Origin of the sequence: Brevirhabdus pacifica, assembly GCF_002797755.1 — a bacterium.
Lineage (GTDB): Bacteria > Pseudomonadota > Alphaproteobacteria > Rhodobacterales > Rhodobacteraceae > Brevirhabdus > Brevirhabdus pacifica.
Window position 1 is genome coordinate 114,446 of record NZ_PGFI01000012.1, and the last position, 56,052, is coordinate 170,497.

Consider the following 56,052-nt stretch of genomic DNA (forward strand, 5'->3'; position numbering starts at 1 on the left):
CCCTCGGACTGGGCGCCGGTGCGGGCCGCGGCCCTGGCCCAGGGGCCGGTGCTGATCATGAGCCACCTTGCCTGCTCGGACGAGCCGCACCTGGGCCAGAACCGCGCCCAGCTCGACACGTTCCGCCAGATGACCGAGGGCTGCAACGTGCCCCGCTCGCTTTCGGCGACGGGGGGCATCCTGCTGGGGCCCGAGTATCATTTCGACGTCACCCGTCCCGGCGTCGGCCTTTACGGCGGTGCGCCCTTCACCCGCGCCGAGCCCGTGGTGCGGCTGAGCCTGCCGGTGATCCAGGTGCGCAACCTGACCCCGGGCGAGACTGTGGGCTACGGCGGAAGCTGGACCGCGCGGCAGCCGACGCGGATCGCGACGCTGAGCGGCGGCTATGCCGACGGCATCACGCGGCACCTGTCGAACATCGGGCAGGTCTTTGCGGGCGACACGCCCTGTCCGCTGGCCGGGCGCGTCTCGATGGATCTGCTGACGGTGGATGTCTCGGCCCTGCCCGAGGTTCCCGAGACGCTGGACCTGATCTGCCCCGCCCAGGGCGTGGACCGGATCGCGGATCTTGCCGGGACCATCGGCTACGAGGTGCTGACCCAGCTTGGCCACCGCTACGAGCGGCGCTACCTGGGCGAGGCCGGGGCCGACATCGCCTCCCCCGACGCGGCAGGGCAGCCCGCGCCGGTGACGACGCCATGACAGGACCGGGCGCAGCCGGGGCCGCCCCCAAGGGCACCGAGGACGGGCGCCCCGGTCCCGCGCGCCGCCTGCTGGCCTGGCTGATGGCTGCCCTTGCATCGGTCGGACGCTCCTCCCTGCATCTTCTGGCTTCGGTCGGCCAGGTCGCGATCTACGCCGGCCTGACCGTGACCCACATGGTTCGCCCGCCCTTCTACGGGCGCGAATTCCTGAATGCCTTGCTGACTATCGGCTATTTCAGCCTGCCGGTCGTCGGGCTGACCGCCCTGTTCACCGGCGGCGCGCTGGCGCTTCAGATCTATGCCGGCGGCGCGCGGTTCTCGGCCGAGGCGGTGGTCCCCTCCATCGTCGCCATCGGCATGGTGCGCGAACTGGGCCCGGTGCTGGGCGGGCTGATGGTGGCGGGCCGGGTCGCGGCCTCCATCGCGGCCGAGATCGGCACCATGAAGGTGACCGAGCAGATCGACGCCCTCGTCACCCTGTCGACCGACCCGATGAAATACCTGACCGTGCCGCGGGTGCTGGCCGCGACGCTGGCGCTGCCGGTCCTGGTGGGTGTGGGCGACGCGATCGGCATCCTCGGCGGATACCTCGTCGGCATCACGACGCTGGACTTCAACGCCGCCGCCTACCTGAAGAACACGGTCGACTTCCTCGAGACGTGGGACGTGGTATCGGGCCTGATCAAGGGCGCGGCCTTCGGGTTCATCGTGGCGCTGATGGGTTGTTTCCACGGCATGCGCTCGGGCCGGGGGGCGCGGGGCGTGGGACGGGCGACCATCGACGCCGTGGTCTCGGCCTCGATCCTGATCTTGGCGGCCAACTTCCTTTTGACCAACCTGTTCTTCGCCGCATGATCGAGCTGCGCGATATCCACAAGAGCTTCGGCTCCAAGCACGTCCTGCGGGGCGTGGACCTGCACGTGGAAAAGGGCACCTCGATGGTGGTGATCGGCGGCTCGGGCACCGGCAAGTCGGTGACGATCCGCACGGTCCTGGGCCTCGTGCGCCCGGACCGGGGCCAGATCCTGGTCGATGGTCAGGACGTGACCCTGGCTGACCGCGACAGTTTCCTGGCGCGGTTCGGCATGCTCTTCCAGGCCGGTGCGCTGTTCGATTCGATGCCCGTCTGGCAGAACGTCGCCTTCCGGCTGCTGCGCGGATCCCTTCGCCGCCCCCGCGAGGAGGCCCGCGCAATCGCGATCGAGAAGCTGCGCCGCGTCGGCCTGAAACCCGATGTCGCCGAGCTTTACCCAGCCGAGCTGTCGGGCGGCATGCAAAAGCGCGTGGCACTGGCCCGCGCCATCGCCGCCGAGCCCGAGATCATCTTCTTCGACGAGCCGACCGCCGGGCTGGACCCGATCATGTCCGGCGTCATCAACGATCTGATCCGCGAAATCGTCACCGACATGGGTGCCACCACCATCACCATCACCCACGACATGACCTCGGTGCGCACCATCGCCGACAACGTCGCGATGCTGCATGACGGGATCATCCAGTGGACGGGGCCAGTGTCGCGGCTGGACCACTCGGGCAACCCCTACCTCGACCAGTTCGTGCACGGCCGTGCCGACGGCCCGATCGAGGCGATAAGGTGACACTTACCCAAAAGTGATCGCTATTCCCCGTCCTGCGCGGGAACCAATCCATCCCCCCCCGCGTATGTCCTGCGAAAGCGAACCGGAGGGAAATAACATGCAGGAACGTCGGAAATCAGCGACCGGGTGGGTCAAATCGGCCATCCAGGGCTTGTCGATCATGGTCATCGCCGTATTGGCCATCGCCGCATCGGCGGCGACAATCGCGGCCATCGCGGGCGTTCTGCCCTGGCTGAACCTGCCGGTCACCTTCGGCGAGACCACCTATGCCTGGGGCGGCGTTGTCGTCCAGTCGGTGGTTACCCTGATCCTCGTCGCCCTGTGCTTCTTCATCCCTTCCAGCCTGCGCGTCCTGCAGCTTGAGCGCAGCCACCGCGACTTTGCCATCACCATGAGCGACGTGGCCGAGGCCTATGCCCTGTGCCACCGTGCCGACCGTGAGGGCGTGTTCCAGATGTCGGCCGAGTTCGACAGCATCAAGGAGCGCATCCGCTTCCTGGCCAACCACCCCGAGCTGCCCGAGCTGGAGCATTCGGTGATCGAGGCCGCCGCCGAGATGAGCCACACGAGCCGCGAGCTGGCCGAGATCTACTCGGACGAGAAGGTGGCCCGTGCCCGCAACTTCCTGACCCAGCGCCAGGAAGAGATCGAGCGCACCCAGAAATCCATCTCCGAGGCCCATGCGACCACCGCGCAGCTCAAGCGCTGGTATGACTCGGTCGATGTCGAGGAGGCCACCGTCCGCTCGCAGATCCAGCAACTGGAAGAGCGCCTGGCCGAGCTTCTGCCCGACCTCGGCTTCGAACGCCCCCGCAAGGAGGGCAAGCCCAAGGTCTACGCGGTCGCCGCCGAGTAACCACGCCTCACCAAATTTCCCCGCTTTCCGATCGCGCTCCGCCCCCAAGGCGGGGCGCGATTCGTTTGCACAGACCCCCTTTGTGCTTTTCCCCCGCCCCATGCGTCATTATCGGCATTGGGGATTTCTTGTCTCAAATCGGGAAATGGTTCATTCTTGAGGGACGTGATCGTTTCCGACATGGCAACCCGAACCCGATAACGCTTCCATTTGAAGGGGTTTTGAGGTGTGATCATGAAATCCTTGGGGGAGGATTTGAGATGTCATTTTTCAACGTGCGCAGCTGGGCGCTTTTCCGAAACCTGTTCCAGATAATCGCGCTTTGCGCCGTGGTGGCATTGGCCGCCGCGTCCGTCACCACCACCGTTTTCTCGGCGCTCGGCGTGCTGCCCTGGCTTGAGGTCACGGCAGGCCTTGGCAACCTGGCCATTCCGGGCGCGGGCATGATGCTGCAAATCGGCTTCAGCGTGCTGTGCGTCGCGCTGCTGTTCTTCGTGCCGGCCTCGGGGCGTATCCTGACGCTGGAGAAGGCCCATCGCAATTTCAAGATCTCGATGGACGACGTGGCCCGGGCCTATCAGATCTCGCACAGCGCCGACCGCTCTGGCGAATTCACCCTGTCGTCGGAGTTCGACAGCGTCCGCGACCGCATGGAATACCTGCGAGAGCATCCCGACCTGGCCGAGCTTGAGCCCGGCCTGATCGAGGTTGCAGGCCAGATGAGCCATGTCACCCGCGACCTGGCCTTGACCTATTCCGACGAGAAGGTCGCCCGCGCCCGCACCTTCCTGCGCCAGCGCCAAGAGGAGGTGCAGGACCTGCGCGACCGCATCCGCGCCGCAACCGCCACCTGCGACGAGCTGCGCCGCTGGATCCAGGACGTGAAGGCCGACGAGCGGCTGGCGGTGAAGCAGATCTCGCGGCTGGAGCGGGACTTGGCCGATCTTCTGCCCGAGATCGGGCTTGAGATCGTCAGCATCTCGACCGGCAACGAGGGTAGCGATGCCAATGTCGTGCCGCTGGCCGGCAAGCCCGGCGACGGGGCCGAGGCCACGCTGGCCGCCCGCACCGCGCCCGGCGCACGCTCGCTCAAGGCCGCGACCAAGGCGGCCCGGATCGCGGCCCAAAGCGCCACGATCGCCGGCGAGTACCACGACAGCCTCAGCGGGCCGGTGATCCCGTCCAGCTCCTTCGCCGCGCATGTGGTGACGCCCAAGCCGGCGAACTGAGCTTGCGGACCCCTCCCCCGCGCTGGCCCCTTGCCGCGGCCCCCGCTTCGTGCGGGGCAACCGCCCTTGCGACATGCCGCGCGCCCGACCGGACAGAAGGGCGATCCGCCCGATGATCCCCGTCCTTGCCGGCATCGCACTGGCGGCGAGCCTTTTCGCCGCGCTGATCTTCTCGGTCGGACGGGCCGCCGGCAGCACCGGGCGGCTGCGCGTGCTGCACCTGCTGGTGGCGGGGCTGATCGTCGCCGGCATGCTGGCCGTCAGCCTTGCGGCACCCGGACCCGCACGACTGGTGGCGCTGCTCCTGGCGCCCGCCGCCGCGCTGCTGGTCGGGTTTGAGCGCGGTTTCAACCGCGTCCTGCCACTGGCCCCCCTCTTCTTTGCCGTGGCGCTGTTCACGGGCTTGCCGTTTGTCGGCGGGTGACCGAAAAGAAGCCATGGCAAAATCCTCCTCCAGCTTCGTCTGCGCCAATTGCGGCGCGCGTCACAAGAAATGGGCGGGCAATTGCGACGCCTGCGGGGAATGGAACACCATCTCCGAGGATGTTCCCCTGTCCAGCGGCCCCACGCGCGGCACCCTGGGCGGTGTCCGTGGCCGGCAGATCCCGCTTAGCGATCTGGCCACCAACGAAACCCCGCCGCCGCGCACCCGCTCGCGCATGGAGGAACTGGATCGCGTGCTGGGCGGCGGTCTGGTGCCCGCATCGGCGGTGCTGGTCGGCGGCGATCCGGGCATCGGCAAGTCGACCCTGCTGCTTCAGGCCGCCGCCAGCTTTGCCAATTCGGGCATGAGCTGTGTCTATGTCTCGGGCGAGGAGGCGACGGCCCAGGTCCGCATGCGGGCGCAGCGCCTGGGTCTGGCCGACGCGCCGGTGCGCCTGGCGTCCGAGACCAACCTGCGCGACATCCTCACCACCCTCGACGCCGAGCGCCCGGACCTTGCCATCATCGATTCGATCCAGACCATGTGGTCGGACACGGTCGACAGTGCCCCGGGATCGGTTTCCCAGGTGCGCGCGGCCTCGCACGAATTGACGCAGTTCGCAAAGCAGCGGAACACCGCCGTCATCCTGGTCGGCCACGTCACCAAGGAGGGGCAGATCGCCGGTCCCCGGGTGGTCGAGCACATGGTCGACACGGTGCTCTATTTCGAGGGCGAGCGCGGGCATCAGTTCCGCATCCTGCGCGCCGTCAAGAACCGCTTCGGCCCGGCCGACGAGATCGGCGTCTTCGAGATGACCGGCGAGGGGCTGGCCGAGGTCGCCAACCCCTCCGCTCTTTTCCTGTCGGACCGCGACCGCCCGGCGCCGGGATCGGTGGTTTTCGCCGGAATAGAGGGCACCCGGCCTGTCCTGGTCGAGTTTCAGGCCCTTGTCGCGCCCTCCTCGCTCAGCCAGCCGCGCCGCTCGGTCGTGGGCTGGGACAGCGGCCGATTGTCGATGGTGCTGGCCGTGCTCGAGGCCCGTTGCGGCATCTCGTTCGCGGGGCTCGACGTCTACCTGAACGTGGCGGGCGGAATGCGCATCTCGGAACCCGCCGCCGACCTTGCCGTCGCGGCCGCACTTCTGTCTGCGCGGGAAGATGCCGCCTTGCCCGCCGATTGCGTGGTTTTCGGCGAACTCAGCCTGTCGGGGGCGCTGCGCCCGGTAGGCCAGACCGAAAATAGGTTGAAAGAGGCGCAAAAACTTGGTTTCACAGCGGCCATCGCCCCGGACGGATCCAAGATCAGCGGCGACAGCGGGCTGTCGGTCCGGAAAATCGCCGATCTGACAGGCTTTGTCGGTGAGGTTTTCGGCGCCGGTTGATAAGCGCGAACAAGATCAGAATGCCAGGAGGCAGAGCATGGATGGATTTACGGTCGTCGACGCAGTCGTGGGCTTCGTCATCGTCGTGTCGGCACTGCTGGCCTATTCGCGCGGTTTCGTGCGCGAGGTCATGTCGATCCTGGGCTGGATCGCGGCGGCCATCCTGGCCTTCCTCTTCGCCGCCCAGGCCGAGCCGCTGGTCAAGGAACTGCCCTATGTCGGCGACTTCCTGACCGACAGCTGCGAACTTTCGACCATCGCCGCCTTCGCCGCCGTCTTCGCCCTGGCCCTTGTCGTGGTGTCGCTGTTCACGCCGCTCTTTTCCGGCGTCGTGCGCCGCTCGGCCCTGGGCGGGTTCGACCAGGGTCTGGGTTTCGTCTTCGGCGCCCTGCGCGGCATCGTCCTGGTCGCGGTGGCCTTCCTGGTCTACGACCGGGTGGTGGTGGATCAGTCGATCCCCGTGATCGACAATTCGCGCTCTGCCGGGGTCTTCAGCCGCGTCGAGGAGAATGTCGAGCGTCAGGTCCCCACCGACCTGCCCGGCTGGATCACCGCCCGCTACGAAGACCTGGTCGGTCAGTGCACCCCCACCGAAACCCGCTGATGCCGATGATCCCCTTTTCCGCAGGCCGGGACGCCAGCGCCCGGCCCGCTTCGCCTGTCCTGCCCGTTGCCGCCACGGCCGCCGCCGTGTCCCGCCTGCCTGCGACACTGGCGCACCCCGCCCTCTACAGGGGGAGCGGCGGTTGAAAACCGCGATCAAGGACGCTACGTCACTGCGTGGTGACAGACAGCCAATTCGCCATTATGTCGGTCGCAACTGCGATACGGAACCTGCCCGCGACAATCGGAGCACCTCTGCATGAGCCCGTTACCCCCCGCCCATCCTTTCGACGATGACAAGCTGCGCGAGGAATGCGGCGTTTTCGGTGTCGTCGGTGTCGCCGACGCGGCCAACTTCGTGGCCCTTGGCCTGCACGCGCTGCAACACCGGGGACAGGAGGCCGGCGGTATCGTCAGCCACGACGCCACCCTTGGTTTCAACTCGGCCCGCCGCTTCGGCTATGTGCGCGACAACTTCACCAAGGCCTCGCTGATGGAAACGCTGCCCGGGCCCATCGCCATCGGGCACGTGCGCTACTCGACCTCCGGGTCCAAGGGGCCGACGCAGATCCGTGACGTGCAGCCCTTCTTCGGCGAATTCTCGATGGGCGGCGCGGCCATCGCCCATAACGGCAACATCACCAACGCCAACGCCCTGCGGCGCGAGCTGATCGAGCGCGGCTCGATCTTCCAGTCGTCGTCGGACAGCGAATGCATCATCCACCTGATGGCCCGTTCGCTTCAGCAGAACATCCCCGAACGGATGAAGGATGCGCTGCGCCGGGTCGAGGGGGCCTTCTCGGTCGTTGCCATGACCCGCACCAAGCTGATCGGCGTGCGCGACCCGCTGGGCGTTCGCCCGCTGGTCCTGGGCCGGGTCGGCGAAGGCTGGGCGCTGTCATCGGAGACCTGCGCGCTGGACATCATCGGCGCCGAATTCGTGCGCGAGATCGAGCCGGGCGAGATGGTGGTCATCACCGAAAAGGGCGTCGAAAGCTACCAGCCCTTCGACCGCAAGCCCTCGCGCTTCTGCATTTTCGAGCATGTCTATTTCTCGCGCCCCGACTCGATCCTCGGCGGCCGCTCGGTCTACGAGACGCGCGAGGCCATCGGCCGCGGCCTGGCCCGCGAGTCGGCGGTCGATGCCGATCTTGTCTGCCCCGTGCCCGACAGCGGCACCCCCGCCGCCATCGGCTTTGCGCTGGAATCAGGCATTCCCTTCGGCATGGGTATCGTGCGCAACCAGTACATGGGCCGCACCTTCATCGAACCGACCGAACAGATCCGCAACATGGGCGTGCGCCTGAAGCTGAACGTCAACCGGGCGCTGATCCGCGGCAAGCGGGTGGTGCTGGTGGACGACTCGGTGGTGCGCGGCACGACCTCGCGCAAGATCAAGGACATGATCCTGGATGCCGGCGCAAAGGAGGTGCACTTCCGCATCGCCTCGCCGCCCACCGCATGGCCCTGCTTCTACGGCGTCGACACGCCCGAACGCGACAAGCTGCTGGCCGCCCAGATGACCGAGGACGAGATGTGCGCCCATCTCGGCGTCGACAGCCTGCGCTTCATCTCGCTCGACGGGCTTTACAAGGCCGTGGGCGAGGCCGGCGGCCGCGATCCCGCGGCCCCGCGCTATTGCGACGCCTGCTTCTCGGGCGAATACCCGGTCAAGCCCTCGGACATGATCGAACGCGGCTTCGCCCTGAAGGCCGCCGAGTAGCATCGCCTGCCCCGGCACGCCGCCCCTGTGGGCGGGCGCGCCGGACCAACGCCCGCGCTTGACCTTGGCCCGGCGCTTGGGCAAGAGACGCTCCATGAATACATCCCCTGATCCCAAGATCGCCCTGGTAACCGGGGCATCGCGCGGGCTGGGCGCGGCCCTGGCCGAGGCCCTTGCCCCCACCCATCACATCATCGCCCTGGCGCGCACCACCGGCGCGCTTGAAGAGCTGGACGACCGCATCCGCGCCGCCGGCGGCCAGGCCACCCTGGCCCCCATGGACCTGACGGTCGAAGCCGCGATGCAGCAACTCTGCCGTTCGATCTACGATCGCTGGGGCCGGCTGGACCTTTTCGTCCACGCCGCGATCCACGCCGCCCCGCTGGCGCCGGCGGCCCATGTGGACGGGCGCGACTGGGCCAAGTCGGTCGAGATCAACGCCACCGGCACCCAGCGCTTGATCACCATGGTCGACCCGCTGCTTCAGGCGACCCCCGACAGCGCGGCGGTCTTCTTCGAGGATGCTCAGGCCTCCGGCAAGTTCTACGGCGCCTACGGGGCCACCAAGGCCGCCCAGCTGTCGCTGGCACGAGCCTGGCAGGCCGAAAATGCACGCAGCGGTCTGCGCGTCAGCATCGTCACCCCCAACCCGATGCCCACCGCCACCCGCGCCCGGTTCCATCCCGGCGAGGATCGCGCCGCGCTGAGCGATCCGCGCGACGAGGCCGCGCGCCTTCTGCGCGAACTGGATCTCGCGGGCTGACCCCGTCGCCGCCCGCCCCGCGCGGGCGGCACCGCCACCTGCTGCCGCGGGCCCGCCTGCGGCCCTTGAGGAACAGCACGGCCCTGCCTCGCCCCACACGGCGCGGCACCGCTTTACGCGCCCCGCCCCCTCCACTATCACTCGCAGACAGAGCAGAAGGGGCCGCACCGCGCATGCGCATACTCATCACCAATGACGACGGCATCAACGCCCCCGGCCTCAAGGTCCTTGAAGATATCGCCTCCGAGATCGCCGGCCCCGGCGGAGAGGTCTGGACCGTTGCCCCCGCCTTCGAGCAATCGGGCGTCGGTCACGCCATCAGCTACACCCACCCGATGATGGTGGCCGAGCTGGGCCCCCGCCGCTTCGCGGCCGAAGGGTCCCCGGCCGATTGCGTGCTGGCGGCCGTCGGCGACATCATGTCCGACTGCCTGCCCGACCTGGTGCTGTCGGGGGTCAACCGGGGCAATAACGCCGCCGAGAACGCCCTTTATTCAGGCACCGTCGGCGGCGCGATCGAGGCCGCGCTTCAGGGCCTGCCCGCGGTGGCCCTGTCCCAGTATTTCGGCCCCCGCAACGCGCTGGCCGACGATCCCTTCGATGCGGCCGTGCAGCACGGGGCGGCCTGCGTCCGCTCGCTGATCGACGGCGCGATCTGGGACGGCGACGACTACCGTCTTTTCTACAACGTCAACTTTCCCCCCGTCCCCGGCGCCGAGGTTCTGGGTCAGAAGGTGGTGGCCCAAGGTTATCGCCGCGAGACCTTCTTCGGGGTCGAGCCGCATTTCTCCCCCTCGGGGCGCAAGTTCCTGTGGATCAAGGGCGGCCCGCAGGACGTGCCGACCGACGCCGGCACCGATGCCGAGGCCAACCTGGACGGCTATATCTCGATCACGCCCATGCGCGCCGACCTGACCGCCCACGACGCGCTGGCCCCCCTGCGGGAACGCCTGCAATGAGGGGCCGCCTGCCATGACCCTGGATGCCGAACGCAAGATGCAGTTCCTCTATGCCCTGCGCTCCAAGGGGGTGACGGACGCGCGGGTGCTGACGGCGATGGAGCGGATCGACCGGGGCGATTTCGTTCGCGGCCTCTTCACCAGCCGCACCTACGAGGACATGCCCCTGCCCATCGCCTGCGGCCAGACCATCAGCCAGCCCTCGATCGTGGGGCTGATGACCCAGGCGCTGGACGTGCAGCCCCGCCACAAGGTGCTGGAGGTCGGGACCGGCTCGGGCTACCAGGCGGCGATCCTCAGCCTGCTGGCGCGGCGGGTCTACACGGTCGACCGTCACCGGCGCCTGGCCCGCGACGCGCGCAAGGTGATCGAGCGGTTGGACCTGACCAATGTCACCGTCATCACCGCCGACGGATCGTTCGGTCTGGAGGAACAAGCGCCCTTCGACCGCATCCTGGTCACCGCCGCCGCCGAGGACCCCCCCGGCCCCCTCTTGGCGCAACTGCGCGTAGGCGGTATCATGGTGGTGCCGGTCGGACAGTCCGACACGGTTCAGAGCCTTATAAAGGTCACCCGCCACGAGGGCGGGTTCGACTACGAGGAATTGCGCCCGGTCCGTTTCGTCCCTCTGGTCGAGGGGCTGGCGCAGGAGTAGAAGGATCGGCAACCTCGGGCACACGGGGACCGGCAAGACGCGCAAGCGTGAAGAGGCGGAGCGCATGGTCCGGGACGACCAGCGCGCGAAGGCATAGAGGATGGGGCAGATGATCCTGACACGGGGACGCGTCCGGGCACGGACACCGCTGCTGCTGGCGGCGCTGATGGGTATTGCGGGTTGCGCGCAGGGGTTCGACCCCGACATGCGCAGTCTTGGCGGCGGGTTCGAGACCGCCAGCGCCGCGCGCCAGACGGCGCAGCGGCCCGACAGCGACGCGCGCGGCGTCATCTCCTACCCCAGTTACCAGGTGGCCCTGGCGCGCGGTGGCGAAAGCGTCGGCGACGTGGCCGCCCGGCTGGGCCTGAATGGCAAGGAACTGGCGCGTTACAACGGCCTGACGACCGACACCAACCTGCGCAACGGCGAGTTGCTGGCCCTGCCCAGCCGTGTCGCCGAAAGCGCCGGCACCGGTCAGTCGGCCACGACGGGCGGCCGGGGCGACATCACTGCCCTTGCCTCCAGCGCGATCGACCGTTCGACCGATGCGCCCCTGGGCGCGCCCGGCACCCAGTCGCGCAGCGCGGGCCAGGCCAGCGCCTCCGGCACCGCAACCTCGGCCCGCAGCGCCGAGGTGACGACCAGCCGGGTGGCCGACGACACGCCCGAACCCCGGCGCCACCGCGTCGCGCGTGGCGAGACGGCCTATTCCATCTCGCGGCTTTACGGGGTGTCTGTGCGCTCTCTGGCCGATTGGAACAACCTCGATCCGAACCTGACGGTGCGCGTGGACCAGGTCCTGCTGATCCCGCCCGGGGGCAGCGTGGGCCGCGCCGTGGCAGACAACGCGGCACCCGGTGCCGGATCGCGCACGCCGACGCCGCCCAGCGCCTCGCGGCCCCTGCCGGCCGAAAGTGTCGCCTCGGCGGCGGCCGCCGTTCCGGCCTCCCCCGACATGGCCAGTTCGCGCACGGTGTCGTCGGACCCGTCGAAAATGCTCTACCCGGTGACCGGCGCCATCATCCGCCCCTACTCCAAGGGACGGAACGAAGGGATCGACATCTCGGCCCCGGTCGGATCGACCGTGCGGGCAGCCACGGGCGGCGAGGTGGCCGCGATCACCCGCGACACCGACCAGGTCCCGATCCTGGTGCTGCGCCACCCCGACAACCTGCTGACCGTCTATGCCAACATCTCGGGCATCACGGTCAAGAAGGGCGATACGGTCAAGAAGGGCCAGACCCTGGCCAAGGTGCGGGATTCAAACCCCAGCTTCGTGCATTTCGAAGTGCGCAAAGGGTTCGAGTCGGTCGATCCGGAGCCCTACCTGCAATAAGCGGGCGCGGGGCCTCTGGGGCCCCGCCTGACCGCCCTCGGTCCCAATGCAGGCTTCCCATCCCCAGACGACAGTCAACGCCCCAGAGGGCGCATTCAGGCCGTCCATTGTCATATCAGGTGAAGGGTATGGGTCGGGAGCGGCGTGCCCCCTACCCGGCCGTTCCGGGCCGAAACGGGAGCGTTGCCGGCATTCAGCCCAGCTTGACGCCCCGGCGCCCAGCCAGATCGGTGAAATACTGCCACGCCACGCGGCCCGAGCGTGACCCGCGCGTCGCCTGCCACTCGATGGCCTCGGCGCGCAGGGTCTCGTCGTCGATCTCCAGACCATAGGCGTCGCAATAGCCCCGGATCATCGACAGATACTCGTCCTGGCTGCACGGGTGGAAGCCCAGCCACAGGCCGAAGCGGTCCGACAGCGAGACCTTCTCTTCGACCGCCTCACTCGGATTGATGCTCGAGGAACGCTCGTTCTCGATCATGTCCCGGGGCATCAGGTGGCGCCGGTTCGACGTGGCATAGAACAGCACGTTTTCGGGCCGCCCCTCGATCCCGCCGTCCAGCACGGCCTTGAGGCTTTTGTAATGCTGGTCGTCATGGCTGAAAGACAGGTCGTCGCAGAAGAGCACGAAGCGCGCCTCGGACTGGCGCAGCAGGTTCAGCAGCCGCGCGATCGATGGCAGATCCTCGCGCTGGACCTCGACGATCTTCAGCGCCGTGCCCTCCGACAGGATCTGGGCGTGCACCGCCTTTACCAGCGACGATTTTCCCATCCCCCGCGCGCCCCACAGAAGGGCGTTGTTGGCCGGAAAGCCCCGGGCGAACTGTCGGGTGTTCTCCAACAGCTCGTCCCGGGCCCGGTTGACGCCGATCAGCAGCGACAGGTCGACCCGATTGACCCGCGCAACCGGCTCCAGCCGGTCCGGCTCGACATGCCAGACAAAGGCGTCGGCGGCGTCGAAATCCGGGGCGTCGAGGGGCGGCGGGCTCATGCGCTCCAGCGCCTCGGCGATGCGGGTCAGGGTCTGGTCGTTCACGGCTCAGTCTTTCTTGTCGTCTGCGTCGGGCTTCGAGGTCCCGGGTTTGCGACCGGACGCGTCGTCGGGATCATCGCGGCCAGGCAGGCCTTCCAGATCCTCGGCGTCTTCCTCGTCCTCGTCGAACTCGGCGAAGATGGGGTCGTATTCTTCGTCCTCGTCCTGCATCGCGGCCTTGCGGCGCTCGGCGTCGGCGATCTCCTCGTCGGCCCAGCTGGCCTCGGGGGTGGTGCCGGCGGCAGCGTCCGTATCCTCGTCCTCTTCATCCTCGAACCACAGGCCCTGGGCGCGCAGGTCGGCCTCGCGCTTGCGCTCGACACGGCGGACAAGATGGATCGAGATCTCGTAAAGCCCGTAGACCACGACGAACAGGATCACCTGGGTGATGACATCGGGCGGGGTGACAACGGCGGCCAGCACAAGGATGGCCACGACTGCGTATTTGCGCACGTTGCCCAGCCCTTCCGAGCTGACAAGCCCGGCCTTGCCCATCAGCGTCAGCAGGACGGGAAGCTGGAAGCACAGGCCGAAGGCCACGATGAATTTCAGCGTCAGCGCCAGGTATTCGGCGACCGAGCCCTGGAAGGTGATGCCGGCGGTGCCAAGCGTGCCGTCGACGGCCGTTACCTCCCCGTCGACGGGGACAGGCGCCATGCCGACCTGCTGGAACCCCAGGAAGAAGTCGAAGGCCAGCGGGATCACCACATAGAAGGCAAAGGCCGCGCCCAGGAAGAACATGATCGGGCTGGCCAGCAGGAAGGGCAGAAAGGCGTTGCGCTCGTTCTTGTAGAGGCCGGGCGCCACGAACCGCCAAAGCTGGGTGCCGATGAAGGGAAAGGACAGGATGAAGCCACCGACAAGCGAGATCTGGATGGCGACGAAAAAACCTTCCTGCAGCTTGATGAGGATGAGGCCGCAATCCTGACCCCGCTCGGCCAGCTGGCCGCAGATCGGTTGCGTCAGGAAGTTGAAGATCGGGTTCCAGACGGTGAAACAGATCACCATGCCGACGATGAAGGCCAGGACCGACCGGATCAGACGGGTGCGCAGCTCGGCCAGGTGTTCGATCAGCGGCATTGCGCCGTCGTCAAGCTCGTCACTTTGGGTCATGTGTCAGCCTTCGGCGTCTTTGCAGAGGGTTTCGCGGCAGGTTTCGAGGCCGTCTTTGCCGCCGGCTTCTTCGCGGCGGGCTTCTTGGCGGCAGCGGGCTTCTTGGCGGCGGGTTTCGCCGCCGGCTTGGCGGCTGCCTTGGCGGGCGCGGCCTTGGCGGACGCCTCGGCGGCGGCCTCCTTGGCAAGGCGCTTCTCGGCCGCCTGGGCGGTGGCGCTGTGGATCTTGCGCGCGGCATCCGCACGCTCGCTGGCCAGCTTCGCCGATTCCGAGCCCATCACCTTCTGCGGCTTGGAGGGGTCCCAGTCCTTGAACTTGGTGGCGGCCTCGGTCACCGAATCCAGCCCCAGGTTCTTGGAGGAGGTGGTCTCGCGCAGGTCTTTGGCCACGTCCTTGACGCCGGCCTCGTCGGCGGCCTCGTCCATCGCCCGCTGGAAGTCCCGGGCCATGCCCTTGATGCGGGCCGTGAAACGGCCAAGCTGCCGGAACATGCCCGGCAGATCCTTGGGACCGACGACGATCAGCGCCACGATCCCGATCAGAAGCAGTTCTGTCCAACCAATGTCCAACATGACAAGTCCCCCGGCCCCGGCGCGCGGGGCATCGTCACTTCGCTAACCTCCGGCGGCCCTGCCGGCCGCGCGGCTTTGCTCGGATTCTGTCCCGGGTCGAAACCCGGTCCCGGTCTCAGGCCTTGTCGGTGGTGCCGGACTTGGGCGGAACGACGACGGTCTCGTCGGAAGTGGCGGGGGTAACGTCGCGGGGCGCGGCAGTCTGGTTCTCGACGGCGCGCGTCTCGGCGTCCTTTTCTTCCTCTTCCTTGCTGCCCTCGGCGACACCGCGCTTGAACGAGGTGATGCCTTTGCCGACCTCGCCCATCAGCGAGGAGATCTTGCCCCGGCCAAACAGCACCAGAACGACGACGGCGATAAGCAGAAGGCCGGGAAGGCCGATATTGTTGAGCATGTTCCTGTCTCCCATCTCGGGGCGGCGATCCTGGCACGCCCCCAATAAATCCACTTGGCTATCTATGCCCCCCTCGGATGGGTGAAAAGCGCAATTCGCCACGCGAAGGGGCGTTTTGGGGGTTTCAGGTGACAATTTGTGTCACTATTCTGTCAGTTGTCATCCTGATGACAGTTTACCCGGCGGAATGCTGCCCGGAAGGGCCACGAAACCGCCGGTCCCGATAAAGGAAATCCACCCGATGAGTCGATCCGACAGGCTGATGGAACTCGTGCGCCTGCTGCGCGACGGCCGCGTGCACCGGGCCGAGGACATGGCCCGCGAAACCGGTGTCTCGTTGCGCACGATCTACCGGGACCTGGACACGCTGGCGGCCTCGGGCGTGCCGGTGGAGGGGGCGCGCGGCCTGGGCTACCGGGCGACGGCGGATGTCACCCTGCCGCCCCTGAACCTGTCGTTGACCGAGCTTGAGGCGCTGCACGTGGGACTGGCCGTGGTCGGCGATGCTGGCGACGGAGAGCTGCGCGAAGCCGCGCGATCCCTCTCGGCCCGTATCGACGCCGTCCTGCCCGAGGACCGCAGCGCCCCGCCCGCGGGCTTCGGCTTTGCCGTCTATCCCTTCGCGGACGCCGCGGGCGGCTTTGCTCACATGCCGCGCCTCAGGGCCGCGATCCGGGCGCGCCAGAAACTGCGCGTCCTGCATGATGAGGGCGACGGCACCGAGGTCGCGCTGGTGATCCGGCCACTGGAGCTGGATTACTGGGGCCGCGTCTGGACCTGCACCAGCTGGTGCGAGACGGAGGGCGGCTTTCGCGCCTTCCGGCTGGACCGGATCCGGCGGATGGACGTGCTGCAAGGGCTTTTCGTGGACGAGCCGGGCAAGACCCTGGCCGATTACCGTGCCGGCACACCTGCGGCCCGCCCCGCTTCGCGCCCTGCCCCGACAAAAACAACCGAGTAGGATTCAACCCAGATCGGGCCCGGCCGCCTCAGCCCCGGGGTGCCGCCTGTTCGCCCCGGCGCACCGGGAAGACGAAACACTGGTCCCGGCGCACGGTCAGCCACAGGGGCGTGTCGGGGTTGGGCAGGAATACGCCCGGCACCACCGCGTGCAGGCGCGATCCGTCGGATTCCATCGTGAACTCCACCAGGCTTTCGCGGCCCATGAACCGCGCCCGGCGGACCAGCCCGCGCGCGGGCACGCCGTGGGTGGGCGTGGGGTTGGGGCCGCGCCCTGCCCGGTCGAAATCGATGCGCAGATGCTGCGGGCGGAAGACGATCTCGACCTCGGTGTTGTCGGGGTGGCCAGGGGTCAGAAACTCTCCGAACGGGGTTTCGGTCAGGGCGCCGTGGCTGGTGCCACGAATGACGTTGATGTCCGAGAAGAACCCCGCCGCCGCCCGGTCCACGGGGGCGTTGTAGATGTTGTAGGGCGCGCCGCGCTGCACGATCCGGCCGCCGCGCATCAGGGCGATCTCGTCGGCCATGCGCATGGCCTCGTCGGGCTCATGGGTGACCAGCAGGACCGAGGCCCCCTCCTCGCGCAGGATGTCGAGGGTGGCGTCGCGGACCTCGTCGCGCAGGCGGTTGTCGAGGCCCGAGAAGGGTTCGTCCATCAGCATGATGCGCGGGCGCGGCGCCAGGGCGCGGGCCAGGGCCACGCGCTGCTGCTCGCCGCCCGAAAGCTGGTGGGGATGCATCTCGTAAAAGCGGGTCATGTCGACCCGGCTCAGAAGCTCGTGCACCCGGTCGCGGTGGCGCCGCAGCGGACCGTCGAGACCGAAGGCCACGTTCTCGGCCACGGTCAGATGCGGGAACAGCGCAAAATCCTGGAACATCAACCCGATGGGGCGGCGTTCGGGCGGCTGATGGAACTGGTTATCGGCGATGATCTCGCCGTCGACACGGATCTCGCCCGCGTCCTGGCGGTCGACCCCGGCGATCAGGCGCAGGGTCGTGGACTTGCCGCAGCCCGAGGGACCAAGCAGGCAGGTGACCTGCCCGGCAGGCACCTGGAACGACACGTCGTCGACCACGCGGCGGCCGTCGAAGCTTCGTGTCAGCCCCTTCACTTCCAGCCTGGGTGCGGTTGCGCTCACGCCTGCCTCATGTCTCATTCCCGATCAAACTTATCGGAATTGCCGGGGGATTAGCAGGCGCGGCCCGCGCGGGCAAGGGTTCAGGCACCACCCTGCCCCGCCCGCCGCGGCCCCATTCCCAGAAACGCCGCGCTGAAGCCCGCCACCAGCACCGCCACGCAGATGACCAGAAGCTGCAGGTACTTGTGCCCCTCGGGCAGCAGGGCGGCGACCAGCGGCAGGTCCCGGAAAAGATAGGCCAGCGCCCCCAGCATCGCCGCCGCGAAGGCCGCAAGATAGGCGCCGCGCGACAGATCGCGTCCCGCCAGCAGCCCTATCGCCAGCACCGGCGCCAGGAACATCGAGGCGGTGCCGCTGACCGCCACCGCATCGAACAGCGTCTGGTTGCCCCAAAGCGACAACGCCGCCCCCAGCACAGTGAAGACCAGCATCGCGATGCGGCCGCCCGCCAGGCTGCGCGGCACGATCTTCAGCTCGTCCGCGCAAAGCCGGGCCGCCGAGGCCAGGGTGGAATCCAGCGTCGACAGGGCCGAGACCAGCAGCGACAGCAGCAAAAGCGCGAAGACCCAGGGCGGGAACATGCCCGCCCAGGCCCCGATCAGCCCCCCCTCGACCGAGGCGCCGACGATCCCCGCCTGAATGCCGAACATGCCGAAGGCGAAGATCGACAGCGACGAGATCCAGAAGGCGTGCAGAAAGCTGCGCCGCGTCACCTCGCGCCCGGCGATGAAGCCCCGGTCCATCATCACCGGGTCATGGGCCGGATAGGAAAAGACCTGCAATGCCGCCACTGCCAGAAGGATCCAGCCGTTGCCCGGCCCGCTGACCCCGCCCGATGTCAGCACCGCCCCCAGAGAGAACGTGGGTTGCAGCAAGAGCGCCACGAAGGCGAGACCGAAGACTGCGAGAAACAACAGCATCTGCACCACATCCGTGCGCAGCGCCGCCGACAGCCCGCCCCAGGCCGAGTAGGACAGCGCCAGCGCCGCCACCGCGATCAGCGCAATGGTCCCCGCCCCGGCAACCCCGGGCAGGACGGCGTCGAAGATCAGGCTGACGACCAGAAGGTTGGCGAAGACCTCGGACAGAAGGCGCAGACCGACCACCAGGTCGTAACAGGTTTGCCCGACCGCGCCGAAACGCTCCCTCAGCCAATCCTGCACCGACCGCGCCCCGCGCGCCCTCAGCCGGTCGACGATCAGCCCTCCGGTCAGGAACGAGGCGTAATAGGCCGTGTAAGCCAGCGTGCCGGGCATGCCGTAGTAATAGCCCAGGATCGCCGCGTTCATCAGCGACCGGGCGAAGATCCAGGTCGTCACCTGACTCAGCACCAGCGTCCAGAGGCCGGGCGCCCCGGCCTCCCCCAGCCCCGAGAAGAACCCCTCGACCGTGGCGCGGCGCGGCACCACCAGAAAGCTAAGCGCCATCAGCGCAAGAAAGGCGGCAAGGACGAGGAATGCGGTCATGGCGGATCCGTGGAAAAATGGGTTGCGCGGGCGTGTCTTGCACCCCGACGTTCAGGGGCCGAACCAAGCCCTAGCGCGGCCGCCCCCCGGCGACCAAGCCCCGCCGCGCGCCCTGACGCAGACGTGAGCGGCCGCCCCCACGGGGGACGGCCAAGATGCTGCCCTCAGAGGGTCGAGTTGGTGGCGCCGCCATCCAGCAGGATGTTCTGGCCCACCATGAACCCGGCATGGACCGAGCACATGAAGGCGCAGGTCGCGCCGAATTCCTGCGCCGTGCCGTAGCGGCCAGCGGGAATGGTGGCGCAGCGGTTTGCCTTGGCCTCTTCGATGCTGATGTTCTGGGCCCGCGACACGCCGCCGTCCAGCGAAATGGCCCGGTCCGTGGCATGGATGCCGGGCAGCAGGTTGTTGATCGTCACCCCCTTGCCGGCCACCTGGCGCGAGGTGCCCGCGACATAGCCCGTCAGGCCCGCCCGGGCAGAGTTCGACAGGCCCAGCACGCCGATCGGCGCCTTGACCGACTGGCTGGTGATGTTGACGACCCGCCCCCAGCCGCGATCCATCATCCCCGGCACCAGCGCCTTCATCAGGGCGATGGGCGTCAGCATGTTGGCCTTGAGGGCGGCCAGGAAATCGGCCTCGTCCCAGTCGGTCCACATGCCCGGGGGCGGGCCGCCGGCATTGGTGACAAGGATATCGACCGCGCCCGCGGCCTCCAGCACGCGCGCGCGCCCCTCGTCGGTGGTGATGTCGGCGGCGACCGGGATCACGTTGACGCCGTGCACCTCGGCGATGCTGCGGGCGGCTTCCTCCAGCGGCTCGGCGCTGCGGGCGTTGATGACCAGATCGACACCTGCGGCGGCCAGCGCCTCGGCGCAGCCCCGGCCAAGGCCCTTCGACGATGCGCAAACCAATGCGCGCTTTCCTGCGATACCCAGATCCATGATCGTTCCTTCCCTTGCTGGCCCCGTTTATCGCCGGCATGGTTTCGTGCCGGCCCCGGGACCTCATCCTATTCTCGTTGGGGCCGACATGATCGCATTTCACCACGATTCGCCACTGGCAACCGGCCCGGCCCCGGTGCGCCCACGGCCCGCCTGCCCCGAAATCAGCCCGTTTGACCCGTCATCAGGCCACATTCCAGGCGCATGATCGCCGGCAGACAACAGACGGAAAAGCCGCGCGGAATCGCCTGTGACCCCCTTGTCACGGGCGCGGAAACGGGCGCAGAACATGAGATGCCGGCGCGGCCCCGCCCCCGGCAGACCCACCGCAGGACCACGGCCGCCCCGGCCCCAGGCAGGAAGACAAAGATGACCACCCCATCGCCCACCGGATCCGACGCGCAAAGCTGTCAGGTCTACCGCGCGGCCGATTTCGCGGTCACGCTGGGCGCCAACATGGGTCATCCCGCCTGCGCCTTCGACGAGTTGAACCCCGGCGACATCTACCGGCTGGTGCCGGGCGCGGCGCCGCTGACACTGGTGCACGCAGGACCGGGTGCCGACGAGGCGTCAATCGAGGGGGCGGGTCAGACCATCGCGCCCGGCTCCGAGGTCGGCGCGCCGGGCGATGCTCTGCTCCTGTCCGGACGAATGACGCTGATGGGCGACAACGGCGCCCTGCTTGAGGTGCTGCTTCTGACCTGTGGCGGCGAAAGCTACGTGCGCCCGCTTTCCGCCCTGGGCCACAGCATGGAATACACCCTGATCGACGCCGATCAGCGGGGCGAGAACCTGGACCTGGCCGAGGTCGCCTGCGTCTCCTTCACCCGGGGCACCCGGATCACCATGCGCAACGGCGCCCAGCGCCCGGTCGAGGAACTGGCCGTGGGCGACGAGGTGCTGACCCGTGATCACGGGCCCCGCCCGGTGCGCTGGATCGGCGCGCAGACCGTGCGCGCCCATTCCCATTTCGCGCCCATCGTTATCACCAAGGGTGCGCTGAACAACGCCGAGGACCTGATCCTGTCGCCCGACCACCGGCTATTCATCTACCAGCGCCGGGACGAGATCGGGCTGGGTCAGACCGAGGTGCTGATCAAGGCCAAGTACTTGGTCAATGACGAAACCATCTATCAGCGCGAGGGCGGTTTCGTGGATTACTTCCACCTGCTCTTCGACGAGCACGAGATCATCTTCGCCGAGGGCATCGCCGCCGAGTCGCTGATGGTCAACCGCCATACCCTGGCCGCCCTGCCCGACGAGATGGCGGGCGACCTGCGCCAGAACCATTCCGACCGCGCCGCCCGGCAGCGGCGGGGGCTCGATGCCAGCGGCACCAATTTCGTCGGCGTCGATGCGGCGGAGGCTTTGCGCCGCGCCAGCGGCAGCTGATCGCCCCTCATCACGTCCTTTAATAGGTTGCTGCCACCGGGGATTACCCGGGGCATCGCACCTGTTTGCCCACAGCGTGCCCCCCACCCCGCACCCTTAACCGAGGGCGTCCGCGCGGGGGGTGTCCGCTTGCCGGGGCGCTTCGGTGCTAGCGGCCGCGCCGGACCTGCTCAGCACCTCGGCCACGGTTTCGACCAATGCCATGCGCCCGATCGGCTTGATCAGCACCGCATCCATCCCCGCCGCGCGGCAGCGGTTGTGGTCGCTGGTGAAGGCATGGGCCGTCAGCGCCACGATCGGGCAGAGCGAGCCACCCGCCCCCGCCTCCAGCGCGCGGATCTGGCGGGCGGCGTCAAAGCCGCTCATGACCGGCATGGAGATATCCAGGAGAACAAGGGACGGCGCATGGAGCCTGTAGGCCTCGACCGCCTCGGCACCGTCATGGGCCATGATCAGCCGCGCGCCCGTCCCCGACAGGTAGCGCGAGAAGATCAGGCGGTTGGTTCGGTTGTCCTCGGCCAGAAGAATCGTGGCGCCGGTGAGGTCGGGCATTGCCTCGTCGGTGCGCAGGCTGCGCATCGCGGTCTTCTTCTCGCGCCGGTCGGCGCCGCCGGCGATACAATAGTCCCCCCGGCGCCTGTCCCGGGCGTCCCTGGATTCTTCTCCGGTCGGCGCCGGATTTTCCGGGGCGGTCTCGGTGGCGCGCAGGGCGGAATTGCGCGCAGGTGGCGCGAAGGGAGAAACGCGCCTGCGGCCCGGGTCAAGCGGCATGGCTTGGCACTCGTCCCCCTCACGGGGGGCGCCGCCCCGGTCCCCCGCACCGTCGGGGGCGGCCAGTTTCAACGGCAGGCGCACCGTGAAGGTGCTGCCGCCGGCGGGGTTTGGCAACAGGGTCATCTCGCCCTGCATCAATTCGACCAGCTGGCGCGAGATCGCCAGCCCCAGCCCCGAGCCGTCGAAGCGACGGGTCAGATGCTCCTCCCCCTGTTCGAAGGGGGCGAAGATACGCTCGGCATCCTCGGCGGCGATGCCCGGGCCGGTGTCCTCGACCGCCATCTTCAGCAGCAGGCTGTCGCCCCGCGCCTCGTGCCCCAGGCGCAGGGTGACGCCGCCCGAGGAGGTGAATTTCACCGCGTTGCCGAGCAGGTTCATCAGCACCTGCCTGAGCCGCCCCGCGTCCCCGCGCAGCATGACCCGCGGCACGTCCCCCCGGGTCCGGAAGGTCAGCCCCCGGCGTTCGGCCAGCGGCGCGATTAGGGCCGTGACATCCTCGATCACTCCGCAGGGGCAGAAGGGTGCCGCCGTCAGGCGGAACTTGCCGGATTCCACCTGAGAGATGTCGAGGATGTCGTTGATGATCGACAGCAGCGACCGGCCCGAACGGCTGAGCGTCTCGATCAGCTCGGCCTGATCGCGGGTGGGCCCGGCGGACTCCAGAAGCTCGGCAATCCCCAGGATGCCGTTCAGTGGTGTGCGCAGCTCGTGGCTCATGTGGGCGAGGAAATCGGACTTGGCGCGGTTGGCCTTCTCGGCCTCGGCGGCCTTGCTGCGGGCCAGGCGGTTGCCCGCCTTCAACTCATCCTGGGAGGCGACGAGAGCGCGGTTCACGACCTCCGTCTCGCGGCGCGAGGCGATGAGCCGCCGCTCGAACTCGTGCCGGCGACGGTTTTGCAGGCGCAGCCGGATGAACAGACCGCTGAGCGTCGCCGCCAGCACCGCCGCGGCAAGGGAGAATTGCACCGCCTCGCGGGCAAAGCCCGACAGAAACAGCGTGCCCGCCACCAGCAGGGCCGCGACAGTCGCGAAAATCGCCTGCACGATCCGCAGCGACCGGACGTGCAGACCGCCCACCAGCTCGGCGTTGACGCTGGCCGAGACGAGAAAGGTCGTCGCCAGCATCCAGTAGCCCATGCCGCCGGTCGTCCAGATGATCGCGGCCCCGGTCGCCATGAAACACGCCCAGACGGCCGAGGAGGCCGCAATGGCGTGATCGACGCTTTCCAGGTTCTGCACGATGCGGCCCGGCGCCATGGCCCAGCGGTTGACCAGCAGGTCGACCAGTTCCCCGCAAAGCCAGATCCCCAGCAGCAGGATCCCCGCCTCCGCCCCCTGGAAGATGCCGAAGATGGTGGCGCCCGTGACCTCATAGGCCAGGCGCAGGGGAAGGACGCGCCAGCGGCCCAGGCAGAACCGCTGTAACCGGCCCGTCGGGCTGCGTTTGTCGGCAATGGTGTTGCCATCGCGCAGGTCCCGCGCGATCTGGCCGGTGGGACGCAGGCGCGCGCCACGCCTGTGCGGTGTCTGGTCGGGAACGGGCGCGGGCATCCCCCCCGCCGCAACGGTTTCACCACTCATATGCCTTGCCTCTTCCGGGTTCGGGATCCCCTCGGGGGGTGGCTAGAGCACGGAGATTAACAAAAGGTTCCGCAGGCCCCGATAATCCGGGAAACGCCGCGCCACAGGGCCCCGGTGCCATTGCTCAGCGCGCCACTTCCTGATCTAATGAAAGGCCAATCAAGAATGAGCAGAGCAGCACGCCGATGAACGACCTTCTGACCGGGTCCGCCCCCGAACAAACCTACGACGCCTCTTCGATCGAGGTGCTGGAGGGGCTGGAGCCTGTCCGCAAGCGTCCGGGCATGTATATCGGCGGCACCGACGAGAGGGCGATGCACCATCTGGTCGCCGAGGTGTTGGACAACTCGATGGACGAGGCCGTCGCCGGCCACGCCAGCCGCATCGAGGTCGAATTGATCTCCGACAATTCCGTCACCATCCGCGACAACGGCCGGGGCATCCCGGTCGATCCCCACCCCAAGTTCCCCGACAAATCCGCGCTGGAAGTGATCCTGTGCACCCTGCACGCGGGCGGCAAGTTCTCGGGCAAGGCCTATCAGACCTCGGGCGGTCTGCACGGGGTCGGCATCTCGGTCGTGAACGCGCTGTCGGACCAGCTTCGGGTCGAGGTCGCGCGCAACCGCGAGCTTTTCGCCCAGGAATTCTCGCGCGGGCATCCGCAGGGGCCCGTCGAGATGGTGGGCGCCGCCCCCAACCGGCGCGGCACCAGCGTCACCTTCCGCGCCGATTCCGAGATCTTCGGCAGCCACAAATTCAAGCCCGCCCGCCTGATGAAGATGGTGCGTTCCAAGGCCTATCTGTTCTCGGGGGTCGAAATCCGCTGGAAAAGCGCCATCGACGATGGCGAAACCCCGACCGAGGCGACCTTTCACTTCCCCGGCGGTCTGGCCGATTACCTCAAGGAATCGCTGGGCAACGCGGCGACCTACGCCGACGCGCCTTTCGCCGGCAAGGTCAGCTTTCAGGAAAAGTTCGGCAAGCCCGGCTCGGTCGAATGGGCGATCAACTGGACGCCTTCGCGCGACGGGTTCATCGGCAGCTACTGCAACACGGTTCCCACATCCGAGGGCGGCACCCACGAGGCCGGCTTCTGGGCCGCGATCCTGAAGGGCATTCGCGCCTACGGCGAACTGGTGGGCAACCGCAAGGCGGCCCAGATCAACCGCGATGACCTGATCGCGGGGGGCTGCGCGCTGGTCTCGTGCTTCATCACCGAGCCCGAGTTCGTGGGCCAGACCAAGGACCGTCTGGCGACGGTCGAGGCCGGCAAGCTGATCGAGGGCGCGGTGCGCGACCACTTCGACAACTGGCTGGCGTCGGACACCAAATCCGCCGGGGCGATTCTGGATTATCTGGTCCTGCGCGCCGAGGAACGCCTGCGCCGTCGGTCGGAAAAGGAAACCGCCCGCAAGACCGCCACCAAGAAACTGCGCCTGCCCGGCAAGCTGGTGGATTGTTCGGCCACCAACCGCGAGGGCACCGAGCTTTTCATCGTCGAGGGTGACAGCGCCGGCGGCAGCGCCAAGATGGCGCGGGACCGCAAGAACCAGGCGCTTCTGCCCCTGCGCGGCAAGATCCTGAACGTGCTGGGCGCGGCTTCGGCCAAGATGGGCCAGAACGCCGAGATCAACGACCTGTGCCAGGCGCTTGGCGTCGGCATGGGCACGCGATTCAACCTTGAGGATCTGCGCTACGACAAGATCATCATCATGACCGACGCCGATGTCGACGGGGCGCATATCGCCTCGTTGCTCATGACCTTTTTCTTCACCCAGATGCGCCCGATGATCGACGCGGGCCACCTCTACCTGGCCTGCCCGCCCCTCTTCCGCCTGACCCAGGGCGCGCGCCGGGTCTACTGTCTGGACGAGGCCGAGAAGGCCGCGATGCTGGAACGCGGGCTGGGCGGCAAGGGCAAGATTGACGTCAGCCGCTTCAAGGGCCTGGGCGAGATGGACGCCAAGGATCTGAAAGACACCACCATGAACCCCGAGACGCGCAAGCTGATCCGGGTCACCATCTCCGAGGACATGCCCGGCGAGACCGCCGATCTGGTCGAGCGGCTGATGGGCAAGAAGCCCGAGCTGCGGTTCCAGTATATCCAGCAGAACGCCCAGTTCGTCGAAGAACTGGACGTCTGAACCACTTGGCGGGGCGCATCCCCTGCCCGGCGCACCGCCACAAACCGAACGCAATTTCAACGATTTAGGCAGTTTGTGGCGGCGGGTCCGCAACATGGCGCTTTCGCGAAACCGCGCCCAATTCCCGCCATCCCGGCGAGTAAGAACGGGACGGGGTCCACGAAATTCTGTAAAGATTTAATATAATCAATAACTTATAAGACGCAAAGAAGGTGGCCCCCCCGCCTTCCCGCGCTGGATGAATCCACTTTTTTGGATTCAACTGACGTCACATGCGGCCGATGCTCCGTTGCACGATCATGGATAGCGGGTTTGCACGAAGCCCAAACACCCGGCCCCGATTGCGCCAGATTGGCCTGTCAGTCTGAAGGAAATCGGACCTCCGCCAGAGGCCGACAAAAGAAAGGACCGGCCGCATGTCACTGTTTTTCTTCCTCAAAGGGGCACTGATCGGATATCTCTTTGCCGTCGTGACCATATTGAATCTTGAGATCGGTGACCTGACGACCGTCATCGGCATCGCCGCCGGTTGCCTGGCCCTCTACTCGGCTTTCGCCTTCCTTCACGATTCCAAGCCGATCCGCAAACGCGCCCGCAAGGCCGAAGGCAGCCCGGCCGCGACCCCGGCAAGCACGGCACCGGCAAAGCCCGCCGTCAACGCCGTCAGCGCGCCCGCCATCGACGTGCTGCGCCCCACCCACAACACGCCGCAAAGCGCCATCGTGGCGGCCCGCAACAGGATCCGCTGCCGCAACACCCAGAGCCGGCTCATCGGCACCGCCTGACCGGACGCGCAAGACGCGCAAAAAACTTGAATTCATCGCGACGGGGCCCGGCCAGCATATCTGGCACGGGCCCTGTTTCATTGCGGCCGAAGGATCAGTCCGCCGCGCGGCCCGCGTCGACGCGTTCGACGCGTTCGACCAGGCGGCCATGCTCCAGCCGGACAACACGGTCCATCCGCGCCGCCAGCTCCAGGTTATGGGTGGCGATGACCGCCGACAGACCGGTCGAGCGGACAAGCCCCATCAGCGCCCCGAAAACCCGGTCCGACGTGTCGGGATCCAGGTTGCCCGTGGGCTCGTCGGCCAACAACACCCGCGGCGCGTTGGCCATGGCCCGGCAGAAGGCCACGCGCTGCTGCTCGCCCCCCGACATCTCGGCAGGCCGGTGGCCGCCCCGCTCGGTCAGCCCGACCGAAGCAAGAAGCTCCTCCGCACGCTCCCGCGCCGCGCCCCGGGCGACCCCGTTGGCCAGCTGCGGCAGCATGATGTTCTCGCGCGCGGTGAACTCGGGCAACAGATGGTGGAATTGGTAGATGAAACCGACGTCGTTGCGCCGCATCCGCGTGCGCGACCGGTCGCCCAGATCGCCGGTGGCGACCCCGCCGATCTCGACCATGCCGGCATCGGCCGTGTCCAGCAGGCCGGCGATATGCAGCAGGGTGGACTTGCCCGCCCCCGAGGGCGCGACCAGTGCCACCGCCTCGCCGCGCGCCACCTCCAGCGTGGCCCCCCGCAGCACCGAGATCTCGGCCGGCGTGCCCGGGTTGTAGGATTTCGAGATCCCCTCGAGCCGCAGCATCACGTCATTCATAGCGCAGGGCCTCCACCGGGTTCATCCGCGCCGCGCGCCGGGCCGGAAAGATCGTGACCACGAAGGACAGGCCCAGCGACAGCGAAACCGCCGACAGCACATCGGCCAGCCGCAGCTGCGCCGGCAACTGGTAGATCCCCCGGATCGAGGGATCCCACACCCCGCCCCCCGCCACCGCGTTGACGAACGAAAAGATCGGGTCGATGTAGATCGCGAAAAGACAGCCAAGAATGGTGCCGAAGATCGTGCCGAAGACGCCGACCAGCGCCCCGCAGATGAAAAAGACCCGCAGGATCGAACCCTCGGTCAGGCCCATGGTGCGCAGGATGCCGATGTCGCGCCCCTTGTTCTTGACCAGCATGATCAGCCCCGAGACGATGTTCATCGTCGCGATCAGCACCAGGATCGACAGGATCACGAACATGACGTTGTCCTCGATGTCGAGCGCACGCAGGAAGGATCCCGATGCATCGCGCCAGCTCCACAGCAACGTCCCCTCGCCCCCGGCCTGCATCAGCGCCGGGGCCAGCTCCTCGACACGGTCCGGATCCTCGACCAGCACCTCCAGCTCGTCCGCCCCGCCCTCGCGGTTGAAATAGGACTGGGCCTCGGCGAAGGGCATGTAGACCCGGGTGCGGTCGATGTCGTAGCGCCCCATCGAGAAGATCTGCACCACCTCGTAGCTGTTGACCCGGGGGCTGGTGCCGAAGGCGGTGCGCACCCCCTCGGGCGAGATCAGCTTGATCCGGTCGCCGATCTCGATGCCCAGATCACGCGCGATGATCGAGCCCACGGCGATGCCCTCACCAAAGCGGCCCAGATCCCCGCGGGCATCCTCGGCGTCGCGCATCCGCGGCAGGCTCATCAGATCCTCGGCCGCGATGCCGAACACCTCGACCCCGGCGCTGCGCCCGGCGGTGCTGGCAAGCACCTGCCCCTTCACCAGCGGCGCGACCCGGGTCACCCCCGGCACATCGGCGATCCGCGCTGCCCGCTCGTCATAGTCGGTAATCAGGCGGCTGGTGCGGCCCTGGGCATCCGCCTGCACCGCGCTGTAGACGGTGACATGGGCATTGGCCCCCAGGATGGTGTCGACGAACTCGGCCCGGAACCCCGAGCGCACGGCCAGGGTGGCGATCAGGGCAAACACCGCCAGGGTGATGCCGATCAGGCTGATCCAGGTCATGGCGCTCACGCCGCCCTCGGCCCGGCGGGCCCGAAGGTAGCGCCAGGCAATCATCCATTCGAACGGGGCGAAGGGGGCGGTTTTCTGCGCCAATGGAACAGGCTCCTCAAGGGTTGGCGCGGACCTTGGGGGTTTTGCCCGGGTCCGTCAACTCACGCGCGCGGGATCGGCAGGGCGCCCCGGGTGCAGGTTTCATTGTCGCTGAAATATCCCCGCCGGAGGCGGCGGAACGGTCCGGCCAGCCTCCGGCGGGGATATTTTCGCGACAGTGAAAGTGGCGGCCGCCCGCGTCAGATGCCGTGGGCGGCGTAGATTTCGCGCAGGCGGGTGACGGCCAGCTCGGGGCTCAGCTCCTCGGCCTCGCCGCTGCGCCGGTCGGTCAGTTCGACCACGCCGGATTTCAGGCCGCGCGGCCCGACGGTGATGCGCCAGGGCAGGCCGATCAGGTCCATCGTGGCGAATTTGGCCCCTGCCCGTTCGTCGCGATCGTCGTAAAGCGGGTCCAGACCGGCGGCGGTGAGGGCCTTGTAAAGATCCTCGCAGGCCGCGTCGGTGGCCGCATCGCCCTGGCGCAGGTTGACGATGCCGCAGTGGAAGGGGGTCACGCCCTCGGGCCAGATGATGCCCTTGTCGTCGTGACTGGCCTCGATGATGGCGCCCAGCAGGCGGCTGACGCCGATGCCGTGGCTGCCCATATGCACGGGCACCCGCTCTCCCTTGTCGTTGACGACCGTGGCGCCCATCGGCTCGGAATACTTGGTGCCGAAATAGAAGATCTGCCCGACCTCGATGCCGCGGGATGTGCGGCGGCGGTCCTCGGGGACCCCGTCGAAGAGGGCCGCGTCATGGGTCTCGTCGGTGCGGGCATAGGGGGTTGTCCACTCGGTCACGATGTCGGCGCATTGGGTGCGGTCGTCGTAATCCACCGCCCGCTCGCCCAGCGTCAGGTCGGTGATGGCGCTGTCATAGAAGACCTCGGACTCGCCGGTGTCGGCCAGCACCAGAAACTCGTGGGTGTCCTCGCCGCCGATGGGGCCCGAGTCGGCGCGCATCGGGATCGCCTGCAGGCCCATCCGCTCATAGGTGCGCAGATAGCTCACCATGTGCCGGTTGTAGGCGTGGATGGCGCTGTCGCGGTCGATATCGAAGTTGTAGCCGTCCTTCATGTAGAACTCGCGGCCGCGCATCACGCCGAAGCGCGGGCGGATCTCGTCGCGGAACTTCCACTGGATCTGGTAGAGGGTCAGCGGCAGGTCCTTGTAGCTGTTCACATGGCTGCGGAAGATGTCGGTGATCAGCTCTTCGTTGGTGGGACCGAAAAGCATGTCGCGCCCGTGGCGATCGGTGATGCGCAGCATCTCCTCTCCGTAATCTTCATAGCGCCCGCTTTCGCGCCACAGGTCGGCCGATTGCATCGTCGGCATCAGCAGCGGGATGTGACCGGCGCGCTGCTGCTCCTCGTGGACGATGGCCTCGATCTTCTTGAGAACGCGCAAGCCCAGCGGAAGCCAGGAATAGATGCCCGCCGCGGATTGTTTGATCATGCCCGCCCGCAGCATCAGTCGGTGCGAGACGATCTGCGCCTCGGCGGGGTTTTCCTTGAGCACGGGCAGAAAATAGCGGGAGAGGCGCATCGGCGCGGACCTTTCAGGTACTTGGCGGTTGCGCCGGTCTAGGCCATCGCCGGCGATCAGACAAGAACTCCCATGCGCCCCGCACCACCGGGCAGGCGGGGCGCGGTGCCGCATCCCCGCACAGCCGCCGCGCTTGCAACCGCGGCGCGCATGGGCGATCTATCGAAGCTGAGATCGCGCGATTGCAAAGGGGCGCCGCATGGGGCTGCCGGTCCGGGAACAGACCTATTACTGGGGGATCGCGGCGGCGGTCCTCTTTCTGATGCTGTGGATACTGGGGGACGTGATCCTGCCCTTCCTGCTGGGCGGGGCGATCGCCTATTTCCTGGACCCCCTTGCCGACCGGCTGGAGCGGATCGGCCTCAGCCGTGCCGCCGCCACCGCCGTCATCACCGTCGTCGCCATCGTCGGCTTCGTGCTTCTGGCCGTGCTGGTCTTTCCGCTGCTGATCGACCAGACCCGGGCGCTGATCCAGGTTGCCCCGCGCCTGGCCGAGAACCTGCGCGATTTCCTGACCGAGCGTTTCCCCTCGCTCATCGACAAGGGCTCGCCGCTGCACCAGAGCCTGCTGTCGATCAGCGACACGCTGCGCTCCAAGGGCGCGGCGCTGCTGGAGGGGCTGCTGACCTCGGCGCTGAGCCTGATCAACGTGCTGGTGCTGCTGGTGATCGTGCCGGTGGTGGCCTTCTACCTGCTGCTGGACTGGGACCGTATGGTGGCGCGCATCGATCAGCTTCTGCCGCGCGACCACGCGCCGGTGATCCGCGAGCTGGCGCGCCAGATCGACCGCACGCTGGCCTCGTTCATTCGCGGTCAGGGCACGGTCTGCCTGATCCTGGGGACCTATTACGCCGTCGCCCTGATGGCGGTGGGATTGCAGTTTGGCCTGATCGTCGGGGCCATCGCGGGGATTTTGACCTTCATTCCCTATGTCGGCGCGCTGGTGGGCGGGGGCCTTGCCATCGGCCTGGCACTTTTTCAGTTCTGGGGCGACTGGCTGTGGATCGTGGCGGTGGCCGCGATCTTCCAGGCCGGCCAGCTGATCGAGGGCAACGTGCTGACCCCCAAGCTTGTCGGCTCGTCCGTGGGTCTGCACCCCGTCTGGCTGATCTTCGCGCTGTCGGTCTTCGGCGCGCTCTTCGGCTTTGTCGGCATGCTGGTCGCGGTCCCGGTCGCGGCGGCGATCGGGGTGCTGGCCCGTTTCGCCACCGCCAAGTACAAGGACAGCCGCCTCTACCAGGGCGTGGGCGCCACCGCTGGGGGGCTGCCGCCCAGCCCGGCCGCGGTTCTGGCCCAGGCGCAGGCACATGCCGCCCCCGCCACGACCGTGGCCGCCGCGCCGGCGGATCCCGGGGACGATCCCGACCGGACCCGCCTCTGACATGGCCCAGCAGCTGCGTTTCCCTCTGCCCCGGACCACGGCGCGGGGCCGCGAGGATTTCTTCGTCTCTCCGGCCAACGCCCTTGCTCACGAGACCCTCGCCAACCCCGGTGCCTGGCCCCTGGGCAAGATGGTGCTGAGCGGACCCGAGGGGTCGGGCAAGAGCCACCTGGCCGAGATCTGGCGGCGTGAGCGGCAGGCGACGGTAGTGCGGGCGACAGGCCTCGACGAGGAGGAGGTCGGCCGCTCGATCCGGGGTGCGGCGCCTGCGGTGGTGGTCGAGGACGCCGACCGCCCCATGACCGACGCCGCCCAGCGCGCGCTTTTCCACCTGCACAACATGGTGGCCCAGCGCGGCGGCCTGCTTCTGCTGACGGCGCGGCAGGCGCCGGCGCGCTGGCCCGTCACCCTGCCCGACCTGGCGAGCCGCATGCAGGGCACCGCCCTGGTCGAGATCGCGCCGCCCGACGACCAGCTACTGACCGCGCTGTTCGTCAAGTTGTTCCACGACCGCCAGATCCTGCCGCCGCCCGCGCTGATCGCCTGGCTGCTGCCGCGGATGGAACGCTCCTATGCGGCGGTGGCGAAAATCGTCTCGGAACTGGACCGCCGCGCGCTGGACGAGAAACGTCCCATCGGTCAGCGGCTGGCGGCGGACGTGCTGGACAACCTGGCCCGCAACGCGCGATAAAGCGGGGATAACCCCAGGTATATGAAGGACTCTCATGGGTCAGGCCGATTTCCTCGAAGCGGATTTTCCCGCCCCCGCCGAGTTGCCGGACGAGGCGATCGCGGGTCCCGGGCGCTTCCTGAACCGCGAGCTTAGCTGGCTGGCCTTCAACTGGCGGGTGCTGGAAGAGGCCTCGAACCCGCGCGTGCCGCTGCTGGAACGGGTGCGGTTCCTGTCGATCTCGGCCACCAACCTGGACGAATTCTACACCGTCCGCGTCGCCGGCCTGCGGGAGCTGGCGCGCGCCGGCAATACCACCCCAGCGTCAGACGGGCTGACCCCGGCCGAGCAACTGGTTCTGATCGACTGCGAGGCGCGGCGCCTGATGGGCGCCCAGCAGTCCACCTGGAACGAGCTGCGCGCCGCGATGGAGGAAGAGGGTATCCAGATCCTCACCCGCGACACGATCGGCAAGTCGGATCGCAAGGCGCTGGAAGCGGTGTTCATGGCCCAGGTCTTTCCGATCCTGTCGCCCCTGGCCATCGACCCCGCCCACCCTTTTCCCTTCATCCCCAGCGAGGGGTTCGCCCTGGCCCTCCAGATGGAGCGCAAGACCGACGGCCGCCCCTTGCGGGCGCTGCTGCCGATCCCGCACCAGATCAACCGGTTCCTGCGCCTGCCTGCCGTCGGCGACGCGATCCGCTTCCTGCCGCTGGAAGAGCTGCTGCTGATGCACATCGGCTCGCTCTTTCCCGGCTACAAGCTGACCGGAAGCTGTGCTTTCCGGGTGCTGCGCGACAGCGACATGGAGGTCGAGGACGAGGCCGAGGACCTGGTCCGCGAGTTCGAGGTCGCCCTGAAGCGCCGCCGCCGCGGCGAGGTCATCCGCCTGAAGCTTTCGACCGGCGCGCCCGGCCCCCTGCGCAAGCTGGTGATGGACAACCTGCACATCACCGCCAACGAGGTGGTCGAGATCGAGGGCCTGATCGGTGTCGGCGCCCTGCGCGAACTGGTCCTGGACGAGCGGCCCGCGCTGCTCTGGCCCTCGTTCACGCCGCGGGTGCCCGAACGGGTGCAGGACCACGAAGGCGACATGTTCGCCGCCATCCGGCAAAAGGACATGCTGCTGCACCACCCCTACGAGACCTTCGACATGGTGGTGCGCTTTCTGGAACAGGCCGCCCGCGATCCCGACGTGGTCGCCATCCGCCAGACCCTTTACCGGACCTCGAACGAAAGCCCGATCGTGGCCGCCCTGTGCGATGCCGCCGAGTCGGGCAAGTCCGTCACAGCACTGGTCGAGTTGAAGGCGCGCTTCGACGAGGCCGCCAACATCCGCCAGTCGCGGCGACTGGAGCGGGCCGGCGCCCATGTGGTTTACGGCTTCATCAACTACAAGACCCACGCCAAGATCAGCGTCGTCGTGAGGCGCGAGGGCGATCAGCTTGTGACCTACACCCATTTCGGCACCGGCAACTATCACCCGATCACCGCGCGGATCTACACCGACCTCAGCCTCTTCACCTGCGACCCCAAGCTGGGGCGCGACGCGACGCGCGTCTTCAACTATGTCGGCGGCTATGCCCAGCCCGACGTGCTGGAGAACCTCGCGATCTCTCCGCTGTCGCTGAAATCCTCACTGCTGGAGCAGATCGAGGCCGAGATCGAGCATGCCGCCAACGGCAAGCCGGCCGAGATCTGGGCCAAGATGAACGCCATTATCGACCCCGACATGATCGACGCGCTCTATGCCGCCAGCCAGGCCGGGGTGCGCATCAGCCTTGTGGTGCGCGGCATCTGCGGGTTGCGGCCCGGCATCAAGGGCCTGTCCGAGAACATCCGCGTGAAATCCATCGTCGGACGCTTCCTGGAACATTCGCGGATCATCTGCTTCGGCAACGGTCACGGTCTGCCGGCCAAGAAGGCCAAGGTCTACATCTCGTCGGCTGACATGATGGAACGCAACCTGCTGCACCGGGTTGAGACGCTTGTAGAGATCACGAATCCCACGGTGAAGGCACAGATCATGAACCAGATCATGGCGGCCAACCTGGCCGACGAGGCGCAAAGCTGGGTGATGGACGGTTTCGGCCAGTTCACCCGCCGCACCCCCGAGGAGGGCGAGCACCTGTTCAGCTGCCACCGCTTCTTCACCGAGAACCCCTCGCTTTCGGGACGGGGTTCGGCCGGGGCGTCGGACGTGCCGGCCCTCACCCATTCGCGCGACTAGGGCGCGCCGCCACGTCACGGCCACGCCGCTCCTGCCAAGGCCGGGGGCGGACGATCCGGGGATTGACGCGCGGGCGACCGCGCGGGCAAGGTCCGGGCAAGCACGAAAGGGCACAGTCATGGACAGCGCTACCGACAAGGCACCGGGCCGGTTCCCTGACGCGCAGGCCCCGGATGCGGGAGAGGACGCAAAGGCACCGGGCACCGCCCCCGATGACGCGACCATCTCGCCCGCGCCCGACGCCCACCACGACTGGGGCCCCTTCGGGCGGCCGCTTTTCGACGATCCGTCGGCACAGGCGCTCAAACGGGTCGGCGTGCTGGACGTCGGATCGAACTCGGTCCGGATGGTGGTCTTTGACGGCGCCGCCCGCTCTCCTGCCTATTTCTACAACGAAAAGCTGCTTTGCGGGCTGGGGGCCGGTCTGAACGATACCGGCCGTCTGAACCCCGAAGGGCGCCGCCGCGCGCTGGCCGCCATCCGCCGCTTCGACATTCTGGCCGATTCGATGGGCGTCTCGCCCCTCTCGGCCGTCGCCACCGCCGCCGTGCGCGACGCCGAGGACGGGCCCGAGTTCCGCGCCGAGGTCGAGCGCGAGACCAATATCAAGCTCTGGGTCATCGACGGCGCGGAAGAAGCCCGGCTGTCGGCCCAGGGCGTGTTGCTGGGCTGGCCGGGCGCCGATGGCCTGGTCTGCGATATCGGCGGGTCGTCCATGGAACTGGCTCAGGTGGGCGACGGGCGGGTCGGGCCGCGGGTGACCTCCCCCCTCGGTCCCTTCAAGCTGCGCGATATCAAGGGCGGCAAGAAGGCGATCAACGCCCATATCCGCGAGGTGATGGCCGGCCTGTGCGAGGAAATGGGCCGCAAGCCCCGGCGTATCTACCTTGTCGGCGGCTCGTGGCGGGCGATCGCGCGGCTGGACATGGAACGGCGCGGCTACCCGCTGAAGGTGCTGCACGAATACGCCATGTCGCCCAAGGACGTGCGCGACACGGTCAACTGGATCGCCGACAACGACCTTGAGGAAATCCGCCAGCTGTCGGGCACTTCGGCCGAGCGGATGGCGCTGGTACCGCTGGCAAGCCGGGTGCTGCGCGAGCTGGTCCGCCAGTTCGCCCCCAAGGAAATCTACGTCTCCAGCTACGGCATCCGCGAGGGTCTCTTGTATGAGCAGATGCCCGAGAAGCTGCGCCGCCGCGATCCGCTGATCGAGGCCGCCCGCTTCGCCGAGGCCAAGGACGCCCGCCGCCCCGGCTTCGGCAAGCAGCTTTACGAGTTCCTGCTGCCGATCTTCCGCAACGCGGGGGCCGAGAAGAAGCGGCTGGTGCGAGCCGCGTGCCTTCTGCACGACGTCAGCTGGCGCGCCCACCCCGATTACCGCCACGAGGTCTGTTTCGACAACGCCACCCGCGCCAACCTTGGCGGGCTGGATCATCGGGGGCGGGTCTTTCTGGGGCTGGCCCTGCTGCACCGTTACAAGAACTCGCGCAGCGGCACCCGGCTGGAACCCCTGCTTGAACTGCTGGACGACGACGAGATCCAGCAGGCCGAGGCCTTGGGCAAGGCCATGCGCTTCGGCGCGATGTTCTCGGTCGACGATCCCGACCGCATGGGCCGGCTGGAATGGTTTCCCAAAAAGCGCATCCTGCGGATGATCGTGGACCGCACCAGCCGCGATCTGTTCGGCGAGGTGGCCGAGACGCGGCTGCGCGCGCTTGCAGGCTCGCTCAAGGCCGAGGTCGAGGTGAAATTCGCCAAGTAGACCGACAAGGCCGCCGCGATCACGCGGGGGTCAAAGCTCGACCTCGCCGTTGGGACCGGTCCGGGTGCCCGGAAGGGGCACCGGATGGTCGGGGGCCGTGCGCCTGCGGATCAGGATATCGCCATTGGGCAGCACCTCGGGCGGGTGGTAGGCGTCCAGCTCGTCGATGCGGCCGCGCAGATCCTCCAGCAGTGGCTGAACCTCGGACAGAAGCCCGCGCAGGATCATCCGCGTCCCCTCTCCCAGCAGGTCCATGCCGCGCCCCATCCCGTCGCGGGGGGCGGACCGCTCGGCCTCGCCGGTCGACGGGGCCCCGGGGGCAGGTTGCGCGTCTTCGGGGGATTCGGGTTCGGGATCGGCGGCCTTCCAGCCGGTGAAGGCCCGCGCGCGCGGGGCACCCTGCGCCGCCGGGCCGGTCGGGCCCGCCAGCGCCACGGCCTGCGGCCGGGCCTTGCCCAGCCCCATGTGCGAGGCCAGCAGCGAACTGCCCAGCGGCACCAGAAGCGGCGCTGACAGCAGAAGCGGAAAGAGAAGGCGGCGGGCGTTTTTCATGGCCCGAGCATAGCCGAAAGGCCGCCCCATTAGAACGGGGCCGTCAGATCATGCGCTGAAATCCACCGTTACCGGGAAATGGTCCGACGCGGTCAGCAGCGCATCGCGCAACTCGGGGTTGCGGTAGATCTCGGGGTCGTCGAAAGGATGCCAGATCCGCCAGCGGGGATTGCGCTGCATCATCGCGGGGCCCAGCATCACGTAATCCAGAAGTGCCGAAAGATATCGTTTCTGTTCAGCGATGTAGAAACGCGCGCTGACCGGGGCGGCGCCCATCCGGCTGGCCAGGAGGGCCTGGGCGTGGGGATCGTAGAGGCGCAGCGGGTCGTCGGGGTTCTCGCCCATCACGATCTCGATCGAGGAGCGGCCGAACAGGCGCTCATACTCGTCCAGACCCGGCCCGTCGTTGAAATCGCCCAGCACGATCAGCGGCTCGTCGCGGCGCAGGTGCCATTCGACCCGGTGACGCAGCCAGATGCATTGGGCAAGCTGCTTGCGCCTGTTGTCGATGGCAAGGCGCGTCGCCTCGGGGATGGTGCGGGCGCCGTGGGGGGCCTTGGACTTGGCGTGCACCCCGATCATGCGAAAGGCGAAATCCCCGGCGGTGGCCGCGATCTCCAGCGGCGGCTTGGACCAGACGACCGGGTCGGGATGCATGTCGAGGTCGGTATCCAGGTGGAACGCCCCGTCAAAGCGCGGCACCGGCGGGTCGTGGTCGGCGCCTGCGGCCTCACCACCGGCCCCCGCACCAGCGCCCGCCGCCCCTGCCCGCCCCGCAAGGCGCGCCACCTCGTCCGGGCCTGAGCCGATGGGGTCGTGCCGCGCCCGGATCACGTCGGGATCGAAAAGTAGCATGATCTCCTGCTGGGTGTCGTTGGCAAATCCCAGCAGCGCCTGGCGCGTTCGCAGCCCGGCAAATTCCGCGAATTCCTGAAGGGCCACGCGGGCGTTGCGGTTGCGGCTGTCGTCGGGGGCCTCGACCACCAGGATCGCGTCGGCGTCCATGGCCTGAAATACCCGCACCAGCGCGGCAAGCTGCTCTCGGCGGGTCACATCCCGGCGGCGCGACCAGTGGGTATCGGGCACGGGCTTGCCCTCGTCGTCGAACAGCGCGTCGAACCATTCGACATTGTAGGTCGCCAGCCTCATGCCTTGCCGGCGGCCGGTCCCCGCCCGGCGGCGGCCCCCTGGTTCAGCTGCTCCCACGCCCGGTTGACCGCGATCAGCCGCTTCTCTGCCAGACGGATCGCCTCGGGCGGCAGGCCGCGCGCGATCAGACGGTCGGGATGGGCCTCGCGGACGCGGGCGCGCCAGGCGGCGCGGATCTCGGTCAGGGGCGCATCTGGTGCCACGCCCAGAACATCATGGGGATCGGGTTCGCAATCCGAGACGAACCGCGCGCGCAGACGGGTGAAAGTGGGGCGGTCGATGCCGAAGATCTCGGCCACGCGCTTGAGGAACTCCTCCTCCCCCGGGTGGTATTCGCCGTCCGCCAAGGCAATGTGGAAAAGCCCCTCCATCAGGTCGCACAGGGTCTCGGGGTCGTCGCCGAACATGCGGGCGACGCGGGCGGCGTAATCCTCGTAGCCGGCGACATCCTGGCGGGCCAGGTTGAACAGCCGCGCTGCGTTGCGCTCTTCCTCGGGGGGGATGTGGAAGACCTCGCGGAACGCCGCCACCTCATCGCGGGTGACCTGCCCGTCGGCCTTGGCCATCTTGGCCCCCAGCGCGATCACCGCGATGGCGAAGGCGACGGTGCGCTCAGGCGGGGCGCGAAAACTTTCGAACACCGCGCCCAGCCCCTCGCCCGAGGCCAGGGCCGAGATCGCATCGGCTATGCGAGACCAGATCGACATGGGTTCAAAGCATCTTCTGCATGAGCACGAGGTCGAGGTAACGGCCATTCTTGAACCCCACCTCCGACAGGCGTGCCACTTCGGCAAAGCCGATGGTGGCGTGAAAGCAGATCCCGTCGGGGTTGGCGGCGCTGACACCGGCCATCAGAACGTGACCGCCCGCGCCCCTCGCGTGCTCCTCCAGCCCCTGCATCAACGTGCGGCCCAGCCCCCGGCCCCGGGCGGCGGCGTCGATCACGACCGTATGCTCGAAGGCGCGGGCATAGCCTACCCCGCCTCTGAACTGCCCGTAGGTGGCAAAGCCCAGCACCGGGCCTCCACCGTCCCCACCCGGTTCACAGGCCAGTAGGAAACCGTGCCCCTGCTCGGCGCGCGCCGCGATCAGCTCGCGCAGATCATCGTCGGTCTTGGGGGTGCTGTTGAAGGTGGCCAGCGTGTCCAGGATCATGGCGTTCCAGATCCGGGCGATGGCGGCGGCGTCGTCGGTGCCGGCAGGACGCAGCACCGCCTGCGACGGTGCGGAGGGATGTGTCAGGGCATCAGTCATCGGGCGTCCAGATTGCAGCAAGGCCCCAGTCGCCCTGTGCGTGCAAGATTAGGCCATCATCGGCAAAGCGCAATCCCCGCGCCCGCGACCGTTCCCGCGACGCCGGGCCGAGGTGGGGGCGGGGCCGGGGGAAGTCGGGGCAAGGCGATCGCGCCCCTGCCCCTGCCCTTCCGTCAGGCGGCGACCAGTCTGCTGACCAGGACCACGACCTCGGGCTTCTTGCCTATCTCGTCCTGGGCGACCTGGCGGGCGACCTTGCGCACGACCCCCTCGATCGCCTCGTCGTCCGAAACGATCTTGTCCGAAGCGCGCTCGAGTGCGGAGTTGACCGCATCCTCGATCTCGTCGACCAGAACGGCGCCATTGCGGCCGCTGTCGGGCAGCCCCTTGATCTCGGCCCAGGCGTCGCCTGCGATCTCGTCATCCTCGTCGATCAGGATGCCGACGACGATGATGCCGTTCAGCGCCATGCGGATCCGGTCGCGGACCACGCCGTCAAGCGCGCCGATCATGCGCGCGCCGTCCAGGTAGGTGCGGCCGGTCTCGACATGGTCGACGACGCGGGGCGCCTTGCCGGCCAGGTCCAGCATCGTTCCGTTGGTGCAGATGGCCGAGGGGATGCCCGCGGCCTCGCCCAGGCGGGCATGTTCGCGCAGGTGGCGATGCTCGCCATGCATGGGGACCAGCATCTTGGGATTGATGAGCTGGTGCACCTTCTGCAGGTCGGGGCGGTTGGCGTGGCCCGACACGTGATAGAGGCTGGAGCTGTCGTCGACGACATCGACGCCCATTTCCGAAAAGGCGTTGATGATGCGGCCGACGCCGATCTCGTTGCCCGGGATGGTCTTCGACGAGAAGAGGAACAGGTCCCCTTCCCGCAGGCTGAGGCCCTGGTACTTGCCGCGCGACAGCTGCGCCGAGGCGGCGCGCCTTTCGCCTTGGCTGCCGGTAACGATCAACATGACCTTCTCGCGCGGCATGTCGCGGGCCTCCTCGGCCGAGATGACGGGCGGGAAGTTGGTGACGACGCCGCTTTCGACGCCGGCCTCGATCATGCGGCGCATGGCCCGGCCCAGCAGCACGACCGAGCGGCCGGCGGCGCGGCCGGCATCGGCCAGGGTCTGAAGCCGCGCGATGTTCGAGGCGAAGGTCGTGGCGACCACCATGTTCTTGGCCTCGGACACCAGGCGGGTGATCTCGGGGCCGACAGTGGCCTCGGAGCGCCCGGAATGGGGAGTGAAGACGTTGGTCGAGTCGCAGATCAGCGCCTGTACGCCCGGGGCGGCGACGGCCTCCCAGAGGTTGGGGTCGTAGGGATCGCCGATGATCGGGGTCGGATCCAGCTTGAAGTCGCCCGTGTGCACGACCCGGCCGGCGGGCGTGTCGATCACCAGGCCCGAGGCCTCGGGGATGGAATGGGGAACCGGCATGAAGCCCACGCGCAGCGGACCAAGATCAACCATTGCGGGAAATGACTCGAGCTCGCGGATGACCGAAACGTCGCGGCCGTGCTCTTCCATCTTGCGGCGCGCGATGTTGGCGGTGAAGCGGCGGCAATAGACCTTCTTGCCCAGGCGGGGCCACAGGTGGGCCAGGCCGCCGATGTGGTCCTCGTGGGCGTGGGTGATGAAGATCGCCTCGATGCGGTCGACGTTCTCCTCCAGCCAGGCGATGTCGGGCATGATGAGGTCCACGCCGGGCGTGCCCTCCATGTCCGGGAACGTCACGCCGAGATCCACCACGATGAGGCGCTCGCGCCCTGCCGGGCCATACCCGAACACATAGCAGTTCATCCCGATTTCACCGGCCCCCCCGAGCGGAAGGAAGATCAGTCGGCCGTTGTCGGTTTTCTTTCTGCTCATGATGCAGGGTTGTCCTTGTTGTATTTGTTGATGACGGTCAGGCCGTGCATCGTCAGGTTGTCCTCGAAGGCGTCAAATAGCGTATCGCCCTGTTGAAACAATGGTGCAAGCCCACCGGTTGCAATCACCTTCATCGGACGGTCGCGTTCTTCGCGTATTTTCGAGCAGATTCCACCGATCAGGCCGACGTATCCCCAGAACACCCCCGACTGCATGCATTCGACCGTATTGGTGCCCACGACCTTCTCGGGGCGGGTGACATCCACATGCGGCAGGGCCGCCGCCGCCAGGTGCAGCGCCTCGAGGCTGAGGTTGACGCCGGGCGCGATCACCCCGCCGATATAGGCGCCGTCGGCGGCCACCACGTCGAAGGTGGTTGCGGTGCCGAAATCCACAACGATCAGGTCCCCGCCATGCAGGTCATACCCCGCCACCGTGTTCACCAGCCGGTCGGGTCCGACCTGCGTGCCCGCATCGACCCGCACGTCCACAGGCAGGCGGCACTCGGGTTTGCCGACGACCAGAGGGCGGCATCCGAAGTAACGATCGGCGAACACCCGCAGGTTGAAAACCACTCGGGGCACGGTGGTGGAAACGATGACCTCGTCGATATCGACGTTGACGCCGGTGAGGTTCATCAGCGTCGTCAGCCAGACGTAATACTGATCCGCCGTGCGCTGATGCATGGTCGCGGTGCGCCAGGTGGCGAGGAACTTCTCGCCGTCCCAGATCGAGAAGACGGTGTTGGTGTTGCCGCAGTCGATGGCCAGAAGCATGCCTGCCTCCTTCAGAAATGGATCTCGGCCGCCGGTATCGCCTGGCGACCGCGCGCCGTGACCAGGATCAGCGCGCCGCTGTCGTCGATGGTCTCGAACCGCCCTTCCCAGCTGTCGCGGCCGGTGCGGGCGGTGACGGTCTCGCCCAGACGGGCGGCGTTTTGCAACCATGCCTCGCGCACCGGCGCGAAACCATAGGTGGTAAGGCGGCTCTCCCACATAGCATAGGCGGGGGCAAGTTGGTCCAGAAACTCTTCCGGCGTCAGGCAGGCGCCGGTTTCCGACATCAGCGAGACGGGCGCAACCGCGCCGGGCTCGACCTCGGCCCGGTCGGGGGCCATCCGCAGATTGACGCCGACGCCCACCGCCAATGCCCAGGGGGTGCCGCCCCCGGTCAGCGTCTCAAGCAGGATACCCGCCACCTTGCCGCCGTTCAGCAGCACGTCGTTGGGCCATTTCAGGGCGAAGGATCCGGGCCTGCCGGTGACGGCGACGAAGGCGTCGCGCAGGGCCAGCGCCGCCACGAAGGACCGCAGGGCCAGCCGTTCGGGCGGCTCGTCGGGGCGGCTGACCAAGGTGGCGGCGAAATTGCCGGCCGGGTTCTGCCAGGGCCGGCCGCGCCGCCCCCGGGCCGCCGTCTGTTCCCGCGCCAGGATCCAGGTCGGTCCGGCCAGTTCGGGCGCCAGGCGGGCGGCCTCGGCGTTGGTGCTGTCCAGCGTGTCGTAGATCCGGCGCCCGACGCCGGTGGGCCAGCCGCTGTCAGCGGCCAACGAGCGCCTCGGCGGCCATGGCAGCCATCCCGTCGATGCCGAAAAGGTTCACCACCCCCAGCACCATGAACGCGGCCGAGGCCATCAGCGCCAGCCAGTTGACCGGGGTCATCGAACGGTCCAGCGCCTCGCCCTCCTCGCCGAAATACATGTAGAACACGATCCGCAGGTAGTAGAAGGCGGCGACCACCGAGGCCAGCGCGCCGGCCACGGCCAGCCAGGTCAGGTCGGCGTCGACGGCGGCGGTCAGCACGTAGAACTTGGCGAAGAAGCCAACCAGCGGCGGGATGCCGGCCAGCGAGAACATCAGCACCAGCAGCGCCAGCGCGCGCAGCGGCTCCTGCTTGGAATACTGGTTCAGGGCGCGGATGTCGGTCACGGGTTCGCCATCGCGCTCCATCGACATGATGAAGGCGAAGGTGCCGATGTTCATGGTGACGTAGATCACCATGTAGATCAGCATGGCCTGGACGCCCGCGACGGTGCCGGCGGCCAGCCCCATCAGGGCAAAGCCCATGTGGCTGATCGAGGAATAGGCCATCAGGCGCTTGATGTTGCGCTGACCGATGGCGGCCACGGCGCCGATGACCATCGACAGCACCGACAGGAAGGCCACGATCTGGGTCCAGTCGCCGACCGCCCCGCCAAAGGCGTCATGGGCGACACGGGCGAAAAGCGCCATGGCCGCGACCTTGGGGGCGGTGGCGAAGAAGGCGGTGACCGGCGTCGGCGAGCCTTCGTAGACATCCGGCGTCCACATGTGGAACGGCGCGGCCGAGACCTTGAACGCCAGGCCCACGCTGAGGAACACCAGGCCGAAAAGCAGACCCAGCGGCAGCTGACCGGTGACGGCCGCGGTGATGCCGGTGAAAAGCGTCGTGCCCGCGAAGCCGTAAATCAGCGAGGCGCCGTAAAGCAGCAGGCCCGAGCTGAGCGCGCCCAGCACGAAATACTTCAGCCCCGCCTCGGTCGAGCGGGTGCTGTCGCGATGGATCGAGGCCACCACGTAAAGCGCCAGCGACTGAAGCTCCAGCCCCATGTAGAGGGCCATCAGGTCCCCAGCCGAGACCATCATCATCATCCCCACCACCGACAGCGCCAGCAGCAGCGGATATTCGAAGCGCATGATCTCCAGCCGCTCCAGCATGCGCTGGCTCATCACAAGGATGGCGGCGGCCGACAGCAGGATCAGGACCTTGGCGAACCGCGCGAAGCCGTCGTCGATGAAGGCACCGCCGAAGGCCTGGCGGCTGCCCCCCCCGCCGACGCCGATCCAGAAGGCCAGCAGCGCGAAGACACCCGCGGTCACCCACAGCACCAGCGGCGCCACCCGGTCCTTGCCGGTATAGACCGCCACCAGCAGTGCCAGCATGGCATAGACCGCCAGGACAACCTCGGGCAGGACGATGGAAAGGTCAGCTTGGATCATGGATCACGCCTTCAGTTCTGGGCCAGTCTGGTGTCGCTACCAGCGACCAGGGCGGTTTCATAGTCGGCGACCAGCGCCTCGACCGAGGGGCCGATGATGTCGGTGACCAGCGCGGGATAGACGCCCAGCAGCAGGGTCATCACCACCAGCGGCGCAAAGATCGCCCGCTCGCGCCCGGTCATGTCGGTGATCGAGCGCAGGCTTTCCTTGATCAGATCGCCCAGCACCACCCGGCGGTAAAGCCACAGCGCATAGGCCGCCGACAGGATCACGCCCGTCGTGGCCAGAACCGCGACCCAGGTGTTGACCTGAAAGACCCCCATCAGCGTCAGGAATTCCCCGACAAACCCCGAGGTGCCCGGCAGGCCGACGTTGGCCATGGTGAAGAGCAGGAAGATCAGCGCATAGGCCGGCATCCGGTTGACCAGCCCGCCGTAGGCGTCGATCTCGCGGGTGTGCATCCGGTCGTAGATCACGCCCACGCACAGGAAGAGCGCGCCCGAGATGAAGCCGTGGCTCAGCATCTGGAAGATGGCGCCGTCTATCCCCTGCTGGTTGGCGGTGAAGATGCCCATGGTGACATAGCCCATGTGCGCCACCGACGAATAGGCGATCAGCTTCTTCATGTCATGCTGTGCCAGTGCGACCAGCGAGGTGTAGATGATCGCGATCACCGACAGCCACAGGACCATGGGCGCCATCACCTCGGACCCCGCCGGGAACATCGGCAGGCTGAAGCGCAGGAAGCCATAGCCACCCATCTTCAGCAGGATCGCCGCCAGCACGACCGAGCCTGCGGTCGGGGCCTGCACGTGGGCGTCGGGCAGCCAGGTGTGCACCGGCCACATGGGCATCTTGACCGCGAAGCTGGCGAAGAAGGCCAGCCACATCATGGTCTGCAACCCGCCCACCACGTGAATGCCCAGAATGTTCAGCGCCTGGCTGTCGAACTGGTGGTTCAGCAGGGTCGGAATATCGGTGGTGCCGGCATCGACATACATCATCACCATCGCCACCAGCATCAGGACCGAGCCCAGCAGCGTGTAGAGGAAGAATTTGAAGCTGGCGTAGATCCGGTTGGCCCCGCCCCAGATGCCGATGATCAGGAACATCGGGATCAGGCCGGCCTCGAAGAACAGGTAGAACAGGATCAGGTCCAGCGCGCAGAAGACGCCGATCATCAGCGTTTCCAGCACCAGAAGCGCGACCATGTAATCCTTCACCCGGTAGGTGACGTTCCAGCAGCTGGCGATCACCAGCGGCATCAGGAAGGTGGTCAGCATCACGAACAGGATCGAGATGCCGTCGACGCCCATCTTGTATTTCAGCCCGCCCAGCCATTCGCCCTCTTCGACGAACTGGAACTTGGTGTTGCCGGGGTCAAACTCGGCCAGCAGGAACAGCGAGATCAGGAAGGTGGCCGAGGTCGCCGCCAGCGCAAGCCATTTGGCGTTGCGTTGCGCAGCGGCGTCATCGCCGCGCAGGAACAGCGCCAGGATGCCGGCTGCCAGCAGCGGGATGAAGGTCACGAAGGAAAGCAGGTTGTCCATTCTTGTCTTTCCTCAACCGATCGCGAACCAGGTGATGAGGGCGGCAAGCCCGATCACCATGGCGAATGCGTAGTGGAACAGGTAACCCGACTGCGCCCGACCGGCGAGCCGTGTGAAATAGGGCACGATCCCCATTGCCACCCCGTTGATCGAACCGTCGATGACGTTGCCGTCGCCGCGCTTCCACAGGGTTGCGCCCAGCCATTTGGCCGGCCCCACGAACAGGAACTGGTAGATCTCGTCGAAATACCACTTGTTCAGCAGGAAGTTGTAGAGCGGGCGCTGGCTTGCCGCGAGGCGTCCGGGCACATCCGGGCGCAGGATGTACATCCAGAACGCCAGGCCCAGGCCCAGAAGCATCGCGATGAAGGGGCTGACCTTGACCCAGGCCGGGGCATGGTGGGCCGCGTCCAGCACGTCGTTGTCGGCGCCGATGTAGATCGCACCATCGCCCGGAAGCGCGCCATGCCCGCCCTCGTCGACGGCGGCGGCGGCATCGGCGCTCTCGGAATGAGCAGCCTCCGCACCCGCTTCCTCGGCGACAGGCTCGGTCACGGCACGGGCCGCGCCCTCGGCGTCACCCTGGGCCAGTTCACGGGTGGCGTCCATCACCCCCTCGCCGTGGCCCGCGTCGGCCACCAGGCTGGCGGCCGCGCCGATGCCGAAGAACTTCTCGATATCCTCGTGGCTGCCGAAGAAGCCCTTGAAGAAGACCATGCCCGACAGGATCGCGCCGATGGCCAGAACGCCCAGCGGCACCAGCATCACCCGGGGGCTTTCGTGGGCATGCTCATGGGTGTGGCGGTTGCCGCGCGCCTCGCCGAAGAAGGTCATGAACATCAGCCGCCAGCTGTAGAAGCTGGTCATGGCCGCCGCGATCACCAGCAGCCAGAAGGCATAGGTGCCCGCGCCGGTGTGCGCGCCAAAGGCGCTTTCGATGATGGCGTCCTTGGACAGGAAGCCGGCGAAACCGATATGGGTCAGCGGGATGCCGACCCCGGTGATGGCCAGCGTGCCGATCATCATCGCCCAATAGGTATAGGGCAGCTTGTGGCGCAGCCCGCCGTAATTGCGCATGTCCTGCTCGTGATGCATCCCGTGGATGACCGAGCCTGCGCCCAGAAACAGCATCGCCTTGAAGAAGGCGTGGGTCAGAAGGTGGAACATCGCCGCCGAATAGACGCCGACGCCGGCGGCCACGAACATGTAGCCAAGCTGCGACATGGTCGAATAGGCGATCACCCGTTTGATGTCGTTCTGTACAAGGCCGATGGTGGCCGCCACGAAGGCGGTCGAGGCTCCGACCACCACGATGAAGGTCTTGGCGTCGGGGGCAAATTCCAGCAGCGGCGACATGCGGCTGACCAGAAAGACGCCCGCCGTGACCATCGTGGCCGCGTGGATCAGCGCCGACACCGGGGTCGGGCCTTCCATCGCGTCAGGCAGCCAGGTGTGCAGGAAAAGCTGGGCCGATTTGCCCATCGCGCCGATGAAAAGCAGCACGCCGATCAGGTTGGCGGCGTTCCACTCGGTCCACAGGAAGCTGATCTGCGTCTCCGCGATCTGCGGGGCAGCGGCGAAGATGTCGTCGAAATCGATGCTGTCGACCAGGAAGAAGAGGCCGAAGATGCCCAACGCAAAGCCGAAGTCGCCGACCCGGTTGACCACGAATGCCTTGATGGCGGCCGCGTTGGCCGAGGGCTTGCGGTAGTAGAAACCGATCAGCAGGTAAGACGCGACGCCCACCCCTTCCCAGCCAAAGAACATCTGGACAAGGTTGTCCGAGGTCACGAGCGCCAGCATGGCGAAGGTGAAGAACGACAGATAGGCGAAGAACCGGGGGCGATAGACCTCGCCCTCGCGGAAATTCTCGTCATGGGCCATGTAGCCGAAGCTGTAGAGATGCACGAGGCTCGAGACCGTGGTGATCACGATCAGCATGATCGCCGTCAGCCGGTCCAGCCGGATCGCCCAGTCGGTGGCAAGGCTGCCCGACTCGATCCAGCGCATGATCTGGACCTGCTCGGTCACGCCGTCGTGGCCGAGGAAGACGATCCACGACAAAAGCGCCGCCAGGAACAGAAGGCCGGTGGCGGTCCATTGCGCCGCTGTCTGCCCGATCAGGCGCCAGCCGAAGCCGCAGATGATCGCGCCCACCAGAGGGGCGAAAAGGATGATGCTTGCCATGTCCTCAGCCCTTCATCACGTTGACGTCTTCGACGTCGATGGTGCCGCGGTTGCGGAAGAAACAGACCAGGATGGCCAGCCCGATCGCCGCCTCGGCGGCGGCGACCGTCAGGACGAACAGGGTGAACACCTGCCCCGCCAGATCGTTCAGGAACGCCGAGAAGGCGACGAAGTTGATGTTCACCGCCAGCAGCATCAGCTCGATCGACATCAGGATGATGATGACGTTCTTGCGGTTCAGGAAGATCCCGAAAATGCCGATGACGAACAAGGCCGCCGCAACGGTCAGGTAGTGTTCCAGTCCGATCATGTCTGTCCCCTCGGATATGGCGGCTTAAAGGAAACCGTAACCGCCGATTAGGATCACGAGCACGACGATGACGACTATGAGAGTGGTCCGCGACATTGGTTTCTTCCTTCCCTGATGCGCCCCGGGGGAATTCCCGGTCCGCTGACTTCCCGGCTGACGCCGGAAGATTTCGTTACCCCCGCAGGCGGCCTGGCCGGCCCGCGGAACGCGTTACTGCAACCCCTGCCCCGGCTTGACGTCGCGCAGCTCCATCGCCTCGGCCGGATCGCGGTAGATCTGGGCCAGGATGTTCTGACGCTTGACGTTGGTGCGGTGGCGCAGGGTCAGCACGATCGCCCCCACCATCGCCACCAGCAGGATCAGGCCGGCGGCCTGAAAGAGATAGATGTACTTGGTGTAGACCAGCAGACCCAGTGCGGCGGTGTTGTGCACCTCGTTGAGGTCGGGCGTCACCGCGCCGCGCAGGGCCTGAGCCTGGTCGGCGAAGGTCCAGCTACCGAAGACCAGCCCCAGCTCCATCAGCAGCACGACCCCGATCAGCAGGCCCAGCGGCATGTAGCGGGCCATCTCGGCCTTCAGCTCGGCAAAGTCCACGTCCAGCATCATCACGACGAAGAGGAACAGGACAGCGACCGCGCCGACATAGACGATGACCAGCAGCATGGCGACGAACTCGGCCCCCAGCAGAACGAACAGCCCCGCCGACGACAGAAAGGCCAGGATCAGCCACAGCACCGAGTGCACGGGGTTGCGGGCAAGGACCGTCATCAGGCCGCCCGTGATCACCGTGATGGCGAAGAGGTAGAATGCAAAATCCGCGACGCTCATGTCTGTTTCTCCCCGTCCGCATCAATGACCTCGCGGGCCAGTTCCATCGCCTTGCCCATCGCGGGCAGGCCGCCGAAGACGCCCATCATCGCGATCGTCTCGGCCACTTCCTGTTTCGTCGCCCCCGCTTCCAGCGCGTGGCGCACGGTCATGCGGATCTGCGCCTCGGCCTGGGCGCCCAGCACCGTCAGCCCGGCCAGAGTCAGCAGCAGCCGCGTCTTGGCGTCCAGCCCCTCGGGGTTGAAGGTGCGACCCATGAAGGTCTCCATCATCTCCCGGGGCATGGTGGGCCACATGGCCTCCATCCCCTTGGGGGTGAGGCCCTCGAACGCGGGATTGATCTGACGGGCCATCTCCTGGCCCATCTTCATCATCTCCTCGAAGGGGTTTGCCGGCTTGCTCATCTGTAGGGCGCGTCCGTTGCAAGGTTGCGGGCGATCTCGGCTTCCCAGCGGTCGCCGTTCTCCAGCAGCTTTTCCTTGTTGTAGTAAAGCTCTTCGCGGGTCTCGGTGGCGAATTCGAAATTCGGCCCCTCGACGATGGCATCGACCGGGCAGGCTTCCTGGCAGAAACCGCAATAGATGCACTTGGTCATGTCGATGTCATACCGCGTGGTGCGGCGGCTGCCATCCTCGCGCGGCTCGGCGTCGATGGTGATGGCCTGCGCCGGGCAGATCGCCTCACACAGTTTGCACGCGATGCAGCGCTCTTCGCCATTGGGATAGCGGCGCAGCGCATGCTCGCCCCGGAAGCGCGGGCTGAGGGGGCCCTTTTCGTGCGGGTAGTTCAGCGTGGCCTTCGGAGCGAAGAAATATTTGAACCCCAGCCCGAACCCCTTGATGAAGTCGAACAGCAGGAAATACTTGGCGGCGCGGGTGATGTTCATGAGGAGGCCCACCGTTTCTCGTAGTCACTTTGCAGCGCCTTGCCCGTGGCGGACCCATCGTCCGCAGCGGCCGCCGACGCGGGTTTCTCGACGTCATAGCACATCAGCAGACGCGAGGCGGGCATCCGCCCCAGCGCAACCGACCCGATGTCGAACTGAATCCGGTGCCCCGCCTCGCGGGTGTCCACCAGATCGCGGTTGAACCAGCCCTTGGGGGCGGCGACGCGGCAGTCATGCACGATGAAGCCGCGGGTCGATTTCCAGTAGGTCCAGACCAGCTCGGGAGAGAACTGGTAGAAGCCGTGCCCGGGATAGCCGTTGAACGGCGTGAAGGACAGGAACCGTCCGCCCGGCGCCAACATCTGGGCCACGTTGTCCATCGCCTGCGCCACGTCGAAGACATGTTCCAGCGTGCCACCGTCGACGATCAGACCGAACTGGCCCTTCATCTCGTCGGGCACCGGCTCGTTCAGATCGTGGACAAGGCTTGCCCCCTCGAAGGGGGATGCGTCCAGCGCCTCGACCTCGCCCAGGCCAAGCTGACGGAACATGGTTTCCGAATAGCGGTCGGGCTGGGCATAGTTGCGGATGTCGTCCTTGATCCCTGCGGCCTTGAGGGCCTGGGTGAAATGGGTCCGGCCGATCCACCGGTCGGCCCGCAGGTCGAACTTCTGCCGCCCCAGCATCAGCGTGCGGCCGGGCGGGGTGAAGTCCCGCGACAGCTTGGCTAGCTGAAGGAAGCTGGAATAGTTGATCCCCATTCTCAGACCCCCACGATCCAGCGGGCATAGGCCCCGCCGAACCATCCGAATTGCGCGGCGAAGGCAACAAAGACCACCCAGCCCAGCGAGAACGGCAGGAACACCTTCCAGCCCAGGCGCATCAGCTGGTCGTAGCGGTAGCGCGGCACGATGGCCTTCACCATCGCGAACATGAAGAAGAAGAACGCCATCTTCGCCACCATCCACAGTGCCCCGTCGGGCACGCCGGGGATGGGCGACAGCCAGCCGCCGAAGAACAGCAGCGTGATCAGCGCGCACATCAGGAAGATGGCGATGTATTCGCCGGCCATGAACAGCAGGAACGGGGTCGAGGAATATTCCACCTGATAGCCCGCGACCAGTTCGGATTCAGCTTCCGGCAGATCGAAGGGCGGGCGGTTGGTCTCGGCCAGGGCCGAGATGAAGAACAGCACCACCATCGGCAGATGCGGCAGCCAGTACCAGTTGAAGAAGCCGTAATCGCCGTCCTGCGCGCGCACGATGTCGCCGAAGTTCAACGAGCCCGTGGACAGGATCACGCCGACGATGATCAGCCCGATCGACACCTCGTAGGAAATCATCTGCGCGGCCGAGCGCAGGCTGCCCAGGAACGGGTATTTCGAGTTCGAGGCCCAGCCACCCATGATGACGCCGTAAACCTCGAGCGAGGAGATCGCGAAGACGTAGAGGATCGCCACGTTCAGGTCGGCCAGCACCCAGGTGTCGGTGAACGGGATCACCGCCCAGGCCACCAGCGCCAGCACGAAGCTGACCAGCGGCGCCAGCAGGAACACGGCCTTGTCGGCACCGGCGGGCACCACGACTTCCTTGACCACGTATTTCAGCGCGTCGGCCACCGATTGCAGCAGGCCGAAGACGCCCACCACGTTGGGGCCGCGCCGCATCTGCACGGCCGCCCAGATCTTGCGGTCGCCGTAGACCAGAAACAGCAGCGAGATCATGACGAAGGCAACCATCGCCAGCACCTGTGCCACGATGATCAGGGCAATCCCGGCCCCGGTGGAGAAAAACTCAGCCATTGGCGCTCATACCGTCGGTATCCCCTTGTCCCTGCAATCCTTCACCACCTCGGAGGCCCTCAGGGCGACCGAACCGGCCGGAAAACTAGGCGAGACGGTGTAAACAGCATCGGCTTTCCAGATGCCACCGTCTTTCGCCAGATTGGTGCGCACATGTTGCGCGTATTCGTAACCCCGGATCAGCGTGTACTGCCCCGCAGCACAGCGCGCGTAATCCTCCACGTCGCCTGCGTGGCGGGCACCGCGCATGCGAACCTGGAAGTTGACCAGGTTGGTGTCCATGAGCCGGGTTGCCACATCCAGATAGACCGGGCTGAACCCGTCCCGCGCGGGCGTCGTGGCGGCACGGCGGGCAGCCTGTTCGGCACCCAGCGGCGCGATGGGCTCCTGCCCGCAGGCGGCCAGCAGCGCAATGCCCGACAGCCCCGCCACAAGCGCAAGGGCCCTGCCCCGGCCGCTCGGGCCGCCGGCGGCCACGCGCTGCCCGGGCATGGCCCGGGGCGTCACGGCGCCGTCACTGGGGGTGGGGTTGGACATCATCGCGCTCCGCTCTCCGTCTATTCCGCGGCCATCGGGCTGTTGGCCCGGGCCTTTGCGCCGGCCGAAAGCTCGGCCATCAGGGCCGAGGCCCGGGCGATGGGGTTCGACAGGTAGAAATCGCGCACCGCCCCCCCGAAGGCCCCCTGGCCAAGATCGCCCGCGGGCAGATCGGCGGGCAGCTGGTTGTCGGCAAGCTGGTCCACGTCACCCAGGTGCGGCACCGCCGCGATCAGCGCCTGGCGAAGCTGTGCCAGGCTGTCATAGGGCAGCGTCTGGCCGGCCTCGGCGCTCAGGGCACGCAGGATGGCCCAGTTCTCCTTGGCGTCGCCGGGGGCAAAGCTGGCCCGCTGGGCAAGCTGGGGCCGGCCCTCGGTGTTGACGAAAAGACCCGGCTCCTCGGTGTAGGCGGCGGCGGGCAGGATGACGTCGGCGCGGTGTGCGCCCCGGTCGCCGTGGCTGCCCTGGTAGATCACGAAGGGCCCTGCGGGCACGTCGATCTCGTCGGCGCCCAGGTTGAAGACCGTGGCCGCCCCGTCGAGGGCCGCATCCAGGCCGCCTGCGGTCACGGCGCCCACGTCCATCGCCCCCACGCGCGATGCCGCGCTGTGCAGGATCATCATCTTGGAGTCGCTGTTGCGCACCAGGCGCATGACCCGTTCCAGGACGGCCGCGCCATCCTCGCCCGTCAGGGCGCCCTGCCCGACGATGACCAGCGTGCGCTTGGCGCGTGTTTCGTCCGACACCTGGCGGTCGCAAAGCTTGTCGAGGGCCGCGCGGTCGTCGCCCAGATGGGCGTAGTCATAGGTCAGGTCCACCGCCGGGCCGACCAGTCCGATGTCGGCGCCCCGGATCCAGGCCCGGCGCAGACGCGCGTTCAGCACGGGCGCCTCGGTCCGCGGATCGGTTCCGATCAGCTGGATCATCTCGGCGCTGTCGATATCCTCGATCGCGGCGTTGCCGACATAGGCGCCGCGTTGGCCGGCGGGCAATGCCGCGCCGTCGGTGCGGCATTCGACCGAACCGCCCAGCCCCTCGACCAGTTGCTTGAGGGCGAAGATCGCCTCGACCGGGGCCAGGTCGCCGACCACACCCGCCACCTTGCCGGCGCGGAGCGCGTTCGCCGCGGCCCCCAGCGCCTCAGGCCAGCTGGCGGGACGCAGCTTGCCGTTCTCGCGGATATAGGGGCGGTCAAGCCGCTGCCGGCGCAGGCCGTCGAAGACAAAGCGGGTCTTGTCGGAAATCCACTCCTCGTTCACCGCGTCATGGTTCACGGGCAGGATGCGCATCACTTCGCGCCCCTTGGTGTCCACCCGGATCGCCGAGCCGAGGGCGTCCATCACGTCGATGCTCTCGGTCTTCGACAGCTCCCACGGGCGGGCGGTGAAGGCATAGGGTTTCGAGACCAGTGCGCCCACCGGGCACAGGTCGATGATGTTGCCCTGCAGGTTCGAGTTCAGCGTCTGGTTGAGGTAGCTCGTGATCTCGGCATCCTCGCCGCGGCCGGTCTGGCCCATCTGGGTGATGCCCGCCACCTCGGTGGTGAAGCGCACGCAGCGCGTGCAGGAGATGCAGCGCGTCATATGCGTCTCGACCAGTGGGCCCAGATCCAGATCGTCGACGGCGCGCTTGGGTTCGCGATACCGGCTGAAGTCCACGCCGTAAGCCATTGCCTGATCTTGCAAATCACACTCGCCGCCCTGATCGCAGATCGGGCAATCCAGCGGGTGGTTGATCAGCAGGAACTCCATCACCCCCTCGCGGGCCTTCTTGACCATGGGGCTGTTGGTCTTGACCACGGGCGGCTGGCCCTCGGGGCCGGGACGCAGGTCGCGGACCTGCATGGCGCAAGAGGCCGCGGGCTTGGGCGGGCCGCCGACCACCTCGACCAGACACATCCGGCAGTTGCCGGCGATCGACAGACGCTCGTGGTAGCAAAAGCGCGGGATCTCGATGCCGACCTGCTCGCAGGCCTGGATCAGGGTCATCGCGGGATCGACCTCGACCTCGCGGTCGTCGATGATGATCTTGCGTAGCTCAGACATGTCTATCGGGCCTCTTGCCGGGCTGGCGCCGCGGCGCCTCCCACGTTGCGACCTGTTCCAACGGGACCAGATCGGCGTTTCGCGTGCGGGGCCGGCGGTCCGGCCCCGGTGTCTTCATGGCGCGGCGGGGGCTCATCCGTCCCTCCGCGCGCCGTCTTCCACGGGCCAGCGCTTGAACGCCAGCACGTAGAGCATGATCAGGTTCAGCACCGGCACCAGCATCAGCAGTGCAAGCCAGCCCGAATGGCCGGTGCGCCGCCACAGCGCGTAGAACGGCGCCACGATGACGATGGCCCAGAAGGCCATGAACAACCAGCCGCTGACGTGCATGTAGAAGGCGCCGTCCATCATCGCCCTACTCCGCCGCCACGGCGGGCGCGCGGCCCCGGCGCTTGTGGGCGATCCGCTCTTCGATCTCGTCGCGGAAATGCCGGATCAGGCCCTGGATGGGCCATGCGGCGGCATCGCCAAGGGCGCAGATCGTGTGCCCCTCGACCTGCTTGGTCACGTCCAGCAGCATGTCGATCTCATGGGGTTCGGCATCGCCGCGCACCAGACGATCCATGACCCGCATCATCCAGCCGGTGCCCTCGCGGCAGGGCGTGCACTGGCCACAGCTTTCGTGCTTGTAGAATTTCGACAGCCGCCAGATCGCCTTGATGACGTCGGTGGACTGATCCATCACGATCACCGCCGCCGTGCCCAGACCCGACCGCTGTTCGCGCAGCCAGTCGAAATCCATGATCGCCTCGTCGCAGATGTCGGCCGGAAGCAGCGGCACCGACGAGCCGCCGGGGATCACCGCCTTGAGGTTCTTCCACCCGCCCCGGACCCCGCCGCAATGCTTGTCCAGCAGTTCCTGAAGCGGGATCGACATGGCCTCTTCGACCACGCAGGGGTTGTTGACGTGGCCCGAGATCGCGAACAGCTTGGTGCCCGCGTTGTTGGGCCGCCCGAAGCCCGAGAACCATTCGGCCCCGCGCCGCAGGATCGTGGGCACGACGGCGATGGATTCGACGTTGTTGACCGTGGTCGGGCAGCCGTAAAGCCCCGCGCCCGCCGGGAACGGGGGCTTCATCCGGGGCATGCCCTTCTTGCCCTCAAGGCTTTCCAGAAGGGCGGTTTCCTCGCCGCAGATATAGGCGCCGGCACCGTGGTGCAGGTAGATGTCGAAATCCCAGCCCGAGCCGGCGGCGTTGGGCCCCACGAGGCCCGCGTCATAAGCCTCGTCAATGGCGGCCTGCAGCGCCTCGCGCTCGCGGATGTATTCGCCGCGCAGGTAGATATAGCAGGTATGCGCGTTCATCGCGAAGGACGCGATCAGGCAGCCTTCGATCAGGGTGTGCGGATCATGGCGCATGATCTCGCGGTCCTTGCAGGTGCCCGGCTCGGATTCGTCGGCATTGACCACCAGATAGGACGGGCGGCCATCGCTTTCCTTGGGCATGAAGGACCACTTCAGGCCGGTGGGAAAGCCCGCACCGCCACGCCCGCGCAGACCCGAGGCCTTCATCTCCTCGACGATCGCGTCGCGACCGCGCTTGATGATGTCGCCGGTCCCGTCCCAATGGCCGCGCGCACGGGCGCCGGCCAGCGTGCGTTCGTGCATGCCGTAGAGATTGGTGAAGATCCGGTCCTTGTCGGTCAGCATCGGCCTACCCTTCGTCACTCTGGCGCGCACGCCAGATCCAGAAAACATTTATCAGCGCCCAGGCGAATGCCGCGAGGGCCAGGAAGTCGAACAGGAAGACATACCGGACCTCGAGGCCCAGCCGTCCACCCAGATATTGCGCCGCGAACCACAGCAGCATGGTCGCGACCATCACGACGCCGACCAGGCGGGCCCTGCGGGCAAGCTGCATGTCGCGGTCCTGCCCCATGTCAGCGTCCCTGCCCCTCGCCGGCCAGGCG

Annotated in this window: 54 protein-coding genes (2 of these 54 only partly in view); 21 read left to right on the forward strand and 33 right to left on the reverse strand. The window is 67.3% G+C overall.

Features of this window, described 5'->3' with window-relative positions:
- The 13 genes from alr to CLV77_RS10130 all read left to right on the forward strand — a co-directional run.
- A protein-coding gene (gene alr / locus CLV77_RS10070) for an alanine racemase (protein ID WP_076980675.1) crosses the window boundary here: on the forward strand, window positions 1–702 show its 3' portion. The gene continues 414 nt to the left of window position 1, outside the view; the window shows 702 of its 1,116 coding nt (coding positions 415–1,116); the start codon falls outside the window, past its left edge; it ends in the stop codon at window positions 700–702.
- A gap of 83 nt (window positions 703–785) precedes the next feature.
- Window positions 786–1,559, forward strand: a complete 774-nt coding sequence (locus CLV77_RS10075; RefSeq protein ID WP_100053089.1) for an MlaE family ABC transporter permease — start codon at window positions 786–788, stop codon at window positions 1,557–1,559.
- Window positions 1,556–2,302 (forward strand): ABC transporter ATP-binding protein, encoded by a 747-nt coding sequence (locus CLV77_RS10080; RefSeq protein ID WP_076980674.1) that lies wholly within the window; start codon window positions 1,556–1,558, stop codon window positions 2,300–2,302. The genes CLV77_RS10075 and CLV77_RS10080 overlap by 4 nt, the downstream gene beginning before the upstream one ends.
- Before the next feature lie 97 nt (window positions 2,303–2,399).
- Complete coding sequence (locus CLV77_RS10085; protein WP_076980673.1) at window positions 2,400–3,158, forward strand: kinetochore Spc7 family protein; 759 nt, start codon at window positions 2,400–2,402, stop codon at window positions 3,156–3,158.
- 260 nt (window positions 3,159–3,418) lie between these two features.
- Complete coding sequence (locus tag CLV77_RS10090; RefSeq protein ID WP_076980672.1) at window positions 3,419–4,387, forward strand: hypothetical protein; 969 nt, start codon at window positions 3,419–3,421, stop codon at window positions 4,385–4,387.
- Between the two features lie 112 nt (window positions 4,388–4,499).
- Window positions 4,500–4,811, forward strand: coding sequence for a hypothetical protein (locus CLV77_RS10095; protein WP_076980671.1), 312 nt, complete (start codon window positions 4,500–4,502; stop codon window positions 4,809–4,811).
- A 13-nt stretch (window positions 4,812–4,824) separates the two neighbouring features.
- Window positions 4,825–6,192 (forward strand): DNA repair protein RadA, encoded by a 1,368-nt coding sequence (gene radA / locus CLV77_RS10100; protein ID WP_076980670.1) that lies wholly within the window; start codon window positions 4,825–4,827, stop codon window positions 6,190–6,192.
- Between the two features lie 37 nt (window positions 6,193–6,229).
- Window positions 6,230–6,796 carry a CvpA family protein gene (locus CLV77_RS10105; RefSeq protein WP_076980669.1) on the forward strand — a complete coding sequence of 189 codons (567 nt, stop codon included), beginning with the start codon at window positions 6,230–6,232 and terminating at the stop codon, window positions 6,794–6,796.
- 258 nt (window positions 6,797–7,054) lie between these two features.
- Window positions 7,055–8,518, forward strand: a complete 1,464-nt coding sequence (purF, locus tag CLV77_RS10110; RefSeq protein ID WP_076980668.1) for an amidophosphoribosyltransferase — start codon at window positions 7,055–7,057, stop codon at window positions 8,516–8,518.
- A 94-nt stretch (window positions 8,519–8,612) separates the two neighbouring features.
- Window positions 8,613–9,281: an SDR family NAD(P)-dependent oxidoreductase gene (locus tag CLV77_RS10115; RefSeq protein WP_076980667.1), complete on the forward strand. Its 669-nt coding sequence runs from the start codon at window positions 8,613–8,615 to the stop codon at window positions 9,279–9,281.
- 173 nt (window positions 9,282–9,454) lie between these two features.
- Window positions 9,455–10,240, forward strand: a complete 786-nt coding sequence (surE, locus tag CLV77_RS10120) for a 5'/3'-nucleotidase SurE (protein ID WP_076980666.1) — start codon at window positions 9,455–9,457, stop codon at window positions 10,238–10,240.
- Between the two features lie 13 nt (window positions 10,241–10,253).
- Window positions 10,254–10,895 (forward strand): protein-L-isoaspartate(D-aspartate) O-methyltransferase, encoded by a 642-nt coding sequence (locus tag CLV77_RS10125; RefSeq protein WP_076980665.1) that lies wholly within the window; start codon window positions 10,254–10,256, stop codon window positions 10,893–10,895.
- Window positions 10,896–11,004: 109 nt separating this feature from the next.
- Window positions 11,005–12,231 (forward strand): M23 family metallopeptidase, encoded by a 1,227-nt coding sequence (locus CLV77_RS10130; protein ID WP_100053073.1) that lies wholly within the window; start codon window positions 11,005–11,007, stop codon window positions 12,229–12,231.
- 193 nt (window positions 12,232–12,424) lie between these two features.
- Here CLV77_RS10130 and CLV77_RS10135 read toward each other — a convergent pair whose 3' ends face one another.
- The 4 genes from CLV77_RS10135 to CLV77_RS10150 all read right to left on the reverse strand — a co-directional run bounded on the left by CLV77_RS10135 (window position 12,425) and on the right by CLV77_RS10150 (window position 15,343).
- Entirely contained in the window at window positions 12,425–13,222 is a 798-nt protein-coding gene (locus tag CLV77_RS10135; protein ID WP_416171620.1) for an ATP-binding protein, read from the reverse strand.
- A gap of 48 nt (window positions 13,223–13,270) precedes the next feature.
- Entirely contained in the window at window positions 13,271–14,377 is a 1,107-nt protein-coding gene (gene tatC / locus CLV77_RS10140; RefSeq protein WP_076980663.1) for a twin-arginine translocase subunit TatC, read from the reverse strand.
- On the reverse strand, window positions 14,374–14,949 hold the full coding sequence (gene tatB, locus CLV77_RS10145) for a Sec-independent protein translocase protein TatB (RefSeq protein ID WP_076980662.1): 576 nt from the start codon (window positions 14,947–14,949) through the stop codon (window positions 14,374–14,376). The genes tatC and tatB overlap by 4 nt, the downstream gene beginning before the upstream one ends.
- Before the next feature lie 115 nt (window positions 14,950–15,064).
- Window positions 15,065–15,343, reverse strand: coding sequence for a twin-arginine translocase TatA/TatE family subunit (locus CLV77_RS10150; RefSeq protein ID WP_076980661.1), 279 nt, complete (start codon window positions 15,341–15,343; stop codon window positions 15,065–15,067).
- A 241-nt stretch (window positions 15,344–15,584) separates the two neighbouring features.
- Between CLV77_RS10150 and CLV77_RS10155 the strand changes: the two genes are divergently transcribed.
- On the forward strand, window positions 15,585–16,304 hold the full coding sequence (locus tag CLV77_RS10155; protein WP_076980660.1) for a helix-turn-helix transcriptional regulator: 720 nt from the start codon (window positions 15,585–15,587) through the stop codon (window positions 16,302–16,304).
- Window positions 16,305–16,332: 28 nt separating this feature from the next.
- Here CLV77_RS10155 and CLV77_RS10160 read toward each other — a convergent pair whose 3' ends face one another.
- The 3 genes from CLV77_RS10160 to CLV77_RS10170 all read right to left on the reverse strand — a co-directional run bounded on the left by CLV77_RS10160 (window position 16,333) and on the right by CLV77_RS10170 (window position 19,852).
- A complete protein-coding gene (locus CLV77_RS10160; RefSeq protein ID WP_233128117.1) occupies window positions 16,333–17,442 on the reverse strand; it encodes an ABC transporter ATP-binding protein in 1,110 nt (369 codons plus the stop codon).
- Window positions 17,443–17,522: 80 nt separating this feature from the next.
- Entirely contained in the window at window positions 17,523–18,908 is a 1,386-nt protein-coding gene (locus CLV77_RS10165; RefSeq protein WP_076980658.1) for an SLC5/6 family protein, read from the reverse strand.
- Between the two features lie 164 nt (window positions 18,909–19,072).
- Complete coding sequence (locus CLV77_RS10170) at window positions 19,073–19,852, reverse strand: SDR family oxidoreductase (RefSeq protein WP_076980657.1); 780 nt, start codon at window positions 19,850–19,852, stop codon at window positions 19,073–19,075.
- Window positions 19,853–20,221: 369 nt separating this feature from the next.
- Here CLV77_RS10170 and CLV77_RS10175 point away from each other — a divergent pair, with 369 nt between their 5' ends.
- Entirely contained in the window at window positions 20,222–21,244 is a 1,023-nt protein-coding gene (locus CLV77_RS10175) for a Hint domain-containing protein (protein WP_076980656.1), read from the forward strand.
- 96 nt (window positions 21,245–21,340) lie between these two features.
- Here the strand turns inward: CLV77_RS10175 and CLV77_RS10180 are convergent, their stop codons facing one another.
- A complete protein-coding gene (locus CLV77_RS10180; RefSeq protein ID WP_100053075.1) occupies window positions 21,341–23,599 on the reverse strand; it encodes an ATP-binding protein in 2,259 nt (752 codons plus the stop codon).
- A gap of 185 nt (window positions 23,600–23,784) precedes the next feature.
- Between CLV77_RS10180 and parE the strand changes: the two genes are divergently transcribed.
- Together parE and CLV77_RS10190 are read left to right on the forward strand one after the other, a co-directional pair.
- Entirely contained in the window at window positions 23,785–25,743 is a 1,959-nt protein-coding gene (gene parE / locus CLV77_RS10185) for a DNA topoisomerase IV subunit B (RefSeq protein WP_076980654.1), read from the forward strand.
- A 416-nt stretch (window positions 25,744–26,159) separates the two neighbouring features.
- Entirely contained in the window at window positions 26,160–26,528 is a 369-nt protein-coding gene (locus CLV77_RS10190) for a hypothetical protein (RefSeq protein WP_076980653.1), read from the forward strand.
- 94 nt (window positions 26,529–26,622) lie between these two features.
- Here the strand turns inward: CLV77_RS10190 and CLV77_RS10195 are convergent, their stop codons facing one another.
- From CLV77_RS10195 to proS, 3 genes are all read right to left on the reverse strand, one after another.
- Window positions 26,623–27,339, reverse strand: a complete 717-nt coding sequence (locus tag CLV77_RS10195) for an ABC transporter ATP-binding protein (protein ID WP_076980652.1) — start codon at window positions 27,337–27,339, stop codon at window positions 26,623–26,625.
- Window positions 27,332–28,618 (reverse strand): lipoprotein-releasing ABC transporter permease subunit, encoded by a 1,287-nt coding sequence (locus CLV77_RS10200; RefSeq protein WP_076980651.1) that lies wholly within the window; start codon window positions 28,616–28,618, stop codon window positions 27,332–27,334. Before CLV77_RS10200 ends, CLV77_RS10195 begins: the two co-directional genes overlap by 8 nt.
- Window positions 28,619–28,815: 197 nt before the next feature.
- A complete protein-coding gene (gene proS / locus CLV77_RS10205; RefSeq protein WP_076980650.1) occupies window positions 28,816–30,159 on the reverse strand; it encodes a proline--tRNA ligase in 1,344 nt (447 codons plus the stop codon).
- Between the two features lie 199 nt (window positions 30,160–30,358).
- Between proS and CLV77_RS10210 the strand changes: the two genes are divergently transcribed.
- From CLV77_RS10210 to CLV77_RS10225, 4 genes are all read left to right on the forward strand, one after another.
- Window positions 30,359–31,540, forward strand: coding sequence for an AI-2E family transporter (locus CLV77_RS10210; protein ID WP_083707843.1), 1,182 nt, complete (start codon window positions 30,359–30,361; stop codon window positions 31,538–31,540).
- A 1-nt stretch (window position 31,541) separates the two neighbouring features.
- Complete coding sequence (locus CLV77_RS10215; RefSeq protein ID WP_076980649.1) at window positions 31,542–32,231, forward strand: P-loop NTPase family protein; 690 nt, start codon at window positions 31,542–31,544, stop codon at window positions 32,229–32,231.
- A 34-nt stretch (window positions 32,232–32,265) separates the two neighbouring features.
- Window positions 32,266–34,440 carry an RNA degradosome polyphosphate kinase gene (locus tag CLV77_RS10220; protein WP_076980648.1) on the forward strand — a complete coding sequence of 725 codons (2,175 nt, stop codon included), beginning with the start codon at window positions 32,266–32,268 and terminating at the stop codon, window positions 34,438–34,440.
- Between the two features lie 223 nt (window positions 34,441–34,663).
- Complete coding sequence (locus tag CLV77_RS10225; protein WP_076981196.1) at window positions 34,664–36,205, forward strand: Ppx/GppA family phosphatase; 1,542 nt, start codon at window positions 34,664–34,666, stop codon at window positions 36,203–36,205.
- A 30-nt stretch (window positions 36,206–36,235) separates the two neighbouring features.
- Here CLV77_RS10225 and CLV77_RS10230 read toward each other — a convergent pair whose 3' ends face one another.
- The 22 genes from CLV77_RS10230 to CLV77_RS10335 all read right to left on the reverse strand — a co-directional run.
- Window positions 36,236–36,757, reverse strand: coding sequence for a hypothetical protein (locus CLV77_RS10230; protein WP_143815106.1), 522 nt, complete (start codon window positions 36,755–36,757; stop codon window positions 36,236–36,238).
- A 48-nt stretch (window positions 36,758–36,805) separates the two neighbouring features.
- A complete protein-coding gene (locus CLV77_RS10235; RefSeq protein WP_076980646.1) occupies window positions 36,806–37,906 on the reverse strand; it encodes an endonuclease/exonuclease/phosphatase family protein in 1,101 nt (366 codons plus the stop codon).
- Entirely contained in the window at window positions 37,903–38,613 is a 711-nt protein-coding gene (locus CLV77_RS10240; RefSeq protein ID WP_076980645.1) for a TerB family tellurite resistance protein, read from the reverse strand. Before CLV77_RS10240 ends, CLV77_RS10235 begins: the two co-directional genes overlap by 4 nt.
- A 4-nt stretch (window positions 38,614–38,617) precedes the next feature.
- Window positions 38,618–39,118, reverse strand: coding sequence for a GNAT family N-acetyltransferase (locus CLV77_RS10245; protein WP_076981195.1), 501 nt, complete (start codon window positions 39,116–39,118; stop codon window positions 38,618–38,620).
- Between the two features lie 215 nt (window positions 39,119–39,333).
- A complete protein-coding gene (locus tag CLV77_RS10250; RefSeq protein ID WP_076980644.1) occupies window positions 39,334–41,022 on the reverse strand; it encodes a ribonuclease J in 1,689 nt (562 codons plus the stop codon).
- Complete coding sequence (locus tag CLV77_RS10255) at window positions 41,019–41,798, reverse strand: type III pantothenate kinase (RefSeq protein WP_076980643.1); 780 nt, start codon at window positions 41,796–41,798, stop codon at window positions 41,019–41,021. Before CLV77_RS10255 ends, CLV77_RS10250 begins: the two co-directional genes overlap by 4 nt.
- Before the next feature lie 11 nt (window positions 41,799–41,809).
- Window positions 41,810–42,568, reverse strand: a complete 759-nt coding sequence (locus CLV77_RS10260; protein WP_076980642.1) for a biotin--[acetyl-CoA-carboxylase] ligase — start codon at window positions 42,566–42,568, stop codon at window positions 41,810–41,812.
- Window positions 42,558–43,997 (reverse strand): NADH-quinone oxidoreductase subunit NuoN, encoded by a 1,440-nt coding sequence (gene nuoN, locus CLV77_RS10265; RefSeq protein ID WP_076980641.1) that lies wholly within the window; start codon window positions 43,995–43,997, stop codon window positions 42,558–42,560. The genes CLV77_RS10260 and nuoN overlap by 11 nt, the downstream gene beginning before the upstream one ends.
- Window positions 43,998–44,008: 11 nt before the next feature.
- Window positions 44,009–45,547: an NADH-quinone oxidoreductase subunit M gene (locus tag CLV77_RS10270; RefSeq protein ID WP_076980640.1), complete on the reverse strand. Its 1,539-nt coding sequence runs from the start codon at window positions 45,545–45,547 to the stop codon at window positions 44,009–44,011.
- A 12-nt stretch (window positions 45,548–45,559) separates the two neighbouring features.
- The gene (gene nuoL / locus CLV77_RS10275) at window positions 45,560–47,734 is read right to left on the reverse strand and encodes an NADH-quinone oxidoreductase subunit L (RefSeq protein WP_076980639.1); all 2,175 of its coding nucleotides are present in this window, start codon (window positions 47,732–47,734) and stop codon (window positions 45,560–45,562) included.
- Window positions 47,735–47,738: 4 nt separating this feature from the next.
- Entirely contained in the window at window positions 47,739–48,044 is a 306-nt protein-coding gene (nuoK, locus tag CLV77_RS10280; protein WP_076980638.1) for an NADH-quinone oxidoreductase subunit NuoK, read from the reverse strand.
- 210 nt (window positions 48,045–48,254) lie between these two features.
- The gene (locus CLV77_RS10285) at window positions 48,255–48,872 is read right to left on the reverse strand and encodes an NADH-quinone oxidoreductase subunit J (protein WP_076980637.1); all 618 of its coding nucleotides are present in this window, start codon (window positions 48,870–48,872) and stop codon (window positions 48,255–48,257) included.
- On the reverse strand, window positions 48,869–49,276 hold the full coding sequence (locus CLV77_RS10290) for a carboxymuconolactone decarboxylase family protein (protein ID WP_076980636.1): 408 nt from the start codon (window positions 49,274–49,276) through the stop codon (window positions 48,869–48,871). The genes CLV77_RS10285 and CLV77_RS10290 overlap by 4 nt, the downstream gene beginning before the upstream one ends.
- Window positions 49,273–49,758 carry an NADH-quinone oxidoreductase subunit NuoI gene (nuoI, locus tag CLV77_RS10295; protein WP_076980635.1) on the reverse strand — a complete coding sequence of 162 codons (486 nt, stop codon included), beginning with the start codon at window positions 49,756–49,758 and terminating at the stop codon, window positions 49,273–49,275. Before nuoI ends, CLV77_RS10290 begins: the two co-directional genes overlap by 4 nt.
- Window positions 49,755–50,519 carry a class I SAM-dependent methyltransferase gene (locus CLV77_RS10300; protein ID WP_076980634.1) on the reverse strand — a complete coding sequence of 255 codons (765 nt, stop codon included), beginning with the start codon at window positions 50,517–50,519 and terminating at the stop codon, window positions 49,755–49,757. Before CLV77_RS10300 ends, nuoI begins: the two co-directional genes overlap by 4 nt.
- 2 nt (window positions 50,520–50,521) lie before the next feature.
- Entirely contained in the window at window positions 50,522–51,559 is a 1,038-nt protein-coding gene (nuoH, locus tag CLV77_RS10305) for an NADH-quinone oxidoreductase subunit NuoH (protein ID WP_076980633.1), read from the reverse strand.
- A 6-nt stretch (window positions 51,560–51,565) separates the two neighbouring features.
- Window positions 51,566–52,096 carry a hypothetical protein gene (locus CLV77_RS10310; protein ID WP_321174932.1) on the reverse strand — a complete coding sequence of 177 codons (531 nt, stop codon included), beginning with the start codon at window positions 52,094–52,096 and terminating at the stop codon, window positions 51,566–51,568.
- 20 nt (window positions 52,097–52,116) lie between these two features.
- Window positions 52,117–54,141 (reverse strand): NADH-quinone oxidoreductase subunit NuoG, encoded by a 2,025-nt coding sequence (nuoG, locus tag CLV77_RS10315; RefSeq protein WP_076980632.1) that lies wholly within the window; start codon window positions 54,139–54,141, stop codon window positions 52,117–52,119.
- A 132-nt stretch (window positions 54,142–54,273) separates the two neighbouring features.
- Window positions 54,274–54,492: a DUF805 domain-containing protein gene (locus CLV77_RS10320; RefSeq protein WP_076980631.1), complete on the reverse strand. Its 219-nt coding sequence runs from the start codon at window positions 54,490–54,492 to the stop codon at window positions 54,274–54,276.
- 4 nt (window positions 54,493–54,496) lie between these two features.
- A complete protein-coding gene (gene nuoF, locus CLV77_RS10325; protein ID WP_076980630.1) occupies window positions 54,497–55,792 on the reverse strand; it encodes an NADH-quinone oxidoreductase subunit NuoF in 1,296 nt (431 codons plus the stop codon).
- Window positions 55,793–55,796: 4 nt separating this feature from the next.
- Window positions 55,797–56,021 carry a DUF5337 domain-containing protein gene (locus CLV77_RS10330; RefSeq protein WP_076980629.1) on the reverse strand — a complete coding sequence of 75 codons (225 nt, stop codon included), beginning with the start codon at window positions 56,019–56,021 and terminating at the stop codon, window positions 55,797–55,799.
- Window position 56,022: 1 nt separating this feature from the next.
- On the reverse strand, window positions 56,023–56,052 hold the 3' portion of the coding sequence (locus tag CLV77_RS10335; RefSeq protein ID WP_076980628.1) for an NADH-quinone oxidoreductase subunit E. The gene runs 777 nt beyond the window's last position; 30 of the gene's 807 nt are visible here — the last part of the coding sequence; its start codon lies beyond the right edge, outside the window — the gene reads right to left on this strand; the stop codon is at window positions 56,023–56,025.

Excerpts from the sequence above, each read along its gene's own strand:
- CLV77_RS10075 (WP_100053089.1), top strand. The coding sequence starts at position 786 with ATGGCTGCCCTTGCATCGGTCGGACGCTCCTCCCTGCATCTTCTGGCT.
- CLV77_RS10080 (WP_076980674.1), top strand. The coding sequence starts at position 1,556 with ATGATCGAGCTGCGCGATATCCACAAGAGCTTCGGCTCCAAGCACGTC.
- CLV77_RS10085 (WP_076980673.1), top strand. The coding sequence starts at position 2,400 with ATGCAGGAACGTCGGAAATCAGCGACCGGGTGGGTCAAATCGGCCATC.
- CLV77_RS10090 (WP_076980672.1), top strand. The coding sequence starts at position 3,419 with ATGTCATTTTTCAACGTGCGCAGCTGGGCGCTTTTCCGAAACCTGTTC.
- CLV77_RS10095 (WP_076980671.1), top strand. The coding sequence starts at position 4,500 with ATGATCCCCGTCCTTGCCGGCATCGCACTGGCGGCGAGCCTTTTCGCC.
- radA (WP_076980670.1), top strand. The coding sequence starts at position 4,825 with ATGGCAAAATCCTCCTCCAGCTTCGTCTGCGCCAATTGCGGCGCGCGT.
- CLV77_RS10105 (WP_076980669.1), top strand. The coding sequence starts at position 6,230 with ATGGATGGATTTACGGTCGTCGACGCAGTCGTGGGCTTCGTCATCGTC.
- purF (WP_076980668.1), top strand. The coding sequence starts at position 7,055 with ATGAGCCCGTTACCCCCCGCCCATCCTTTCGACGATGACAAGCTGCGC.
- CLV77_RS10115 (WP_076980667.1), top strand. The coding sequence starts at position 8,613 with ATGAATACATCCCCTGATCCCAAGATCGCCCTGGTAACCGGGGCATCG.
- surE (WP_076980666.1), top strand. The coding sequence starts at position 9,455 with ATGCGCATACTCATCACCAATGACGACGGCATCAACGCCCCCGGCCTC.
- CLV77_RS10125 (WP_076980665.1), top strand. The coding sequence starts at position 10,254 with ATGACCCTGGATGCCGAACGCAAGATGCAGTTCCTCTATGCCCTGCGC.
- CLV77_RS10130 (WP_100053073.1), top strand. The coding sequence starts at position 11,005 with ATGATCCTGACACGGGGACGCGTCCGGGCACGGACACCGCTGCTGCTG.
- CLV77_RS10135 (WP_416171620.1), bottom strand. The coding sequence starts at position 13,222 with ATGAGCCCGCCGCCCCTCGACGCCCCGGATTTCGACGCCGCCGACGCC.
- tatC (WP_076980663.1), bottom strand. The coding sequence starts at position 14,377 with ATGACCCAAAGTGACGAGCTTGACGACGGCGCAATGCCGCTGATCGAA.
- tatB (WP_076980662.1), bottom strand. The coding sequence starts at position 14,949 with ATGTTGGACATTGGTTGGACAGAACTGCTTCTGATCGGGATCGTGGCG.
- CLV77_RS10150 (WP_076980661.1), bottom strand. The coding sequence starts at position 15,343 with ATGCTCAACAATATCGGCCTTCCCGGCCTTCTGCTTATCGCCGTCGTC.
- CLV77_RS10155 (WP_076980660.1), top strand. The coding sequence starts at position 15,585 with ATGAGTCGATCCGACAGGCTGATGGAACTCGTGCGCCTGCTGCGCGAC.
- CLV77_RS10165 (WP_076980658.1), bottom strand. The coding sequence starts at position 18,908 with ATGACCGCATTCCTCGTCCTTGCCGCCTTTCTTGCGCTGATGGCGCTT.
- CLV77_RS10170 (WP_076980657.1), bottom strand. The coding sequence starts at position 19,852 with ATGGATCTGGGTATCGCAGGAAAGCGCGCATTGGTTTGCGCATCGTCG.
- CLV77_RS10175 (WP_076980656.1), top strand. The coding sequence starts at position 20,222 with ATGACCACCCCATCGCCCACCGGATCCGACGCGCAAAGCTGTCAGGTC.
- CLV77_RS10180 (WP_100053075.1), bottom strand. The coding sequence starts at position 23,599 with ATGAGTGGTGAAACCGTTGCGGCGGGGGGGATGCCCGCGCCCGTTCCC.
- parE (WP_076980654.1), top strand. The coding sequence starts at position 23,785 with ATGAACGACCTTCTGACCGGGTCCGCCCCCGAACAAACCTACGACGCC.
- CLV77_RS10190 (WP_076980653.1), top strand. The coding sequence starts at position 26,160 with ATGTCACTGTTTTTCTTCCTCAAAGGGGCACTGATCGGATATCTCTTT.
- CLV77_RS10195 (WP_076980652.1), bottom strand. The coding sequence starts at position 27,339 with ATGAATGACGTGATGCTGCGGCTCGAGGGGATCTCGAAATCCTACAAC.
- proS (WP_076980650.1), bottom strand. The coding sequence starts at position 30,159 with ATGCGCCTCTCCCGCTATTTTCTGCCCGTGCTCAAGGAAAACCCCGCC.
- CLV77_RS10210 (WP_083707843.1), top strand. The coding sequence starts at position 30,359 with ATGGGGCTGCCGGTCCGGGAACAGACCTATTACTGGGGGATCGCGGCG.
- CLV77_RS10215 (WP_076980649.1), top strand. The coding sequence starts at position 31,542 with ATGGCCCAGCAGCTGCGTTTCCCTCTGCCCCGGACCACGGCGCGGGGC.
- CLV77_RS10220 (WP_076980648.1), top strand. The coding sequence starts at position 32,266 with ATGGGTCAGGCCGATTTCCTCGAAGCGGATTTTCCCGCCCCCGCCGAG.
- CLV77_RS10230 (WP_143815106.1), bottom strand. The coding sequence starts at position 36,757 with ATGAAAAACGCCCGCCGCCTTCTCTTTCCGCTTCTGCTGTCAGCGCCG.
- CLV77_RS10235 (WP_076980646.1), bottom strand. The coding sequence starts at position 37,906 with ATGAGGCTGGCGACCTACAATGTCGAATGGTTCGACGCGCTGTTCGAC.
- CLV77_RS10240 (WP_076980645.1), bottom strand. The coding sequence starts at position 38,613 with ATGTCGATCTGGTCTCGCATAGCCGATGCGATCTCGGCCCTGGCCTCG.
- CLV77_RS10250 (WP_076980644.1), bottom strand. The coding sequence starts at position 41,022 with ATGAGCAGAAAGAAAACCGACAACGGCCGACTGATCTTCCTTCCGCTC.
- CLV77_RS10255 (WP_076980643.1), bottom strand. The coding sequence starts at position 41,798 with ATGCTTCTGGCCATCGACTGCGGCAACACCAACACCGTCTTCTCGATC.
- nuoN (WP_076980641.1), bottom strand. The coding sequence starts at position 43,997 with ATGATCCAAGCTGACCTTTCCATCGTCCTGCCCGAGGTTGTCCTGGCG.
- CLV77_RS10270 (WP_076980640.1), bottom strand. The coding sequence starts at position 45,547 with ATGGACAACCTGCTTTCCTTCGTGACCTTCATCCCGCTGCTGGCAGCC.
- nuoL (WP_076980639.1), bottom strand. The coding sequence starts at position 47,734 with ATGGCAAGCATCATCCTTTTCGCCCCTCTGGTGGGCGCGATCATCTGC.
- nuoK (WP_076980638.1), bottom strand. The coding sequence starts at position 48,044 with ATGATCGGACTGGAACACTACCTGACCGTTGCGGCGGCCTTGTTCGTC.
- CLV77_RS10285 (WP_076980637.1), bottom strand. The coding sequence starts at position 48,872 with ATGAGCGTCGCGGATTTTGCATTCTACCTCTTCGCCATCACGGTGATC.
- CLV77_RS10290 (WP_076980636.1), bottom strand. The coding sequence starts at position 49,276 with ATGAGCAAGCCGGCAAACCCCTTCGAGGAGATGATGAAGATGGGCCAG.
- nuoI (WP_076980635.1), bottom strand. The coding sequence starts at position 49,758 with ATGAACATCACCCGCGCCGCCAAGTATTTCCTGCTGTTCGACTTCATC.
- CLV77_RS10300 (WP_076980634.1), bottom strand. The coding sequence starts at position 50,519 with ATGGGGATCAACTATTCCAGCTTCCTTCAGCTAGCCAAGCTGTCGCGG.
- nuoH (WP_076980633.1), bottom strand. The coding sequence starts at position 51,559 with ATGGCTGAGTTTTTCTCCACCGGGGCCGGGATTGCCCTGATCATCGTG.
- CLV77_RS10310 (WP_321174932.1), bottom strand. The coding sequence starts at position 52,096 with ATGTCCAACCCCACCCCCAGTGACGGCGCCGTGACGCCCCGGGCCATG.
- nuoG (WP_076980632.1), bottom strand. The coding sequence starts at position 54,141 with ATGTCTGAGCTACGCAAGATCATCATCGACGACCGCGAGGTCGAGGTC.
- CLV77_RS10320 (WP_076980631.1), bottom strand. The coding sequence starts at position 54,492 with ATGATGGACGGCGCCTTCTACATGCACGTCAGCGGCTGGTTGTTCATG.
- nuoF (WP_076980630.1), bottom strand. The coding sequence starts at position 55,792 with ATGCTGACCGACAAGGACCGGATCTTCACCAATCTCTACGGCATGCAC.
- CLV77_RS10330 (WP_076980629.1), bottom strand. The coding sequence starts at position 56,021 with ATGGGGCAGGACCGCGACATGCAGCTTGCCCGCAGGGCCCGCCTGGTC.